This is a genomic window from Bacteroides sp. GD17, from assembly GCF_038448625.1.
In the GTDB taxonomy this organism is placed as follows: domain Bacteria; phylum Bacteroidota; class Bacteroidia; order Bacteroidales; family Bacteroidaceae; genus Bacteroides.
On sequence record NZ_JBCEZS010000013.1, the window covers coordinates 57672 to 115342 of the forward strand.

49 protein-coding genes and 3 pseudogenes (2 of these 52 cut by a window edge) are annotated in these 57671 nt (G+C 43.6%); 29 read left to right on the forward strand and 23 right to left on the reverse strand.

Annotated elements, in window-relative coordinates:
- Window positions 1–558, reverse strand: partial view of a DUF4421 domain-containing protein gene (locus AAE250_RS17845; protein WP_294602805.1) — the 5' portion only. The gene continues 549 nt to the left of window position 1, outside the view; the window shows 558 of its 1107 coding nt (coding positions 1–558); its start codon is at window positions 556–558; its stop codon lies beyond the left edge, outside the window.
- Between the two features lie 174 nt (window positions 559–732).
- Between AAE250_RS17845 and AAE250_RS17850 the strand changes: the two genes are divergently transcribed.
- From AAE250_RS17850 to AAE250_RS17880, 7 genes are all read left to right on the forward strand, one after another.
- Complete coding sequence (locus AAE250_RS17850) at window positions 733–1224, forward strand: PaaI family thioesterase (RefSeq protein WP_294602795.1); 492 nt, start codon at window positions 733–735, stop codon at window positions 1222–1224.
- Window positions 1225–1572: 348 nt separating this feature from the next.
- On the forward strand, window positions 1573–2427 hold the full coding sequence (gene hisG, locus AAE250_RS17855; RefSeq protein ID WP_294602798.1) for an ATP phosphoribosyltransferase: 855 nt from the start codon (window positions 1573–1575) through the stop codon (window positions 2425–2427).
- A gap of 22 nt (window positions 2428–2449) precedes the next feature.
- The gene (gene hisD, locus AAE250_RS17860) at window positions 2450–3742 is read left to right on the forward strand and encodes a histidinol dehydrogenase (RefSeq protein WP_294602800.1); all 1293 of its coding nucleotides are present in this window, start codon (window positions 2450–2452) and stop codon (window positions 3740–3742) included.
- 17 nt (window positions 3743–3759) lie between these two features.
- Window positions 3760–4797, forward strand: coding sequence for a histidinol-phosphate transaminase (gene hisC, locus AAE250_RS17865; protein WP_294602802.1), 1038 nt, complete (start codon window positions 3760–3762; stop codon window positions 4795–4797).
- 211 nt (window positions 4798–5008) lie between these two features.
- Window positions 5009–6160 carry a bifunctional histidinol-phosphatase/imidazoleglycerol-phosphate dehydratase HisB gene (hisB, locus tag AAE250_RS17870; protein ID WP_342289243.1) on the forward strand — a complete coding sequence of 384 codons (1152 nt, stop codon included), beginning with the start codon at window positions 5009–5011 and terminating at the stop codon, window positions 6158–6160.
- Between the two features lie 341 nt (window positions 6161–6501).
- Window positions 6502–8775 carry a cation:proton antiporter domain-containing protein gene (locus AAE250_RS17875; protein WP_342289191.1) on the forward strand — a complete coding sequence of 758 codons (2274 nt, stop codon included), beginning with the start codon at window positions 6502–6504 and terminating at the stop codon, window positions 8773–8775.
- Entirely contained in the window at window positions 8765–9190 is a 426-nt protein-coding gene (locus AAE250_RS17880) for an HIT family protein (protein ID WP_342289192.1), read from the forward strand. Before AAE250_RS17875 ends, AAE250_RS17880 begins: the two co-directional genes overlap by 11 nt.
- On the opposite strand, the gene AAE250_RS17885 is transcribed toward AAE250_RS17880, so the two are convergent.
- The 5 genes from AAE250_RS17885 to AAE250_RS17905 form a co-directional block, all read right to left on the reverse strand.
- Window positions 9185–10171, reverse strand: a complete 987-nt coding sequence (locus tag AAE250_RS17885) for a Gfo/Idh/MocA family protein (RefSeq protein ID WP_342289193.1) — start codon at window positions 10169–10171, stop codon at window positions 9185–9187. The genes AAE250_RS17880 and AAE250_RS17885 overlap by 6 nt on opposite strands.
- A 2-nt stretch (window positions 10172–10173) precedes the next feature.
- Window positions 10174–10593, reverse strand: a complete 420-nt coding sequence (locus AAE250_RS17890) for an RNA-binding S4 domain-containing protein (protein ID WP_342289244.1) — start codon at window positions 10591–10593, stop codon at window positions 10174–10176.
- A 31-nt stretch (window positions 10594–10624) separates the two neighbouring features.
- Complete coding sequence (pth, locus tag AAE250_RS17895; RefSeq protein WP_342289194.1) at window positions 10625–11188, reverse strand: aminoacyl-tRNA hydrolase; 564 nt, start codon at window positions 11186–11188, stop codon at window positions 10625–10627.
- 149 nt (window positions 11189–11337) lie between these two features.
- A complete protein-coding gene (locus tag AAE250_RS17900) occupies window positions 11338–11928 on the reverse strand; it encodes a 50S ribosomal protein L25/general stress protein Ctc (RefSeq protein ID WP_342289195.1) in 591 nt (196 codons plus the stop codon).
- A gap of 139 nt (window positions 11929–12067) precedes the next feature.
- Window positions 12068–12475: a PUR family DNA/RNA-binding protein gene (locus AAE250_RS17905; RefSeq protein ID WP_342289196.1), complete on the reverse strand. Its 408-nt coding sequence runs from the start codon at window positions 12473–12475 to the stop codon at window positions 12068–12070.
- A gap of 181 nt (window positions 12476–12656) precedes the next feature.
- Between AAE250_RS17905 and nusB the strand changes: the two genes are divergently transcribed.
- From nusB to AAE250_RS17930, 5 genes are all read left to right on the forward strand, one after another.
- A complete protein-coding gene (gene nusB, locus AAE250_RS17910; RefSeq protein ID WP_342289197.1) occupies window positions 12657–13583 on the forward strand; it encodes a transcription antitermination factor NusB in 927 nt (308 codons plus the stop codon).
- 38 nt (window positions 13584–13621) lie between these two features.
- Window positions 13622–13954, forward strand: coding sequence for a preprotein translocase subunit YajC (gene yajC / locus AAE250_RS17915; RefSeq protein WP_342289198.1), 333 nt, complete (start codon window positions 13622–13624; stop codon window positions 13952–13954).
- A gap of 15 nt (window positions 13955–13969) precedes the next feature.
- Window positions 13970–14986 (forward strand): YbbR-like domain-containing protein, encoded by a 1017-nt coding sequence (locus AAE250_RS17920; protein WP_342289199.1) that lies wholly within the window; start codon window positions 13970–13972, stop codon window positions 14984–14986.
- Complete coding sequence (gene coaE, locus AAE250_RS17925; RefSeq protein WP_342289200.1) at window positions 14976–15584, forward strand: dephospho-CoA kinase; 609 nt, start codon at window positions 14976–14978, stop codon at window positions 15582–15584. The genes AAE250_RS17920 and coaE overlap by 11 nt, the downstream gene beginning before the upstream one ends.
- Before the next feature lie 105 nt (window positions 15585–15689).
- Window positions 15690–16130: a DUF5606 family protein gene (locus AAE250_RS17930; RefSeq protein WP_342289201.1), complete on the forward strand. Its 441-nt coding sequence runs from the start codon at window positions 15690–15692 to the stop codon at window positions 16128–16130.
- A gap of 79 nt (window positions 16131–16209) precedes the next feature.
- Here the strand turns inward: AAE250_RS17930 and clpB are convergent, their stop codons facing one another.
- Window positions 16210–18804: an ATP-dependent chaperone ClpB gene (clpB, locus tag AAE250_RS17935; RefSeq protein ID WP_342289202.1), complete on the reverse strand. Its 2595-nt coding sequence runs from the start codon at window positions 18802–18804 to the stop codon at window positions 16210–16212.
- A gap of 599 nt (window positions 18805–19403) precedes the next feature.
- On the opposite strand from clpB, the gene AAE250_RS17940 reads away from it, so the two are divergent.
- The 3 genes from AAE250_RS17940 to AAE250_RS17950 all read left to right on the forward strand — a co-directional run bounded on the left by AAE250_RS17940 (window position 19404) and on the right by AAE250_RS17950 (window position 22098).
- Window positions 19404–20000: a DUF6621 family protein gene (locus AAE250_RS17940; protein WP_342289203.1), complete on the forward strand. Its 597-nt coding sequence runs from the start codon at window positions 19404–19406 to the stop codon at window positions 19998–20000.
- 9 nt (window positions 20001–20009) lie between these two features.
- A complete protein-coding gene (locus AAE250_RS17945; protein WP_342289204.1) occupies window positions 20010–20906 on the forward strand; it encodes a LysR substrate-binding domain-containing protein in 897 nt (298 codons plus the stop codon).
- Between the two features lie 115 nt (window positions 20907–21021).
- Window positions 21022–22098 (forward strand): YeiH family protein, encoded by a 1077-nt coding sequence (locus AAE250_RS17950; protein ID WP_342289205.1) that lies wholly within the window; start codon window positions 21022–21024, stop codon window positions 22096–22098.
- A gap of 7 nt (window positions 22099–22105) precedes the next feature.
- On the opposite strand, the gene AAE250_RS17955 is transcribed toward AAE250_RS17950, so the two are convergent.
- Together AAE250_RS17955 and AAE250_RS17960 are read right to left on the reverse strand one after the other, a co-directional pair.
- Entirely contained in the window at window positions 22106–22381 is a 276-nt protein-coding gene (locus tag AAE250_RS17955; RefSeq protein WP_342289206.1) for a UpxY family transcription antiterminator, read from the reverse strand.
- A gap of 2 nt (window positions 22382–22383) precedes the next feature.
- Window positions 22384–22980, reverse strand: coding sequence for a hypothetical protein (locus AAE250_RS17960; RefSeq protein WP_342289207.1), 597 nt, complete (start codon window positions 22978–22980; stop codon window positions 22384–22386).
- A 159-nt stretch (window positions 22981–23139) separates the two neighbouring features.
- On the opposite strand from AAE250_RS17960, the gene AAE250_RS17965 reads away from it, so the two are divergent.
- The 4 genes from AAE250_RS17965 (at window position 23140) to AAE250_RS17980 (ending at window position 25357) form a co-directional block, all read left to right on the forward strand.
- Window positions 23140–23484: a helix-turn-helix domain-containing protein gene (locus AAE250_RS17965; RefSeq protein WP_342289208.1), complete on the forward strand. Its 345-nt coding sequence runs from the start codon at window positions 23140–23142 to the stop codon at window positions 23482–23484.
- A gap of 132 nt (window positions 23485–23616) precedes the next feature.
- On the forward strand, window positions 23617–24132 hold the full coding sequence (locus AAE250_RS17970) for an RNA polymerase sigma factor (protein WP_342289209.1): 516 nt from the start codon (window positions 23617–23619) through the stop codon (window positions 24130–24132).
- Window positions 24113–24637 carry a hypothetical protein gene (locus tag AAE250_RS17975; protein WP_342289210.1) on the forward strand — a complete coding sequence of 175 codons (525 nt, stop codon included), beginning with the start codon at window positions 24113–24115 and terminating at the stop codon, window positions 24635–24637. The genes AAE250_RS17970 and AAE250_RS17975 overlap by 20 nt, the downstream gene beginning before the upstream one ends.
- Window positions 24638–24643: 6 nt before the next feature.
- Window positions 24644–25357 (forward strand): DUF4252 domain-containing protein, encoded by a 714-nt coding sequence (locus AAE250_RS17980; protein ID WP_342289211.1) that lies wholly within the window; start codon window positions 24644–24646, stop codon window positions 25355–25357.
- Window positions 25358–25454: 97 nt separating this feature from the next.
- Here the strand turns inward: AAE250_RS17980 and recA are convergent, their stop codons facing one another.
- The 3 genes from recA to AAE250_RS17995 are packed head-to-tail and all read right to left on the reverse strand — an operon-like array spanning window position 25455 to window position 28192.
- Window positions 25455–26498 carry a recombinase RecA gene (gene recA, locus AAE250_RS17985; RefSeq protein WP_342289212.1) on the reverse strand — a complete coding sequence of 348 codons (1044 nt, stop codon included), beginning with the start codon at window positions 26496–26498 and terminating at the stop codon, window positions 25455–25457.
- Between the two features lie 23 nt (window positions 26499–26521).
- Window positions 26522–26968, reverse strand: a complete 447-nt coding sequence (gene bcp / locus AAE250_RS17990) for a thioredoxin-dependent thiol peroxidase (RefSeq protein ID WP_342289213.1) — start codon at window positions 26966–26968, stop codon at window positions 26522–26524.
- Window positions 26969–26998: 30 nt separating this feature from the next.
- A complete protein-coding gene (locus AAE250_RS17995; protein WP_342289214.1) occupies window positions 26999–28192 on the reverse strand; it encodes a saccharopine dehydrogenase family protein in 1194 nt (397 codons plus the stop codon).
- Between the two features lie 213 nt (window positions 28193–28405).
- On the opposite strand from AAE250_RS17995, the gene AAE250_RS18000 reads away from it, so the two are divergent.
- On the forward strand, window positions 28406–29197 hold the full coding sequence (locus AAE250_RS18000) for an META domain-containing protein (protein WP_342289215.1): 792 nt from the start codon (window positions 28406–28408) through the stop codon (window positions 29195–29197).
- Window positions 29198–29245: 48 nt separating this feature from the next.
- Here AAE250_RS18000 and AAE250_RS18005 read toward each other — a convergent pair whose 3' ends face one another.
- Both AAE250_RS18005 and AAE250_RS18010 read right to left on the reverse strand, forming a co-directional pair.
- On the reverse strand, window positions 29246–29833 hold the full coding sequence (locus AAE250_RS18005; RefSeq protein ID WP_342289216.1) for a Crp/Fnr family transcriptional regulator: 588 nt from the start codon (window positions 29831–29833) through the stop codon (window positions 29246–29248).
- Window positions 29796–31211, reverse strand: a complete 1416-nt coding sequence (locus AAE250_RS18010) for an MATE family efflux transporter (RefSeq protein WP_342289217.1) — start codon at window positions 31209–31211, stop codon at window positions 29796–29798. The genes AAE250_RS18005 and AAE250_RS18010 overlap by 38 nt, the downstream gene beginning before the upstream one ends.
- Window positions 31212–31464: 253 nt before the next feature.
- Here AAE250_RS18010 and dnaK point away from each other — a divergent pair, with 253 nt between their 5' ends.
- From dnaK to AAE250_RS18055, 9 genes and pseudogenes are all read left to right on the forward strand, one after another.
- Window positions 31465–33378, forward strand: a complete 1914-nt coding sequence (gene dnaK / locus AAE250_RS18015) for a molecular chaperone DnaK (protein ID WP_342289218.1) — start codon at window positions 31465–31467, stop codon at window positions 33376–33378.
- Between the two features lie 213 nt (window positions 33379–33591).
- Window positions 33592–34155: a helix-turn-helix domain-containing protein gene (locus tag AAE250_RS18020; RefSeq protein ID WP_342289219.1), complete on the forward strand. Its 564-nt coding sequence runs from the start codon at window positions 33592–33594 to the stop codon at window positions 34153–34155.
- Window positions 34152–35409: pseudogene (locus tag AAE250_RS18025) on the forward strand (site-specific integrase). Before AAE250_RS18020 ends, AAE250_RS18025 begins: the two are co-directional and overlap by 4 nt.
- A 314-nt stretch (window positions 35410–35723) precedes the next feature.
- Window positions 35724–36077 (forward strand): methylation-associated defense system helix-turn-helix domain-containing protein MAD1, encoded by a 354-nt coding sequence (gene mads1, locus AAE250_RS18030; protein WP_342289220.1) that lies wholly within the window; start codon window positions 35724–35726, stop codon window positions 36075–36077.
- Complete coding sequence (locus AAE250_RS18035; protein ID WP_342289221.1) at window positions 36074–36673, forward strand: BT4734/BF3469 family protein; 600 nt, start codon at window positions 36074–36076, stop codon at window positions 36671–36673. Before mads1 ends, AAE250_RS18035 begins: the two co-directional genes overlap by 4 nt.
- Window positions 36624–38424 (forward strand): annotated as a pseudogene (locus tag AAE250_RS18040) (DUF3987 domain-containing protein). Before AAE250_RS18035 ends, AAE250_RS18040 begins: the two are co-directional and overlap by 50 nt.
- A gap of 100 nt (window positions 38425–38524) precedes the next feature.
- Window positions 38525–38893, forward strand: a complete 369-nt coding sequence (locus AAE250_RS18045) for a MobC family plasmid mobilization relaxosome protein (RefSeq protein WP_342289222.1) — start codon at window positions 38525–38527, stop codon at window positions 38891–38893.
- A pseudogene (locus AAE250_RS18050) lies at window positions 38877–39777 on the forward strand (relaxase/mobilization nuclease domain-containing protein). The gene AAE250_RS18045 and the pseudogene AAE250_RS18050 overlap by 17 nt, the downstream one beginning before the upstream one ends.
- Window positions 39777–40430 carry a hypothetical protein gene (locus tag AAE250_RS18055; protein WP_342289223.1) on the forward strand — a complete coding sequence of 218 codons (654 nt, stop codon included), beginning with the start codon at window positions 39777–39779 and terminating at the stop codon, window positions 40428–40430. The pseudogene AAE250_RS18050 and the gene AAE250_RS18055 overlap by 1 nt, the downstream one beginning before the upstream one ends.
- 27 nt (window positions 40431–40457) lie before the next feature.
- Here AAE250_RS18055 and AAE250_RS18060 read toward each other — a convergent pair whose 3' ends face one another.
- The 9 genes from AAE250_RS18060 to AAE250_RS18100 all read right to left on the reverse strand — a co-directional run.
- The gene (locus tag AAE250_RS18060) at window positions 40458–40976 is read right to left on the reverse strand and encodes a very short patch repair endonuclease (protein ID WP_342289225.1); all 519 of its coding nucleotides are present in this window, start codon (window positions 40974–40976) and stop codon (window positions 40458–40460) included.
- Window positions 40977–41261: 285 nt separating this feature from the next.
- On the reverse strand, window positions 41262–44645 hold the full coding sequence (locus AAE250_RS18065; RefSeq protein ID WP_342289226.1) for a hypothetical protein: 3384 nt from the start codon (window positions 44643–44645) through the stop codon (window positions 41262–41264).
- Window positions 44642–44932: a hypothetical protein gene (locus AAE250_RS18070; protein ID WP_342289227.1), complete on the reverse strand. Its 291-nt coding sequence runs from the start codon at window positions 44930–44932 to the stop codon at window positions 44642–44644. The genes AAE250_RS18065 and AAE250_RS18070 overlap by 4 nt, the downstream gene beginning before the upstream one ends.
- Window positions 44933–44948: 16 nt before the next feature.
- Complete coding sequence (locus AAE250_RS18075) at window positions 44949–47153, reverse strand: DUF2357 domain-containing protein (protein ID WP_342289228.1); 2205 nt, start codon at window positions 47151–47153, stop codon at window positions 44949–44951.
- Between the two features lie 26 nt (window positions 47154–47179).
- Window positions 47180–48934: an MrcB family domain-containing protein gene (locus AAE250_RS18080; protein WP_342289229.1), complete on the reverse strand. Its 1755-nt coding sequence runs from the start codon at window positions 48932–48934 to the stop codon at window positions 47180–47182.
- Window positions 48935–48945: 11 nt separating this feature from the next.
- Window positions 48946–49656: a hypothetical protein gene (locus tag AAE250_RS18085; RefSeq protein ID WP_342289230.1), complete on the reverse strand. Its 711-nt coding sequence runs from the start codon at window positions 49654–49656 to the stop codon at window positions 48946–48948.
- A 4-nt stretch (window positions 49657–49660) separates the two neighbouring features.
- Entirely contained in the window at window positions 49661–51238 is a 1578-nt protein-coding gene (locus AAE250_RS18090; RefSeq protein ID WP_342289231.1) for an ATP-binding protein, read from the reverse strand.
- A gap of 144 nt (window positions 51239–51382) precedes the next feature.
- Window positions 51383–56257 (reverse strand): RecQ family ATP-dependent DNA helicase, encoded by a 4875-nt coding sequence (locus AAE250_RS18095; RefSeq protein ID WP_342289232.1) that lies wholly within the window; start codon window positions 56255–56257, stop codon window positions 51383–51385.
- 424 nt (window positions 56258–56681) lie between these two features.
- Window positions 56682–57671: the 3' portion of a Cof-type HAD-IIB family hydrolase gene (locus AAE250_RS18100; RefSeq protein WP_342289233.1), read on the reverse strand. The gene runs 243 nt beyond the window's last position; the window shows 990 of its 1233 coding nt (coding positions 244–1233); the start codon falls outside the window, past its right edge; the stop codon is at window positions 56682–56684.

Genomic DNA, 57671 nt, shown 5'->3' on the forward strand with positions numbered 1-57671 from the left:
CAGTCCTTTCATATCGACCTTCAGTCCGTCGAAATCTTCGGAATAATTTGAAGGTACACGGTCGGAGAAGCCTGTCACCCGGTGTATCCTGTAATTGTTTCCCGTACGGCGATAGAATATATCCACTCCCAGCTTGGAACTGTAAAGACTGAGGTCAAACTCTGTTCCCTTCTTTTTCCCGTTTTTCTTTCCATAGAGGCCGTCCGTATCGATGGACCATCCCAAGAATATCCAGCGCCAACCAAAGTAAGCTCCTACCTTATTATGTGGATTGGGCGAAAACTGGAGATGTTGCGGTTGGGGAGCGGCATTGCTTATGGAGTAGTATTCGTAATTGGTGAAATGGTCGAGCATCAAGGCATAGTTATATCGGTTGGGACTGATATAAGTGGTGTCGAAATCGCTGAAATTGAGGAAATGCTTTATCGCTTTCTTGAATCTTCCTTGCGGGACATGCGAAATGCCGCCGTTGCGTAACAAAGAATCCTTCTCTTCGTTTTGGGCAAACAGCGATAGCGGCAACAATATGAATAAACAAAAGATTACTCCTTTCAGCATCATTTCCTTTTTAATGAATCGAAAACGAAGATATAAAAAACAGTGCAGAATCGGAAAAAGATTGCTCCGTTTTTCTTTTTTTCTGTTGTTTTCTGGACGATTTGGCTGTTTTTCGTGAGCTGCAATCGAATTCTGACTATATTTGTGGCAAAAGAAGAACCAATAGAGAGTGTTATGAAAAAGATTATCAATCCATGGAAGAACATGGAAGGCTATAATTGCTTCGGGTGTTCGCCCGACAATGAAGCCGGTGTGAGAATGGAGTTTTATGAGGATGGCGATGAGGTGGTAAGCATTTGGAAGCCGCGTCCGGAATATCAGGGTTGGCTGAATACGCTGCATGGAGGTATTCAGTCTGTGCTGCTGGATGAAATCTGCGGTTGGGTGGTGTTCCGCAAATTGCAGACCGGCGGGGTGACATCGAAAATGGAAACCCGCTTCCGCAAATCCATATCGACCCAGGATACTCATGTGGTGCTGCGTGCCTCACTGAGGGAGCAGAAGCGCAACATCGCTATTATAGAAGCACGGTTATACAACAGCATGGGGGAACTGTGTACGGAAGCTACCTGTACATACTTCACTTTCCCGAAGGAGAAAGCAGAAGCTGAGATGTGTTTCCATCATTGTGATGTAGAGCCGGAAGAGATATTGCCGCTGATTTGAAAAGCTTTATTTATCTTTTAAGACATAAGAACAAAAGAACATATTTGAGATAGTTTGTTCTTTTGTTCTTTTGTCTGAAACTAAGAAATTGAAAGAAAAACCAAACTTTTTGTGATAAATCTTTGGTAGTTTCAAACAGATGGTTTACTTTTGTCGCATCAAAACAAAGGAAAATGAAGAATATCGTTGCACATCATCACCATCATCATCCTGACGAATAACTCGGTGGGCGTATGAGTGTATGTGTATAACGAAAACATAAATAACGAGGCTTGCCGGATATTGGTAAGCCTCGTTTTGTTTTTAAGAGTTTGGAAATAAAATAATAAATCATAAACAATAAATCTCATGTTACTAAGAATTGCAGTACAAGCCAAAGGTCGTCTTTATGATGAGACGATGTCATTCCTGGGAGAATCGGATATTAAGTTGAGTGCCATGAAACGCTCGCTACTGGTACAATCATCAAACTTCCCGCTGGAAGTGTTGTTCCTGAGGGATGATGATATTCCACAGTCGGTAGCTACCGGAGTAGCTGATATCGGCATTGTAGGCGAGAATGAGTATGTTGAGAAGAATGAGGATGCTGAGATTGTGAAGCGTCTGGGCTTCAGTAAATGCCGGTTGTCATTGGCAATGCCAAAGGATATCGAGTATCCCGGAGTGAAGTGGTTTGAAGGAAAGAAGATTGCGACGTCTTATCCGGGAATCCTTTCTGCATATCTGAAAGAGCAGGGAGTAAATGCGGAGATACATGTTATTACCGGTTCGGTAGAGGTAGCTCCGGGAATCGGGCTGGCAGACGCTATTTTTGATATCGTAAGTTCCGGTTCCACGCTGGTGAGCAATCGCCTGAAGGAGGTGGAAGTGGTGATGAAGTCCGAAGCGTTGCTCATCGGCAACAAGAACATGAGCGAAGAAAAGCTGGAAATACTGCGGGAACTGCTGTTCCGCATGGATGCGGTGAAGACGGCCGAAGACAAGAAATATGTGTTGATGAATGCGCCGAAAGATAAATTGGATGAGATTGTGTCAGTGTTGCCCGGCATGAAGAGCCCGACGGTGATGCCGCTGGCACAAGAAGGCTGGTGCTCCGTGCACACGGTGCTGGATGAGAAATGTTTCTGGGAAATTATCGGTAAACTGAAAGCCCTGGGAGCAGAAGGAATACTGGTATTGCCAATAGAGAAAATGATTCTATAATCCCCCATAACTCATAACTATCATGATCCTGATAACTAATCCTGATAAATCCCAATGGGCAGATATCCTGAAACGTCCGGTGATGAATACGGAAAATCTGTTCGATACAGTGCGAGGCATCATTGACCGCGTGAAGGCGGAGGGAGACCGCGCTGTGCTGGAATACGAAGCGAAATTTGACAAAGCAGTGCTGGCTTCGCTGGCCGTAAGCGAAGAAGAGCAGGAAGAGGCAGAAGCGCTGGTGAGCGAAGAACTGAAAGCAGCCATCCGACTGGCTAAACAGAATATCGAAACATTCCATGCCGCCCAGCGTTTCGAAGGCAAGAAGGTGCAGACGCAACCGGGTGTTACCTGCTGGCAAAAGGCGGTTGCCATCGAGAAAGTGGGATTGTATATTCCGGGCGGAACGGCTCCGTTGTTCTCTACCGTGCTGATGCTGGCTGTTCCCGCCCGGATTGCGGGGTGCAAGGAGATTGTGCTTTGCACGCCTCCGGGCAAGGACGGGAAAGTGCATCCGGCTGTATTGTTTGCCGCCCGGGTGGCAGGTGTCAGCCGTATCTTCAAGGCCGGTGGCGTACAGGCAATTGCTGCGATGGCTTACGGAACGGAGAGTGTGCCGAAGGTGTACAAGATATTCGGACCGGGCAATCAGTACGTAACGGCTGCCAAGCAGTTGGTAAGCCTGCGCGATGTAGCGATTGACATGCCTGCCGGTCCGTCCGAAGTAGAAGTGCTGGCAGATGAAACAGCCAACCCTGTATTTGTGGCAGCCGACTTGTTGAGCCAGGCCGAGCATGGCGTTGACAGCCAGGCAATGCTTATTACCACCTCAGCCTGGTTGCAGCAAGCCGTGAAGGCAGAAGTGGAACGGCAACTGGACTTATTGCCCCGTAAAGAGATTGCTGAGAAATCTCTTGCTAACAGCAAATTGATCGTAGTGCACAATATGGAAGAAGCCATCGAGCTGACCAACGCATACGCTCCCGAACACTTGATTGTTGAAACAGCCGATTACCTGTCCGTGGCAGAACGTGTGGTGAATGCCGGTTCGGTATTCCTGGGTTCGCTTACGCCGGAAAGTGCGGGAGATTATGCTTCGGGCACAAACCATACATTGCCTACCAATGGTTATGCCAAGGCATATAGTGGCGTCAGCCTGGACAGCTTTATCCGCAAGATAACTTTCCAGGAGATAAAGCCCGAAGGAATACGCACCATCGGCCCTGCCATTGAAACGATGGCTGCCAACGAACACCTGGATGCGCATAAAAATGCAGTAACCGTCAGACTGGAAGTAATAAATCATAAATTATAAATCATAAATCTCCCGACATGAGAACATTGCAAGAACTGACCCGGCCGAACATCTGGAGCTTGAAGCCCTATTCTTCGGCACGTGATGAATATAGCGGTGCTGCTGCATCCGTCTTTCTCGATGCAAACGAGAATCCGTACAATATGCCGCACAACCGTTATCCGGACCCGATGCAAAGGGAACTGAAAACGGAGTTGGCGAAGATAAAAAAAGTGAGTCCCGAACACATCTTCCTGGGAAATGGAAGCGATGAGGCAATCGACCTGGTGTTTCGTGCCTTTTGTGAACCGCGCATAGACAATGTGGTAGCCATAGACCCTACTTATGGAATGTATCAGGTCTGCGCTGGTGTGAACGATGTGGAATACCGCAAGGTGCTGCTCGATGAAAATTTCCAGTTCTCGGCAGACAAACTGCTGGAAGCATCCGATGAGCGGACCAAACTGATCTTCCTCTGCTCGCCCAATAATCCGAGCGGAAACGACCTGCTCCGCAGCGAGATTGAAAAACTGATTCGTAACTTCGACGGACTGGTGATACTTGATGAAGCTTACAATGACTTCTCCGAAGCGCCTTCTTTCCTCGAAGAGCTGGATAAATATCCCAATCTCATTGTGCTTCAGACTTTCTCCAAAGCATGGGGATGTGCGGCAATCCGCCTGGGCATGGCGTTTGCTTCGCCGGAGATTATCGGGGTTCTCAATAAGATAAAATATCCCTATAATGTGAATCAGCTGACGCAGAAGCAGGCGGTGGAAATGCTGCATCGGTATTACGAAATAGAGCGTTGGGTGAGAACCTTGAAAGAAGAGCGTGGAAACTTGGAAGCTGAATTTGCTGAACTACCTTGTACAGAGCATTTGTTCCCTTCGGACGCCAATTTCTTCCTGGTCCGCGTGACGGATGCTGTGAATATTTACAAATATCTCGTCGGTGAGGGGATTATCGTGCGCAACCGCCACTCCGTTTCACTCTGCGGAAACTGCCTGCGCGTGACGGTGGGAACGCGGATGGAGAATGAGAAGTTGGTAGAGGCGTTGAAAAGGTATAAATGATAATTTAGTGTCGTGTGATAACAAGTGTATCTCAAACTCCTCCGCCTGAAAGGGGAGGTGCCCGCTTGCGGGCGGAGGGGTTTTACATAAATAGAAAGTAACTTTGTGCAAGTCCCTTCGGATGTGAAACCCCTCCGCCCTACGGGCACCTCCCCTTTCAGGCGGAGGAATTTGAGATACTCCGCTAAATTCCCATTTATTAAATAGAATTATTATGAAGAAAATACTTTTTATAGACCGTGACGGTACATTAGTCATTGAACCGCCGGTCGATTATCAACTGGACTCACTGGAAAAGCTGGAGTTCTATCCGAAAGTAATGCGCAATCTCGGCTTTGTCCGCAGCAAGTTGGATTTTGAGTTTGTGATGGTGACCAACCAGGACGGGCTGGGTACAGCATCCTTCCCGGAAGAAACCTTCTGGCCCGCACACAATCTTATGATGAAGACGCTGGAAGGAGAGGGGATCACGTTCGACGACATCTGCATAGACCGCAGCATGCCGGCCGATAATGCTCCGACCCGCAAACCCCGTACCGGTATGCTTACCAAATACCTGAATAATCCGGAGTACGACCTTGCCAATAGCTTCGTCATCGGCGACCGCCCCACAGATGTGGAATTGGCAAAGAATCTGGGCTGCCGTGCCATCTTTCTGCAAGAAGACACTTCTTCGTTGAAACCTGTCTCCGAAGGCGGAAGTGCGGCTTGTGAAGGACTTCAAGACGTCTGCGCCCTTGTTACCAAAGATTGGGACAAAGTTGCCGAATTCCTTTTTGCCGGCGAGCGTAAGGCCGAAGTACGCCGCACTACGAAAGAAACCGATATCTACGTAGCCCTGAACCTGGACGGCGACGGACATTGTGATATCCATACCGGCTTAGGTTTCTTCGACCACATGCTGGAGCAGATAGGCAAGCACGGCGGCATGGACCTGACTATCCATGTGAAAGGCGACCTTGAAGTGGACGAGCATCATACGATAGAAGATACCGCCCTCGCTCTTGGCGAATGTCTTTATCAGGCATTGGGCAGTAAGCGGGGAATTGAGCGTTATGGATATGCCTTGCCTATGGACGATTGCCTTTGCCAGGTGTGTCTGGACTTCGGAGGCCGCCCGTGGCTTGTATGGGATGCCGAGTTCAAACGCGAGAAGATAGGGGAGATGCCTACGGAAATGTTCCTGCACTTCTTCAAGTCGCTGAGCGATGCCGCCAAGATGAATCTCAATGTCAAGGCCGAAGGCGGGAACGAACATCATAAGATAGAGGGCATCTTCAAAGCGCTGGCGCGTGCACTGAAGATGGCGGTGAAGAGAGATATCTATCATTTTGAGCTGCCAAGCTCGAAAGGGGTGCTGTAAGCGCAACGCAAACGAAGAAGGCATCGGTTCCTCATTATCAATGCAGTTTTACCTTATCAGTGCAGTTTCACTTTATCAGTAATAAAGCAACGCTTTATTACTAGTAAAGTGATGCTTTAATACTAGTAAAGCACTACTTTATTACTAGTAAAGCGTTGCTTTATCTATTATACAGAACTAATAAAGTTACATACCGCTGATTAGAAGATATTTATGTGTGCACGCTTTCTTTGCAACCTTGCCTGCCGGTCATTGTTGGAAAGAAGCGAAACGATGAAGAAAAATAGAATCGCAAATGAAACTTTTCCGTATCTTTGTCAGCAAAAAGATATATAGACATTATGTCACACTTGGCTCCCCTGATAGCTGATTTAGCTCTGATATTGATTTGTGCAGGAATCATGACCCTGCTCTTTAAGAAGTTAAAGCAACCCTTGGTGTTGGGATATGTAGTAGCGGGTTTTCTGGCCAGCCCTCACATGACCTATACACCTTCGGTGATGGACACGGCAAACATACAGACGTGGGCAGACATCGGCGTTATCTTCCTGCTGTTTGCGTTGGGACTGGAATTCAGTTTCAAGAAGATAGTGAAGGTGGGAGGGGCTGCCATCATTGCGGCATGTACCATCATCTTCTGCATGATACTGCTGGGAGTGGCGGTCGGCACGGGCTTCGGCTGGAAGCGGATGGACTGTATCTTCCTGGGCGGTATGATAGCGATGTCGTCTACCACCATTATCTATAAAGCTTTTGATGATTTGGGCATGCGCAAGAAACAGTTTACCGGACTGGTTCTGAGCGTGCTTATTCTGGAAGATATTCTTGCCATTGTCTTGATGGTGATGCTTTCTACGATGGCAGTCAGCAATAACTTTGAGGGCACGGAGATGCTGGAAAGTATTGCCAAACTGCTGTTCTTCCTGATACTTTGGTTTGTGGTAGGCATCTACCTCATCCCCGTACTGCTGAAGCGCTGCCGGAAGCTGATGAGCGAGGAAACGTTGCTGATCGTGTCTCTCGGACTTTGTTTCGGCATGGTGGTGCTGGCTGCGCATACCGGTTTCTCGGCTGCTTTCGGGGCATTCATCATGGGGTCTATTCTTGCTGAAACGGTTGAGGCGGAGAGCATCGAGCGGCTGGTGAAGCCGGTGAAGGACTTGTTCGGAGCCATCTTCTTCGTATCGGTCGGCATGATGGTAGATCCGGCCATGATTGTGGAATATGCCGGACCTATCGTTGTGATAACCTTGGCTGTGATTATCGGGCAGTCGCTTTTTGGTACTTTAGGTGTATTGCTGGCGGGGCAACCGTTGAAGACGGCCATGCAATGCGGCTTCAGTCTGACGCAAATCGGTGAATTTGCCTTTATCATAGCTTCGCTGGGTGTTTCGCTGCACGTTACCAGTCACTTCCTGTATCCCATTGTAGTGGCGGTGTCTGTCATAACCACCTTCCTCACTCCTTATATGATTCGCCTGGCAGAGCCGGCTTCCAACTTTGTAGATACGCATTTGCCCGACAGATGGTTAAGTTTCCTGACCCGCTATGCATCCGGTTCGCAGACGGTGAACCATGAAAGCCTGTGGAAGAAGTTGATATTTGCATTGGTACGCATTACGGTGGTGTACTCCATTATCAGTGTGGCGGTGATAGCTTTGGCGTTCCGCTTCCTGGTGCCCTTGTGCCGCAACAGCCTGCCCGGAATCTGGGATTCCTTGCTGGCGGCTTTTGTCATCATCTTGTTCATAGCTCCTTTCTTGCGGGCCATTATGATTAAGAAGAACCATTCGGTGGAGTTCGTTACTTTGTGGAAGGACAATCGCGGAAACCGGGCGCCGCTGGTGGCTACGATTGTACTGCGTATTCTGCTGGCTGTTTCGTTTGTCATGTTTGTGATAGGCGGGCTGTTCAAGGTTTCTGTCGGTCTGGTGTTCGGGGTGGCTGTATTTTTAGTGACTCTGATGATACTTTCCCGCCAGTTGAAGAAACAGTCTATCATGATAGAAAGAACCTTTTTCCAGAACCTGCGCTACCGCGACATGCGTGCCGAATATCTGGGCGAGAAGAAGCCGGAATATGCCGGTCGTCTGCTTTCGCGCGACTTACACTTGACGGATTTCCAGATTCCCGGTGAGTCGGAATGGGCGGGCAAGACGTTGGCGGAGCTGAACTTCGGAAAGAAATACGGTGTACATGTCGTTTCCATTCTCCGGGGCAGAAAGCGTATCAATATTCCCGGTGCATCCGTCCGTCTTTTTCCGCAGGACAAGATACAAGTGATTGCTACGGACGAAGAACTGAATGTGTTCGGTCAGGAGATGGATAAAGTGTCGGCCATGGACAGCGATGTGGTGGAGAAGAGCGAGATGATTCTGCGCCAGTTCAGCGTAGACGAGCATTCTCCCTTCCTAAACAAGACGCTGAAGGAGGCGGGGATACGCGAGAAGTATCACTGCCTGATTGCCGGTGTGGAGCGGGAAGGGGAGACCTTGCATGCTCCCGATCCGCGCGAGCCTTTCACGGAAGGTGATGTGGTATGGATTGTGGGAGAGAATGATGATGTATATAAATTAGTCAACCAAGATATAAATGAAGAGTATTATGAAAAGTGATCCGAAAGAATGTCTGTATTGTCAGAACAACGAAACGTTGCACAATCTTATGATTGAGATTGCACAACTGAGTGTTTCACGCGTTTTCCTGTTTAAGGAACAAACCTACCGCGGGCGTTGCCTGGTGGCTTACAAAGACCATGTGAACGACTTGAATGAGTTGAGTGATGAAGAACGCAATGCCTTCATGGCAGATGTGGCCCGCGTGACCCGTGCCATGCAGCAAGCGTTCCAGCCGGAGAAGATAAATTACGGTGCCTACTCCGATAAACTGTCTCATCTCCACTTCCACCTGGCACCTAAGTATGTGGATGGTCCCGATTATGGCGGCACCTTCCAGATGAATCCGGGGAAGGTTTACCTGACGGATGAGGAGTATCAGGAATTGATTGAGGCAGTGAAGAAAGAGTTATAGTTTACCCAGTATCTTATCCATCACCCAATTTGTAAGTGTAGCACTTTCGCCGTCGCAAGAACAGATGGACTTGCCGAGCAGATGGTCTACTACGGCTTGGATAAGCGGCTGTTGGACGTATGTGGGATTTTCTACGAAGATCTCTTCCCGGCCTTTTTCCGTATGTATGGCAATAGGGTCGTAAGTGAATACGGAGAAGCAGATCATTCCCTTGTCTCCGATGATTTCGATACGGTCTTCGCGGGCAGATTCGTGAGCGACAAAGCACCAGGAACCACTGCCCACCAATCCGTTGTCGAACTGGAAACATGCACTGAGGGTGTCTTCCACGGGATATAGACCGCCGCGGTTGCTCTTGTATCCGCTGGCTTCGAGAATGCAGCCGAATATTTCCTGCAACAAGTCTATCTGATGCGGAGCAAGGTCGTAGAAGTATCCTCCGCCGGCAATATCGGCTTGCACGCGCCAAGGTAGATTCTCCTTATTGTAATCCAGGTCGCGTGGAGGCTGGGCAAAGCGGATTTGGATATTGATGACATTGCCGATGACACCTTCGTCTACCAGTGATTTTACTTTCTGGAAGTAGGGCAGATAGCGGCGGTAATAGGCTACGAAGCATGGAACGCCTGTTTCTTTGGAAATGCGATTGATGCGGCAGCACTCCTCGTAGGTAACTGCCATCGGCTTTTCAATGTAAACAGGCTTTCCTGCCTTCATGGACATGATGGCGTAGGTGGCATGCGAAGAAGGAGGAGTGGCGATGTAGATGGCGTTTATCTCTTCGTCATCAATCAGTTCCTGGGCGTCGTCGTACCATTTGGGAATGTTTCTTTCTTTGGCATAAGCTTTCGCTTTCGCTCCATTCCGGCTCATGACAGCCACAACCTCAGAGTTCTCTATCTTCTGAAAGGCGGGACCGCTTTTGTATTTGGTCACTTCTCCGCAACCAATGAATCCCCATTTAATAATTTTCTCGCTCATATTTATTCTCCTTCAAAGTCAAAATCAAAGTCAAAGTCGTCCATGAATTCCGGTGCGGTGAAGTCCTCCAAGGTACGGCGGTCTTTCTTTGTGGGACGTCCGGTTCCTTTGGCGCGGTTCACGAAACCGCTGACACGGCTCATTTCCAACAATTCGTATTGGTCCGGAGTTGTTACATTCTCCATCACTTCGGGTACAAGTTTGGCTCCCACACGTTTCTCGATGGGTTGCAGCACCTTAAAAGAGTAAGTGATGGGCGGCTTCCGTACCTGAATCACGTCTCCCGGCTTTACCATGCGGGCGGCTTTTGCCAATCCTCCGTTGATGCTTACCCGGCCTTTCTTGCAGGCTTCGGCGGCAATGGTGCGTGTCTTGAAAATACGCACTGCCCACATCCATTTATCTATTCTGGCTTCATTCATCATCTACTAACTACTATCTACTATCTACCAACTACTTTTTGTTAAACTGATTCATCGTGATATCAATTCCTGCCAGGCAGAAGCTTTTGATTATTTCTCCGGCAGTTTCCAGCCTCTCATCCATTGTCTTCCAATCCTCGTCGGTGAAGTGCCCTAACACAAAGTCAATCTGTCCGCCACGGGGAAAGTCGTTGCCGATTCCGAAACGCAGGCGGGCATAGTTCTGGGTACCGAGGGTGGCAGCAATATGCTTCAGACCGTTATGTCCGGCATCACTCCCTTTGCCTTTCAGGCGTAGCGTGCCGAAGGGCAGGGCAAGATCGTCTACCACTATCAACACATTCTCCAATGGAATGTTTTCTTTCTGCATCCAGTAGCGCACGGCATTGCCGCTGAGGTTCATGTATGTGGAGGGCTTCAGCAGCAATAGCTGGCGGCCTTTGACTGATAGGGTAGTGGTAAATCCGTAACGCCCGTCGGTAAAGGTGGCACCTGCTGCCTTGGCCAAAGCATCTACTACCATGAATCCGATGTTATGGCGGGTTTCGTGGTATTCGGGTCCTATGTTACCTAATCCTACAATTAAGTATTTCATTCGTTTTTCTTTTATCCTTTGAAACTATCTCGATCTAAATAAAAAAAGGAACGCGGATTATCGCAGCTACCCGCGGATTATCAATGAAATCTGCGTATACTGCGTTAATCCGCGTTCCGAAATATCTTTTCTTCTTATGGAAGAGCTGATTAGTTGCCTGCAGCAGCAGCGGCACCTCTTGCAGCACGAGTCAGCTTAACGGCGCATACAACGGCTTCTTTTGCATTCAGTAATTCCAGACCTTCGTAGCTCAACTCGCCAACCTTAACTGTCTTACCCAGTCCCAGGTGAGAAACGTTAACAATCAGTCTTTCAGGAATTACATTGTACAAAGCTCTTACTTTCAGTTTACGCATCTGCAGTACCAGCTTACCACCGGCCTTCACACCTTCTGCCAAGCCTTCCATCTGTACCGGAACTTCCATTACGATAGGTTTAGCTTCGTCAATCTGATAGAAGTCAACGTGCAGGATAGTATCCTTTACCGGGTGGAATTGAATATCTTTCATGATAGCGTTTACCTTCTTACCGTCGATAATCAGGTCAACTACGTAGATGTGCGGAGTGTAAACCAGGTTACGCAGACCTTCTGCAGGTACAGTGAAGTGAACGTTTTCACCTGCACCATAAAGTACACAAGGTACACCGTTGTCTTTACGAATAGCTTTCAAAGCTCTTGCTTGTTCCGAAGAACGCTCTGCAATAGTTCTTGCAGTTCCTTTTACTTCAATTGATTTCATTTTTTAATTTTTTGTGTTACTCTAAATTAAGTAATTTCTTTGCTTAATTCACCATCACACGATGTGGGTCACCCACACGATGTTGCAAAAAAGCGGTGCAAAAGTACAGCTTCTTTTTGAATTATCAAAAGGTTATAACTTAAAATTCTATGTCTATTTTGATTTCTCCGTCCAGTGAAGAATCTTTTTCTTCTTTCAGCAAGTCCTCTTTGGGGGCTTCTATGCTTTCGGCGTCCTCGTCGGCAGCCTGTCTGGTGTAGCAGCCTTGCTGTGATTGGATGAAGCCGATGGCTTGTTGCAGTCCGTTCACGAACTTCTCAAAATCTTCCTTATATAAAAAGATTTTGTGCTTCTCGAAGCTCACTTGCGAGTCGTCTCCTTCGCCCATCACTACCTTCTTGCTCTCGGTAATGGCAAGGAACATTTCGTCTTTTCTGTTTTTCTTGACGTCCAAATAGTAGATGCGCTTACCAGCTTTAATAGATTGAGAGAATACGATTTCTTTGTCGTTCATGTCCGCTCCATTTTTCTTTTTAAAGTCTTCCATATTATATAGGTCTCAATTATAGTGTAATCTGGGCCCAAAATTGACGATTTTTTTTAAACTGTCAAAAGAAAAAGCCCGGATAATGAATATCTGCATTAAAAAATGTGATTTATTTGTGTAGACTCATTAAAAATGCCTACTTTTGCAGCTTATTAAAACATCAGTATTTACTTTTAGAATTATGATCAACAGAGTTCTTATTCGTCTTAAGATTATACAGATTGTATACGCTTATTATCAGAACGGCAGTAAAAATTTAGACTCAGCGGAGAAAGAATTGTTCTTTAGCCTTTCCAAGGCATACGACCTCTACAACTACCTGCTGATGCTGATGATAGCCCTGACGAATTACGCACAAAAACGCATTGATGCGGCTAAAGCCAAATTAGCTCCTACGGCTGCGGAGCTGTATCCCAACATGAAATTTGTGGAAAACAAGTTTATTACCCAGTTGGAAGTGAATAAACAGTTACTGGAATTCATTGCCAACCAGAAGCGTACCTGGGCCAATGATGAAGATTTCGTCAAAGGACTGTATGAGAAAATCGTAGAGTCTGATATATATAAGGAATATATGGCGTCTTCGGATAATTCTTACGAAGCCGACCGCGAACTGTGGAGAAAGCTCTACAAAACATTTGTTTTTAATAACGAAACCCTGGACCTTTTGCTCGAAGACCAAAGCCTTTATTGGAACGACGACAAGGAAATTGTAGATACTTTTGTACTGAAGACCATCAAGCGCTTTGAGGAAAAGAATGGTGCCAACCAGTCTCTGTTGCCCGAGTTCAAGGATGATGAAGACCAGGAGTTTGCCCGTCGCTTGTTCCGCCGTGCCATCTTGAATTGTGATTATTACCGTCATCTCATCAGCGAGAATACACGTAACTGGGATTTGGACCGTGTAGCTTTCATGGATGTGGTAATTATGCAATGTGCTTTGGCCGAAATATTAAGTTTCCCGAACATTCCGGTAAGTGTTTCGTTAAATGAATATGTAGATATTGCCAAGGTATACAGCACAGCCAAGAGCGGTAGCTTCGTCAACGGTACGCTGGATGGAATAGTTAATCAATTAAAAAAAGAAGGTAAGTTAACGAAAAACTGATACCTTTGTTGAATAATAAAAACTAAAACTGAGTATTTATGAGCTTAATGACTTTATTTTTCCTGCAAGCTCCCGCTGCAGCTCCAGGTGGTGGAAGCCTGATGTGGATTATGTTGATAGCGATGTTTGTTATCATGTATTTCTTCATGATCCGTCCGCAAAACAAGAAGCAGAAGGAAATTGCTAATTTCCGCAAGTCACTCCAGGTGAATCAGAAGGTAATTACCGCCGGTGGTATCCATGGCGTTATCAAGGAAATTAACGACAATGACGTAGTGCTTGAAATAGCTTCTAACGTTAAGATCCGTATCGATAAGAATTCTATTTTTGCCGCAGCTGCTGATGCTAACAGTAGCCAGGTTTCTAAATAATAGGAATGTGAGCCTATGTTCGAACGTAGGAACATAAAACATATCTATCTAAAGATAACCAGACAAGTGAAGGACTTTCTGCTTAGTGATAAAAGCAGGGAGTTCTTCATTTTTTTGTTTTTCTTCCTTGTGGCGGGTGGTTTCTGGCTGTTGCAAACCCTGAACAACGACTATGAGGCAGAGTTTTCCATCCCCGTACGGCTGAAAGGAGTACCCAATAATGTAGTGATTACTTCCGAACCGGCTTCCGAACTTCGTATCAAGGTGAAAGATAAAGGAACCGTGCTTCTCAACTATATGCTGGGAAAGAGTTTCTATCCCGTAACCCTCGACTATTCCGATTACAAGGGAGTAGACAACCAGGTGCGTATTTATGCCCCGCAGATTGAGAGGAAGGTATTGAGCCAGCTGAATGTCTCTACCCGCCTGCTTTCGATGAAACCTGATACGTTGGAGTATATTTATTCTACGGGAGCATCCAAACTGGTACCGGTAAGGCTGCAAGGTACGGTGAGTGCCGGGCGTCAATATTATCTGTCCGATACAATTTTTCGTCCCGATTCCGTATTGGTATATGCACCGGAAGGTGTGCTGGATACAATTACTGCCGCCTATACGCAGCGTGTGAAGTTGGAAGATATTTCGGACACGCTGAAACAGCAGGTGCCTTTGCGTGTTCAAAGGGGAGTGAAGTTTGTGCCCGCTTCCATTGAAATGATGCTTCCGGTAGATATTTATACAGAGAAAACGGTGGAAGTGCCGTTGCGTGGAGTGAACTTTCCTGCAGATAAAGTGCTGCGCGCTTTCCCTTCTAAGGTACAGGTTACTTTTCAGGTTGGCTTGAGCCATTTCCGGCAGATTACTGCCAATGACTTTCATATTTACGTATCTTATGAAGAGCTGTTGCGGCTGGGTTCTGATAAATATACGGTAAAGCTGCGGAATATACCGAAGGGTGTCAGCCAGATACGTTTCAACCCGGAGCAGGTGGATTTCCTGATAGAACAAGTTTCTCCCCATTATGGCAATTAAGATAGGTATAACCGGCGGCATCGGCAGCGGGAAAAGCGTTGTATCCCGGCTGCTGGAGGTAATGGGCATTCCCGTTTATATCTCGGATGTAGAGACAAAGCAGATTATGGCTACCGATTCGTTTATTCGCAAAGAGTTGGTTGCCCTGCTTGGCGAGGAGGTTTATGCCGGCGGTGTGTTGAACAAGCCGTTACTGGCATCCTACTTGTTTGGCAATCCCGAACATGCCAAACAAGTGAATGGTATTGTGCATCCTCGTGTCAAGGATGACTTCAGGCGATGGGCGCAGTGTCGTGCTGCTTATCCCATTGTGGGCATTGAATCTGCCATATTGGTCGAAGCCGGGTTTGCCGGCGAGGTGGATGTGATAGTTATGGTTTATGCTCCGGAAGAAGTACGCATAGAACGGGCCATCCGGCGCGACGCTTCTCCGCGCGAACTGATAGAAAAGCGAATCCGCAGCCAGATGAGTGATGAGGAAAAGCGCGGGTATGCGAATTTTGTTATTGCCAATGACGGTGAAACGCCGTTAATTCCACAGGTTTTAGGCTTGATTGCTTCACTTTCCCGAAGTATTGATCATCTTTCAGAAAAATAGGCGTTCCCTTAACAATAAAAAGAAGCAAGCTTATTTTGTATTCTCTTCGGCTTGCACTATCTTTGCCCCCCGAAAAAATAACTAATAAATAAAAGCGGATATACTATGTTGAAGACTATTTTGTCGATCTCCGGTAAACCGGGATTGTATAAACTCGTTTCTCGGGGAAAGAATATGCTGATTGTAGAATCACTTGTTGATAAGAAACGTTTCCCTGCTTACGGTAATGAGAAGATTATTTCTTTAGGCGATATCGCCATGTACACAGATACGGAAGATGTACCTTTGAAAGATGTGCTGACTTCCATGAAGAAGAAAGAGAACGGTGAAGTTGTGAAAATGGAGCTGAAGAAGGCTACTGCGGATGATCTGCGTGCCTATCTGGCAGAAGTGTTGCCGACTTTCGATCGCGACCGTGTCTATCCTTCGGATATCAAGAAACTGATTTCATGGTATAATCTGTTGGTAAAGAATAATATGACGGATTTTGAGGAAGCTCCGGAAGCAGGAGAAACAGCTGAGGCTAAAACTGAAGCGGCCGAATAAGAAATTTACATTCCCCTATTAATGAAGAAGGCTCTGAAACATTGCGTTTCAGAGCCTTCTTTGATAATATAGTTTAGGTTTAGTTTTTGAATATCAACCCGTCATTCGCACTGTTGGCATCTACCGTAATCGGTCTGCTGCGGTCTACCTCCTGCGACAGTAACTTCTTGGACAAGTCGTTCAGCAAGTAGTGCTGGATAGCACGCTTCACCGGACGGGCACCAAACTCAGGGTCATAGCCTGCATTGGCAAGGAAGTTGATAGCGGCATCGGTCAATATCAATTCTACACCATTGCCCGAAAGCATCTTCTGCACGCTCTTGATTTGAAGAACTACAATCTGCTTGATTTCCTTCTCCGTCAGCGGCAAGAACATGATAGTCTCGTCGATACGGTTCAGGAACTCCGGACGGATGGACTTCTTCAGCATATTCATCACTTCCTTCTTGGTTTCTTCTATCACTTCTTCCTTGTTGGAACTGTTCAGTTTCTCCATCTGGCTTTGGATATAGCCGCTGCCCATATTGGAGGTCATGATGATGATGGTGTTCTTGAAGTTCACCGTGCGACCCTTATTGTCCGTCAGGCGTCCGTCGTCGAGCACTTGCAACAAGATGTTGAATACATCCGGGTGCGCCTTCTCGATTTCATCGAACAGAACGACAGAGTAGGGCTTACGCCGTACAGCTTCCGTCAACTGGCCGCCTTCATCGTAGCCTACATATCCCGGAGGCGCTCCGACCAGACGGGATACACTGTGCTTCTCCTGATATTCACTCATATCGATACGGGTCATCATAGTCTCGTCATCGAAGAGGAATTCGGCCAATGCCTTTGCCAGCTCCGTTTTACCGACACCGGTAGTTCCCAGGAAGAGGAACGAACCGATAGGACGTCTCGGGTCTTGCAGCCCGGCACGACTGCGGCGTACGGCATCAGCCACGGCCTCGATGGCTTCGTCTTGTCCGATAACCCGCTTGTGCAACTCTTCTTCCAGATTCAGCAGCTTGTCCTTTTCGCTCTGCAGCATCTTGCTGACCGGTATGCCCGTCCAACGTGATACTACATCTGCAATATCTTCAGCATCTACTTCTTCCTTTATCATGGCCTTGTCGCCCTGCATTTCGTGCAACTTCTGCTGCGTCTCTTCAATTTCTTTGTTCAACGCTTGCAGCTTGCCGTAACGTATTTCGGCAACCTTGCCATAATCGCCCTCACGTTCGGCCTTGTCGGCTTCGAACTTCAGGTTTTCTATCTCCACCTTGTTCTGCTGTATCTTGTTGACCAATGTCTTTTCGCTCTGCCACTTTGCTTTGTACGAACTTTCCTGTTCTTTCAGTTCGGCAAGCTCCTTACCGATCTGCTCCAGCTTGGGCTTGTCGTTTTCGCGTTTGATGGCTTCGCGCTCAATTTCCAGCTGCTTGATTTTGCGGGAAATCTCGTCCAGTTCCTCCGGCACGGAGTCTACTTCCATACGGAGTTTGGCGGCGGCTTCATCCATCAGGTCGATGGCCTTGTCGGGCAAGAAGCGGTCGGTGATGTAGCGGTTGCTCAACTCTACGGCGGCGATGATGGCATCATCTTTAATCCGCACGTGGTGGTGGTTTTCATACCGCTCTTTCAGTCCGCGAAGGATGGAGATGGTGCTCAGCGTGTCCGGTTCGTTCACCATGACAATCTGGAAACGCCGTTCCAATGCCTTGTCCTTTTCAAAATACTTCTGATATTCGTCGAGGGTAGTGGCACCGATGCTTCTCAACTCTCCACGGGCCAGTGCCGGCTTCAGGATATTGGCGGCATCCATGGCGCCTTCGCCCTTGCCCGCACCTACCAATGTATGGATTTCGTCGATAAACAGAATGATGTCTCCTTCCGATTTCTTCACTTCATTGATAACGGCCTTCAGACGTTCCTCAAACTCACCTTTATACTTGGCACCGGCCACCAGTGCACCCATGTCCAGCGAATACACTTGCTTGTTCTTCAGGTTCTCCGGTACGTCGCCGCGCAGAATACGGTGTGCAAGCCCTTCTACGATGGCCGTTTTACCCGTACCCGGCTCACCTATTAATATAGGATTGTTCTTGGTACGGCGGCTCAGGATTTGCAGCACCCGACGGATTTCTTCATCACGCCCGATAACCGGGTCCAACTTGCCGCTACGTGCAGCCTCGTTCAGGTTGATGGCATATTTCTCCAATGATTGATAAGTATCTTCGCTGGATTGCGAAGTTACTTTCTCACCTTTGCGTAACTCATTGATGGCTTCGCGCAACTCTCTTTCCGTCATTCCGGCATCTTTCAGGATGGTGGAGGCGGTACTCTTCACGCTCAGCAGCGCCAGCAATATCGGTTCCAGGGAGACGAATTCGTCGCCCATCTCTTTGGAATACTGCGTAGCTTTCTGCAATATTTCGTTGGCCTCACGGCTCAAGTAAGGTTCTCCACCCGATACTTTGGGCAGGGAATCAATCTGTTTGTCTACAACAAGCGCAATCTGCTGGCCGTTCAAAGCAAGCTTCTGGAAGATGAAGTTGGTAACGTTTTCGCCTACCTTCATCACACTCTGAAGCAGGTGCACAGGTTCGATGGCTTGCTGCCCCCGGCTCTGCACCAGGTTTACGGCCTCCTGCACTGCTTCTTGCGCCTTAATGGTAAAATTGTTAAAGTTCATATCTGGTTCTCCTTTCTATTTTTATCAGTTTCATAACACTTGAGAGGACGCAAAAGATTTGCCAATGGCATAATTCGGACATATTTTCAGTTAATAGGATGAAATGAATGTCAAAATGTCTGATTCCCTGCCGGTTAAGCTTCTTTCGCTTCCATCATCTTGGGAGTTGCTTCTGTATGTTTGCACGCCAGTGGTGAAAGAAGTGATGGCTCTGGGGCATGTAGCAGGACTTAGCTTGTCACACTCAAGGACTGAGCCCACCAAAGGTTATGACTGAGATGTCAAAACACCCGGATGTTTTACCCCAAAAGATGGGGATGTATTATACTAAAACATCCGGATGTTTTAGGGTAAAAGATGGGGATGTTTTTTTATAATGGATGGAGATGTTTATACCTCTCAGTCATAACCTTTGGTGGGCTCACTCCTTGTGTGTGACGAACTAACTCCCGGTACGTGGTATGCCGGATTCTTCTTTGCTTCTTTTTACTATCATCATGCACAAGAAACTCCCCGTCAGAGTATAAAAAGAGCCGTATCAAGGAGGATTGAATAAAACTTTTCTTATCTTTACAACTTGAATTGTAAATTTAGAAGTAATGTTAGAAGATATAAAGCTTTCGGAGAATGTAATATTGATAGATGTTGCGTTTTTGAATGAATTTGTTCGTAGTGCAAAGAGTTTTTTAAGCATAAGGTTGGGACGCGAACTGCCCAATGTAGATTTGCCGGCATGGTTAAGCTATATGGCCCTGGATGCCGGGCTGAAGGTAGGGGAGAGTAAGATTGAAGTGATATTGCTACACGACCAGGCCGTCCATACATTAAGCTGTTGCGAACCGTCTGATTTGGATCATCTGGGCAGTTTGGCTTGCCGTACACCGATTGGAGAATATCTGTTTTCTTCCGTTTCTTCTTCCGGAATTGTTTCGACCGAAGAGTTGTATCTCGACTTGATGAACATTGCCCTGGATTCCACTGACGTGAGGTGCCTGATGTTATTGCCCTTTCACCCGGTATATGGTGACAAGGTGGAGGAGAAGTTATGCAGATTCTTTAAGAATAAAAAGGAAGAAGAGCGCAGCAGGGCCGTCTACTTCACGATGGAGGAGACTTCGCAACCGATATATTGTCGGCAGGAACCGGTGTCTTACTCTTTGGCGCATGCTTTCGGTATTAATCCTGATGAATTATAATGTTAATGTATGAGTGATTTTCGTCTAAAAGTATTCCAGTCCGTTGCGAAGAATCTGAGTTTTACAAAAGCTTCGCAGGAGTTGTTCATCAGTCAGCCTGCCATCACCAAGCATGTGCAGGAGTTGGAAACTGCTTATCAGACACGTCTGTTCGACCGTCAAGGTAGCCGGATTTCGCTGACGGAATCCGGGAAGTTGCTGTTGGAGCATTGCGAACGGATATTGGAAGACTATAAACGATTGGAATATGAGATGCACTTGCTGCACAATGAGTATACCGGTGAGTTGAAGCTCGGTGCCAGTACTACGATTGCGCAGTATGTGCTTCCTCCTTTGCTTGGCCGTTTTATCGGAAAATTTCCTCAGGTCAACCTTTCTTTATTGAACGGAAACTCCCGGGCGATAGAACTTGCCCTGCAGGAACACCGCATTGATTTAGGTTTGGTGGAGGGCGTTTTCCGTCTGCCCAATTTGAAATATACGACTTTTCTTGAGGATGAACTTGTAGCTGTGATCCGTACCAATAGTAAGCTGCCTGTGGGAGACGAGATAACGCCGGAAGAACTGTCGGTGCTGCCTTTAGTACTCCGTGAAAGAGGTTCCGGTACACTGGATGTTTTTGAGAGAGCCCTTCAGAAGCATAATATAAAGCTGTCGTCGCTGCATGTGTTGATGTATCTGGGCAGTACGGAGAGTATCAAACTCTTTTTGGAGCATACCGATTGTTTGGGCATTGTGTCTGTCCGTTCCATCACTCGTGAACTCTATTCCGGAGCATTGCGCGTGGTCGAAATAAAGGGAATGCCCATGAGCCGTGATTTCATTTTTGCTCAGTCGCAAGGGCAGGAGAGCGGACTGGCTCAGGTATTCATGCAATTTGCTATGCATCATAACAGTCAGTTGTAAAAGGATTATTACTTTTCGTTATCACGTATAAAAAGATTTAAATAGGATGGAGTAAGAGAAAAGCGTACCTTTGCCCCAGTTTAAAAATAAGGTTGTAAACACTAAATTAAAATTTATGTTCAGTCGCGGAAACAGAGGCAATACGATGCATGGCATTTTGTTAATTGCCTTATTCTCTTTTTCAGCTTTTTATATCGCTGAAATTCCTTTTGTGAAAAGTCTTTCTTTTAGTCCCCTTATTGTGGGTATCATTTTTGGTATGATATATGCCAACAGTTTGCGTAACCATTTGCCGGAAACATGGGTGCCGGGTATCAAATTCTGTACAAAGCAGGTGCTGCGTGCGGGTATTGTGCTGTATGGTTTCCGCTTGACCTTGACGCAGGTTGCACAAGTAGGTCTGCCTGCGGTGGTGATTGATACCATTATTGTGGCCGGAACCATTTTTATCGGTCTTGGATTGGGAAAGTTATTGAAGATTGATAAGGATACGGCACTGATGACTTCTACCGGTAGTGCTATTTGCGGTGCGGCAGCAGTGCTGGGTGCGGAGCCGGTTGTAAAGTGCGAAGGACACAAAACTGCCATTGCAGTGTCTACGGTGGTTATCTTCGGTACTATCTCTATGTTTCTTTATCCCATCATGTATCGGGCAGGTTTGCTCGACGGATTGAGTAATATGGGAGTGGCCATCTATACGGGAAGTACTTTGCACGAAGTGGCCCACGTGGCCGGTGCAGGGAATGCAATGGATCCCACGGACGCTCTTGGCATTGCAGGACCCGCCACTATCACGAAAATGATTCGTGTGATGATGCTGGCGCCGGTATTGGTTGTCATGAGTTTTGCTTTGGCCGGACGCAAGAAGGTAGATGCCAACGGCAATGTTGTTAAGAGCAAGATTACGATTCCCTGGTTTGCCTTTGGTTTTATCGGAATAATCTGTCTGAATTCCCTGTTGCAATATCTGTTCGATGCACCAACGGTGAAAGACATTCCTTTAAATGGCGCGATAGAATACATTGATACTTTTATGCTTACAATGGCAATGACGGCATTGGGCACCGATACCAGCATCGATAAGTTCAAGCAAGCCGGTGCAAAACCGTTTGTTCTGGCTTTTCTGATTTATATCTGGCTGGTGGGCGGTGGCTATTTGCTGGCAAAATACTTGGTACCGGCTTTGGCGTAAGGCCGGTTCAAAGTACCTCCAGCGGAAGAATAGGATGATGGTTTCGCAGAATATTCATCTCTTCTGGCGAAACATATACGAATACACATCTCGCTACGGCCGGGATGTGTATTTCTTTTATACGGTCTCCCCAACGTCTTTTCACGGGAGTAAGGGGAAGATGGGTAATCAGTCCTTGCCGCTCCAATATTTTTCTTATTTTCAGTTCGTTCTTGGGTTGTGTCAATACAATATGCCAAGAACGTGCTTTGTTTAACTGTTCTTTGATATCTTGAGTGGTCATGATCAGTTTGCTTTCGTTACGATAAAATCAAATGTATTGGAAAAATTGGGTTGCTTGCCGATAGATATAGGAAGTATAATGGTAACAGCTGCTTTATTTCCTTTCCGGATGCTCTTACTGTCATATATCTTTTGGCTTATTTTATTTTTCCCCATAGAGGTGGTTATGGTAATTGTTCGACTAATTTCAGAATTACTTTTTATGGTTGATAGGAGAGAATCTTCTGTTTCGGAAGGGGCCAATGTTATTTCTGATGCCCTACCGTTGGCTATAAATTGCACATTTTTCCAATTAATTTGGGCGTCTTTGGAAGAAGTGTTCCGAATTATTATTTCCCAATATGTGCTACTTGGGATAAATTTGTAAAGTATCTCATTTTTGCTGTATTCCAGTTTTCCCTTTTGATTTTCGTACCACTTAAAGGAAATACGGCAGTCATTATCTACATATTGTGCACATAAGGTGGTAGGAAATAGGAAAAAGAGTAGAATAATCAGATTATTTTGTCTTTTATATTTCTTAAAGTCACTATATATCCATATTAAAATGGCCAGTATACTTACTGGAATGGATATAAGTATGAAAATCAGTAGTGTCATGTCACAGATATTATTTGTTTATTTATATGAATACGCGGCAAAGTTATCATAAAATATTTGATAAAACAAATGAATTATGAATAAAATGAACGCAATTACCAGTTGATTTATTGTTCTTCTGTCTTTTAAACTGAACTATTAATTTGTATCTTCATATTAATGGAAAAGAGTAATATATACATTGGTGAGATCATCAAGAACGTAATGGCGGAACAACAGGTAACAAAGGCAGAACTTGCACGTAGACTGAATGTTAAGCCTCAAAGCGTTGACTATATGTTGACGCGGAAAAGTATTGATACTGATACGCTGTACAATGTTTCCCGGGCATTGGATTATGATTTTGCCTTGTTGTATTCCATTCATAAGAATCAGACAAATTGTGATAATAAAGAACAAGAATATGAGTTCTCATCAGCCAAGGTTCTCATAGAGTTGGATTTAAGACCGGAGGACATTGCAAAATTGAATTTAAAGAAAAGGATAACTGATGCATTGAAATAAGGGTTACTATACCGGGATGAATTCTGTTGCTATTTAATACTTCTCTATTTTTTCTTTCCTATCGTGTAACAAAACCTTTTATTGATACGTCTAAAGGGTATAAACAGGAATTAAGTATTTATTTAAGAGCCCATGGACGCTGAGAGTTTTAAAAAAGAGTTTCTGCCTTATCATCGTAAGCTGTACTGCATAGCCTATAAGCTATTGGAGAACGCAGCCGACGCTGAAGACTTGGTGCAGGAGGCTTATTTGAAGCTGTGGGACAAGCGGGAAGGACTGGCTATTATCAGTAATCCGGAAGCATTCAGCGTTACTTTGGTGAAGAACATGTGCTTTGACCTGCTTCGTTCGGGCAAATATACATTGAACAAGCAAAGCGTGGAGTTGACCGAAGTACACAAAGTTTCTCCGGCAGATAACTTTGAAGTGCGGGACGAGGCACAGCAGGTAAAGCATATCATTGCCCACTTGCCGGTGCAGCAACAGAAAGTAGTAATGCTGCGCGATGTCAAAGGATGTTCTTACGAAGAGATAGAGCAAGTCACCGGATTGAATGCTACCAATGTCCGTGTACTGTTGTCCCGGGCAAGGAAAAAGATACGTGAAGAATTTAATAAATGGAGTAACTATGAAAGTCGAGGAAATTGAAAGACTGCTCGCTGCGTTTTACGAGGGGAACACCAATGAGCAGGAAGAAGAGCTGTTGAAAGAAGCTTTCAGAACCGAAGAAGTGCCCCAACACTTGCAAAAGGACAGGAAAATCTTTCTTAGCTTTTTTTGCCAGGAAATGGTGGTGGATGTTCTTGCCGGATTGGAGGACAGACTAAGCCGGATGATTGATGAACAGGCCGAAGAAGAACAACGCTTCTTCCATCGGAACAAATCCAAACGCAATTGGCGTTGGATAGGGGGTATTGCTGCTACGGTTCTGCTCTTGCTGGGAATCGGTTATGGTGTTACGGGGATAGGTCGGGATATGTGTCCGCCTACGCCGCAAGATACTTTCTCGGATCCGGAGGCTGCCTATAAGGTGCTCCAGGCCACTTTAATGGAAGTCTCCACCAATTTGAACAAAGGCGTTGAACAAGTGGAAGAGACCCGGCTGGATTTGACGAAAGTAAATCAGGAAGTAAGACAAGAAATTCAAAGATAATCTGATATGAAAACAATGAAAATGATTTTGGCAGGGATGCTGTTGTTGTTGCCCCTGCTCTGCCAGGCGCAGAAGAACTTATTCAACAAATACGGGGATATGAAAGGGGTGTCATCAGTCTATATATCCAAGGCGATGATAGAAACGAATCCTAATCTGTTTACGAAAGATGTCTATATAGGTAAGGTGTCGGGGCAGTTGAACTCTGTTCAGATACTCTCTACGATGGATAGCAATGTGAAGAAGGATATGCGTAAGGATCTCCGCTCCCTGGTGCAGGCTTCCAAATACGAGCTGTTGATGAAGCAGAAGGGCACTGTATCCAGTTCTGAGTTCTATATCAGCCGAAAAGGGGATAAGGTAAAAGAACTGATTATGATTATAGATGGTGCCGCTACGCTGAAATTCGTCTATTTGGAAGGCGATATGACGCTGAAAGATATTCAGAACATCATGATGTATCAGAATACCAGTTGGAACAGCGGTGGTGTGGATATTTATCAGATACCCGATATTAATTGGGCAGAAATAGAGAAACTGAAGAATAGAGACTGGGTAGGAGAATTGAAACAGTCGAAAGGGATGGCATTGAAAAGTTTGAAAGGCATTACTAAACTGAAGGATTTGGAATCTCTGAAAGACCAGATGGATGCCGATACATGGAAACGCTTTGAAAAGAGCATGGACGATTTGGAAAAGCGCCTGGAAAGTTTAGAATAAGCACTATTATTTAGAGGAAACCTCCGATTTCCCTTCAATCACCTTTGAGGTTAATGAAGGAAAGTCGGAGGATTTTCTTTTTTAGAAGAGAGGCGGATTACTTCTCTTTCTTCAATTCGGCAAAGATAAGTCCTTCCAGTTCCTCTGCCAGTTCCGGATTATCAAGGATGACCTGCTTGGCTGCATCGCGTCCCTGGGCAATCTTTGTATCGTTGTAGCTGAACCAGGAACCACTTTTTTTGATGATTCCCAAGTCCGCACCCAAGTCGATGATTTCGCCTGCGCGGGAGATTCCTTCACCGAACATGATGTCAAATTCTGCTTTGCGGAAAGGAGGTGCTACTTTATTCTTTACTACCTTCACTTTTGTTTGCTTGCCCAGCACTTCATCGCCATTCTTGATGGCTTGGCTTCCACGTATGTCGATACGTACGGAAGCATAGAATTTCAGTGCATTACCACCGGTCGTTGTTTCGGGATTGCCGAACATTACACCGATCTTCTCGCGCAACTGGTTGATAAAGATGCAAGTGGTGCGTGTCTTGCTGACGGTACCGGTCAGTTTACGCAATGCCTGTGACATGAGTCGGGCTTGCAACCCCACCTTGTTTTCGCCCATATCGCCTTCTATTTCAGCTTTCGGAGTCAAGGCGGCTACAGAGTCGATAACGATGATGTCGATGGCCGAGGAGCGAATCAACTGTTCTGCAATTTCCAATGCCTGCTCGCCGTTGTCCGGCTGAGAGATGAAAAGGTTATCCACATCTACACCCAATTTGGCAGCATAGAAACGGTCGAAAGCATGTTCCGCATCAATAAATGCGGCGATGCCTCCCGCCTTTTGTGCTTCGGCAATGGCGTGGATTGCCAGCGTTGTTTTACCGGATGATTCCGGGCCGTATATTTCAATGATACGTCCGCGCGGGTAACCGCCTACACCCAAGGCTACATTCAGTCCGATGGAGCCGGTGGGGATTACTTCTACTTGTTCGACGATGCCGTCGCCCATTTTCATGATAGAACCCTTGCCAAAGCTCTTTTCTATCTTGTCCATGGCAGCTTGCAAGGCCTTCAGCTTTTCGCTGGATGCCATCTTGCTGCCACCTTCGTTCTCAAAAATCAGTTCGTCTTTCTTTGCCATTATTATAAATTATAAATTCTGAATCAGAGGATTTGTGCGGCATGCTCTTTGGTTTTCACTTCCTTCGGGGTGATGATGCGCTCAATCACTCCTTCTTCATTGATGATGAAGGTGGTGCGGAAGGTTCCCATATATTTGCGGCCGTACATACTTTTCTCACCCCATACTCCAAATTGCTCTACCAGTTTCTTGTCTGTATCGGCAATCAAAGTAAAAGGCAGGTTGTTCTTCTCAATAAACTTCTGGTGCGACTTCTCGCTGTCTACGCTCACACCGATAACTTCATAACCTGCTTTGCGCAAGTCGGCGTAGTTATCGCGCAAGTTGCAGGCCTGCGCTGTGCAGCCGGAGGTCATATCCTTGGGATAGAAATAAAGTACTATCTTCTTCCCTTTATAGTCGCTCAGGCGAATTTCTTCGCCTTTCTCGTTGATGCCCAATATTTCGGGCGCTTTATCTCCTACGTTCACGTTGATAATTAAAAGATTAAGAGTTAAAAATTAGAGTTCCAGGTCTCCGTCTATTACTTCATGCCAAGGCAATCCTTGCTTGTTGAGTTGTTCCATGAACGGATCCGGATCGAATTCCTCCACATTCCATACACCCGGCTTCTTCCAGATACCTTTGAGGAACATCATGGCACCAATCATGGCGGGAACGCCGGTGGTGTAGCTTACGCCTTGCATGCCTGTTTCTTTGTAGGCTTCCTGGTGGCTACAGTTATTATATACATAGTAAGTACGTTCTTTGCCGTCTTTCAGTCCGCGGATGCGGCAACCGATGGAGGTTTCGCCCTCGTAGTTCTCGCCCAGGTCCTGCGGATTGGGAAGCACGGCTTTCAGGAATTGCAGCGGAACGATTTTCATGCCGTTGTATTCCACTTCGTCGATGCGTGCCATGCCGATGTTCTGAATCACACGCAGATGCGTCAGATACTCCTGACCGAACGTCATCCAGAAACGGGCGCGTTTGATGGTGGGGAAATTCTTTACCAACGACTCCAACTCTTCGTGGTAGAGCAGATAAGAATCGCGCGGACCGATGTTGGGATAAGTCAGATCCTTATGGATTTCCAAAGGCTGGGTGGTTACCCACTGGCCGTTCTCGTAGTAACGTCCGTTTTGTGTAATCTCGCGGATGTTTATTTCGGGATTGAAGTTGGTGGCAAATGCTTTGTGGTGATTGCCGGCGTTGCAGTCCACAATGTCGAGGTACTGCATTTCGTCGAAGTAGTGCTTGGCGGCATAGGCTGTATAAATACCGCTCACTCCCGGGTCGAAACCACAACCGAGGATGGCGGTCAGTCCGGCATCTTCGAAGCGCTTCTTGTAGGCCCATTGCCAGCTGTACTCAAAGTGTGCCACGTCTTTCGGTTCGTAGTTGGCAGTATCCAGATAGTTGACACCGGTCTTCAGGCAAGCCTCCATGATAGTGAGGTCCTGATAGGGGAGGGCAACATTTATTACAATCTCGGGTTTGAAACTATTGAAGAGTGCCACCAATTCGTCCACACTGTCGGCATCTACCTGGGCGGTTTTGATGTTCGGGTTACCAATCGCTTTTACAACGGCGTCACATTTGGACCTGGTGCGGCTGGCTATCATGATTTCAGTAAACACATCAGGATTTTGAGCCACTTTGTGCGCAACGACGGTACCTACACCGCCTGCACCGATAATAAGAACTTTACCCATTTCTTCTGTTTATATTATTATTAGGTTTATAAAAAATACGGAGAGCAAATATAGGAGTTAATTCTTAGATAAACATTAAAATCCTGCTAAATACTTTGGGAAAAATGCTTCAATTCTTAAATAAAGTATCTCATTTTTCGAACAAACTACTTGCATTTGGGTTATTTTACATATATTTGCCCCCGAAAAAATTAACTTAAACAACGAATAACAATGAAAAAAGTATTTGTTTCCCTATGTATGGCAAGTGCATTGATCGGCCTGTCATCTTGTGCGTCAACCAAGAATGCCGCTACCCTTTCTTCTATAGGTGGCGAGTGGAATATCATCGAAATAAACGGCTCGGCCGTTGTCCCTGCTCCGGGACAAGAATTTCCGTATATCGGCTTTGATACGAAGAGTGGAAAAGTGTTTGGAAACAGTGGTTGCAACCGTTTGATGGGCTCGTTCGACGTGAATGCCAAGCCGGGCACTATCGACCTTGGCGCTTTGGCCAGCACGCGTATGATGTGTCCCGATATGACTGTCGAGAATAATGTATTGTCCGCTTTGAGCAAGGTGAAGAAGTATAAGAAGTTGGGGACGGAGAATATCGCTTTGTGCGGTTCGTCCAATCGTCCTCTTGTGGTATTGCAGAAGAAGGAGTCTACCGTGAAACTGTCCGACCTGGATGGCAAGTGGATGATTACCGAGGCTGCCGGTGAGGCTATCCCCGAAGGCATGGAAAAACAGCCGTTCATAGAGTTCAATGTAGCTGAAAAGCGTTTGCACGGAAATGCCGGTTGCAATATCATCAATGGTGCCATTCAGGTTGATGAGGTGAATCCTTCTGCTATTTCTTTCCCGCAAATCATCAGTACGATGATGGCATGCCCCGATATGGAAGTGGAAGGCCGTATTACGAAGGCTTTGAACTCTGTTCAGTCTTTCGGCAAGCTGGCAGGCGGAGGCATCGGACTGTACGATGCAGACAACTCGCTGGTGATGGTGCTGGTGAAGAAATAACACTCATTCATTCTTTATCATAGAAAAGGCTCTTGCAGATGATTTCTGTCAAGAGCCCTTTTTCTTGTGCTTCAATCCTGCCCGTATGCGGCTCAGAGATTGCGGAGTGATGTATAAATAAGATGCCAGATACTTGAGCGGCACATCCTGCAACAATTCCGGGTTTTCTTCCATCAGCGTCATGTACCGTTCTTTGGCAGTGGGAGGGGCTCCATAGGCTATTGTCGAACTGTCTACCGACAAAATCTCCCTCTCAAAAATTTTCCTGCCGAAGTTGGCCATCTCTATGGAACTTGCAAAGAGTGCTTCCAATTCTGCCTTGCCGATGCAATAGGCTATGGTGTCGTTCACCGACTCTATATTGACGTGCGAGGCTTCCCCGTTCACATATCCCCACGACGAGAAAGCCGCTTCGCCCGGGCCGACGAACCACAAGGAGTTTTCCGTCCCGTCCGTCAGATAGTAGGCGCGCCATATCCCTTGCTTCAAGAGGTAGAAATTGGTATTCCTTTCCCCCTCCTTTATCACCAGTTCGCCTTTCCCGAACCGGACTTCCGTCATGTGCGACAGCAGTTCGAACAGGTTCTTTTCCGGCAGTTTATACTTCTTGCAGAACTTTTCTATCATAGTTTTCATGTCGCAAAGATATGGAATTTTCTTTGCGCTCCCTTTTCCCGATGAGATAATTCACCAGGATAAAGAGAGTAGTCAGCAGTTCGGCAAGCGGAGTGGCAAGCCAGATGCCCCGGTCGCCCAGCAACAGCGGCAGCCCGAAGAAGCAGGCTATCAGCAGGATGAAGCCGCGCAGCAGGGTGATGAGGGTGGCGTACCGGGCACGTTCCACACTCTGAAAGTAGCCGATGGAAACAATGTTGACCGCAAAGAAAACGAAGCCAGTGGCATACCACGGCAGACCTTTTACTGCTATCTCGTAAGCCGGATAGCTCCGGTCGATAAACATGCCGACAATCGCCGGGCTGCATAGCATCGTGACCAGTGCGAAGCAAGCCCCGCAACTTACAGCCGTTTTCAGAGCCAGCATGTAGGTACGGCGCACGCGGCTTACCGCGCCAAGTCCGTAGTTGTAACTGATGATGGGCTGTGCCGACTGTGCAATGGCATTGTACACCATAAATATAATAGGAAAGAAATAGCAGGCAATGCTGAATGCCGCCACCCCTTCTTCCTTCAGATAGTGGATGAATACCTGATTACCCACAAACATCATGCACGCAATGGCCACCTCGCAGAGGAAAGCCGAAGAGCCCAACCGGCACATATAACCGATGTTGCGGCGCATCAACTGCATGCTTTTGCGGCTCAACTTGATCGGATAGAAGCGTAGTGCGCACCGGCGGCGCATCAGATAGATGACTATCATCAATGCACCCACTGTAGTGCCTATGGCACTGGCTAGTGCGGCACCGAACATTCCCCAGCCAAAGGGGAAGATGAACAGATAATCCAATATGATATTCAGTACCGCAGCCACCACATTGCACACCATGGCAAAGTTGGGCGAACCGTCCAGCCGCAGGAAGAACATGCCCGAATTGAGCAATGCCGTGAACAGCGAGAAGGGCACGAACCAAAGCATATACTCTACAGCCAGCGGGGTGAGCCGTTCCGAACCGCCCAGCAGACCCACCACTTCCGGGGCAAACAGGCAGAACAGGGCAGAAGTACACATCAGCAGCAGTGAAGAAATCACGACCGACTGCGTGATGTTGATGCGTGCCACCTTCACCTTGCCGTGCGACAAATGAATGGATGCCACCACTGATGCCCCCACGCCGAACATCAGTCCGATGCCCGTAGAAAACAACCATAGCGGCGCCACAATGTTGACCGCTGCCAAAGCGTCACTGCCGATACCTTTGCCTACAAAGATACCGTCTGTAATAACGAACAATGCCGAGAAAATCATCCCCATCACAGTAGGGAGCAACAACTTGCGGAACAATGTTGTGATGTCCGTGTTCTTGAAGTCGATACTGTCTCTCATCTTTTCCATAATCTTCAGTCTTATTATATAGTATATTCAAAATGCCCGGCAAAAGTAGACCATTTGTTCGGTACAGGAATTAACAAATGGTAATTTCCGACAGGAAAGGAACTTTTATTTCTGACAGATTGACAGACAAACTGTCAGAAATAGAAATGTGTCATCCCTCTGAACAATTTGGCACGAGGTTTGTCTTTTTATTGGCGTCTGCCACTGCGGCGGACACCGAACTTGAATAATAACAAATAAAATAATAACGATCATGGGAAAAATTATTGGTATTGACTTAGGAACTACAAACTCTTGCGTTGCCGTATTCGAAGGTAACGAACCTGTAGTAATTGCAAACAGCGAAGGTAAGCGTACTACTCCTTCTGTAGTAGCATTTGTTGACGGTGGCGAACGTAAAATCGGTGACCCCGCCAAGCGTCAGGCTATCACGAACCCGACGAGAACCGTCTTCTCCATCAAACGTTTTATGGGTGAGAACTGGGGACAAGTGCAGAAGGAAATAGCCCGTATGCCTTATAAAGTTGTAAACGAAAACAACATGCCGCGTGTCGACATTGACGGACGTCACTATACTCCGCAGGAAATCTCCGCTATGATTCTGCAGAAGATGAAAAAGACTGCCGAAGATTATCTGGGACAAGAAGTAACGGAAGCCGTTATCACCGTTCCGGCTTACTTCTCCGACTCTCAACGTCAGGCTACGAAAGAAGCCGGTCAGATTGCCGGACTTGAAGTAAAACGTATCGTCAACGAACCGACTGCCGCAGCTTTGGCTTACGGTATCGACAAGGCAAACAAAGATATGAAGGTTGCCGTATTCGACCTTGGTGGTGGTACGTTCGATATCTCCATCCTCGAATTCGGTGGCGGTGTGTTCGAAGTATTGTCAACCAACGGTGATACTCACCTCGGTGGTGATGACTTCGACCAGGTAATCATCAACTGGCTGGTAGATGAATTCAAGAATGACGAAGGTGCCGACCTGACTCAGGATCCGATGGCTATGCAACGTCTGAAAGAGGCTGCTGAAAAAGCTAAGATCGAGTTGTCTTCTTCTTCAAGCACTGAAATCAACTTGCCGTACATTATGCCGGTAGGTGGTGTGCCCAAGCATTTGGTGAAGACACTGACTCGTGCTAAGTTCGAGGCTTTGGCTCACAACTTGATTCAGGCTTGTCTGGAACCGTGTAAGAAGGCTATGAGTGATGCCGGATTGAGCAACGCTGATATTGACGAAGTAATCCTTGTAGGTGGTTCTTCACGTATTCCTGCTGTTCAGGAGTTGGTAGAGAAGTTCTTCGGTAAGACTCCTTCTAAGGGTGTGAACCCGGACGAAGTAGTAGCCGTAGGTGCTGCTGTGCAGGGTGCTGTGCTGACGGATGAAATCAAAGGTGTGGTATTGCTGGATGTTACTCCGCTGTCTATGGGTATCGAAACAATGGGTGGTGTAATGACGAAGTTGATTGATGCCAACACTACTATTCCGTGCAAGAAGAGTGAAACCTTCTCTACGGCTGCCGATAACCAGACGGAAGTTACTATTCACGTATTGCAGGGTGAGCGTCCGATGGCTGCTCAGAACAAATCAATCGGTCAGTTCAACTTGACAGGTATTGCCCCGGCTCGTCGTGGTATTCCTCAAATCGAGGTTACGTTCGACATCGACGCCAACGGTATCTTGAAGGTATCTGCCAAGGATAAAGCTACCGGTAAGGAACAAGCTATACGTATCGAAGCTTCCAGTGGTTTGAGCAAGGACGAAATCGAAAAGATGAAGGCGGAGGCTGAGGCTAATGCAGAAGCTGACAAGAAGGAACGTGAAAAAGTTGATAAGCTGAACCAAGCCGACTCAATGATCTTCACTACTGAGAATCAGTTGAAGGAGCTCGGTGACAAGTTGCCGGCTGATAAGAAAGCTCCGATTGAAGCTGCTCTGCAGAAACTGAAAGATGCTCACAAGGCTCAGGACCTTGCTGCTGTCGACTCTGCAATGGCAGAACTGAACACAGCTTTCCAAGCTGCCAGCGCTGAAATGTATGCTCAGAGCGGTGCCCAAGGTGGTGCACAGGCTGGTCCGGATATGAATGGACAGGCAGGTGGTGCTCAGGATAATGGTAAGCATGGGGATAATGTGCAGGATGCTGACTTCGAGGAAGTCAAATGATTCCGATAAGAAAACAGATAATAAACAATAAGCAAAAGCGTGCAGCTCAATGAGTTGCACGCTTTTTGCGTTTATGGGGTTCATGGTTTCTATATGTTTTCTATGGGCTTTTTTATCTCTTATTTGCGACATGTTTGCGACAAGACAAAAAAGTAGATAATGTGGGACTTAATCACACTTATACATACTAATACACACTTAAAAGTAGATGATATGCCAACAATCGGATTTGAAATCAAAAGGAAGTGCAAGGTCTGCGGCAAAGTATTTGTCGCAAAAACACTCGACAGCCATTACTGTTCTCCTAAATGTGGCAAAGTGGCTTGGAAACGCAAAAAGGACGCAAAGGATAGAAACGCACAGTTAGAAGCCATTGCCCAACAAGTATCAGACATCAGAGAGTACATTTCTGTAAAGGAAGCCGTTGCTATGTTCGGGGTGGAACGTAGCACTCTGTATCGCCTGATTAAATTGGGACGTATTCCAACCATCAATATGGGGACAAGACTCACACGTATCAAACGTTCTGAAATGGAACGGCTTTTTCTAAACAGACCGGAAAGTATTGCGGAGAAAGAAAAGCCCGTTCCTAAAACATACAGTTTAGAGCCGGAGGACTGCTATACCATTACAGAGATTTGTGAGAAATACCATATTAATGATAGTTCAGTATGGGCACATGTTAGAAAATACTCCATCCCCTCAAGGCAAATAGGAAACTATGTATATGTACCCAAACAAGAAATTGATAATCTATATAAATCAGAAGTAGAATGAAGAAAGCATTACCAAATACCAAAGTGACCGTCAAACTCAGAAGGTCGAATTATAAAGAAGAATGGTATCTGATTATAGAGTCATACCCTGTGTATAAGCGAGGTTCTAAACGGGCAAGCCGTGTGGTGGAATCCATTAATCGGACTATATCCACGCCTGTTTGGGACAAATCATCTATTGCACGCATTTTGCCGGATGGAACATTCAACTATAAGCCTAAGCGTGATTTGAATGGGATTATCCAATGCCGTTCAACGATAGACCAAGAGGCTTGTATATATGCCGACAATGTGCGTAAGTTGCGGCAGCATGAATACGATAGTGCTATTTTGTACACAGATAAAGAGAACGAAATTGCAGCACAGAATGAACGGAGCGAACAGGACTTTATCAAGTATTTCAATAGTATTATAAGCACACGTCATCCCAATAGTTCCGATTCAATTATAGTCAACTGGAGGCGCGTAGGTGAATTATTGAAAATGTATTCGCAAGGGCAGTCAATTCCATTCAAGACGATTTCCGTTAAACTGCTTGAAGACATCAAGATGTTCCTGTTACGTGCCCCGATGGGAGGCAATAAGAAAGGAACGATTTCACAGAACACGGCATCCACCTATTTCTCCATACTCAAAGCCGGATTGAAACAGGCGTTCATTGATGAATATCTCACAGTTGATATTAGTGCGAAAGTAAAGGGAATAACAAACATTGAGAAACCTCGTGTTGCGCTTACCATGAATGAGGTGCAAATGCTGGTTGACACTCCTTGCAAGGATGATGTTTTGAAACGTGCGTTCTTATTCTCTATTCTCACAGGATTGCGGCATAGTGATATTCAAACTTTGAAATGGAAACAAATTCAGCAAACAAGTAAGGGTACTTGGCAAGCGGTCGTAGTTCAGCAAAAGACAAAAAGACCCGATTATAAGCCAGTCACTCAACAAGCACTTCAACTATGCGGCATACGTCCAAACGATGATGAAGCACTTGTTTTTGAAGGATTGACTGATGCTTCTTGGATTTCTCGCCCGTTGAAAGTCTGGATAGAAGCATCCGGTATCAAGAAACATATCACCTTCCATTGTGGACGCCATAGCTTCGCTATTGCTGGAAAATGGTGTTGATATATACACCATTAAGTCTTTGATGGGACATACAAACGTCAAAACCACGCAGATTTATACGCACATCGTAAATGAACAGAAAGAAAAAGCTGCTAATACTCTGTATATAGACAATTTGGATTTATAGGTTATAGTGGGGACTTCCACCATTGAGCACCAACGACTTATGTAATACCAATCATATACTTACCACCATTTACCCCTCATGAAGCATCGACTTTTGAGGGGTATTTTGTAGTATAGAGGCATTCAGTAAAGAATGTGTTAATTCAGATAATAGTTTATTCCCCTTTTATTATGTCTTCCAATAAATTCTCGTATTAATGAAACTTAAATTTGTCAGTGGTAAATGAGCGGCTAATTGGTGGTGGACAAGCACCTATTTAGCACCTATAAGCATCCCTATACTTTTGTGGTATAAACTTTAATACGAAGAAAAAAATGGCTTATAAAGTAAATTCATTGGAGGAAATGCCGAATGCGTTGTCCTACCTGATTGAGTCCGTAGAAGCACTACAATCCAAAGTAAATGCCTTGCAACATAAGCAAGCAAATAATTCATCCAAGTGGATGGATATAGACGAGCTTTGCGCTTATCTGCCATCGCATCCTGCTAAACAAACTGTTTATGGATGGGTATCTACCAAACAGATTCCCGTACATAAAATAAATAAGGCATTGGCTTTCCTACAATCGGAGATTGATGATTGGTTGAAAAACAAATCGCATAAGACACAGGATGACTTAATGGAAGAAGCCAGACGATTTGTCGAATCTAAAAAGATTATCAGATGATGAAAACAACAGACTATTGCTTTTCATTCTTTCGCAAGCCCATTCAAAACATCGAACCGATAAGGGCGGTAGGTATTGTGGATGTATATCGTTATATCATCGGGCATTATGCGCAATCACAAACCGAAGCTTTGCGTCTGATGTTGTCTTTCTCTGATGCCAAAAGGTATAAAGCCACCCATTTTGACTATTGTACTTTTTCGGGATTATTCCGCAAGCGTAATGAGAAGGAACTGATTATGCATTCAGGATTGATGTGTTTGGATTTCGACCATGTGGAGGACATTGGGGAGTTGAAGCAGCAGCTACTCAACCATGAGTATTTTGATACGGAACTGTTATTTGTCAGTCCATCCGGTAATAGATTGAAGTGGATAATACCTGTTGATTTGAAAGGCTGGGAACATTCCCGATACTTCAAGGCTGTTGCCAACTGTATCAAAGCAACAGGCTTGCCATTAATGGATATGTCCGGTAGTGATGTGGCTCGTTCATGCTTCTTACCCTACGACCCACAAGCATATATTAACCCTAAATACAAAGATGATGTCGAAGAAAATATTTTCCGCCCAAGATTGGGAGAATGTCCCTTTTGAAATGCTGCAAACACATACACCTGATGTTGCTCCTATATATAATAAGGTAGAGGAAGATGTGGAAAGTGTTGTTCGGGAGATAGAACGGCGTGCCATTGATATAGCCCCTAATTATAAAGATTGGGTGGAGTTGGGCTTTGCGCTTGTGGATGGATTGGGAGAAAGCGGACGGGAGTATTATCACCGTATCAGTAGGTTTTACCCTGCCTATCAAAGGGAAGAAACAGACAAACAATATACGCATTGTCTGCAATCCAAAGGACAAGGCATTACTATCCGTTCTTTTTTCCATTTGGCAAATCAATCTGGAATCTCATTGGTACCGTTCAGCAAAGAACATTTATCCATTTTGCCAAATATCCAAAATGGTAAAACGGGTAAATGGATAAAGTCAGAGGAAGAACTTCCTGCATTTCCTGAATGTGTGTTTGAGCATCTTCCTCCTTTTCTAAATGAGGTTGTCAATAACTCCATTTCGGTAGATGACCGTGATACTATACTGATTGGAGCTATTGTGTGTTTGTCAGTCTGCTTCTATAATGTTTGTGGTGTGTACGATGAACGTATTGTTTATCCGAATCTCTATCTGTTCGTTGTGGCAGATGCCGGTATGGGAAAAGGAGCATTGACCTTATGCCGAGAACTTGTAGCTCCTATCAACCGCCATTTGCATGAACTCTCGAAACGATTGGAACAGGAATATAAAGAAGCGATGAATGCTTATATCAAAGGCAAGAAAGATAGTGGAAGGTCTATGCCAGCCGAGCCGCCCATGCGTATGCTCGTCATTCCTGCCAATAGTAGCGCAAGTTCTTTCTTGAAGATATTGGGAGATAATGACGGAATCGGACTGTTATTTGAATCGGAGGGCGACACGTTAAGCCAGACTTTGAAGTCGGACTATGGCAATTATTCCGATGTGTTGCGAAAGGCATTTCATCATGAGTTGGTAAGTTTGAGCCGTCGCAAGGACAGAGAGTATTGTGAAGTCAGCAACCCAAGAGTGTCAGTCGCTTTGGCTGGAATTCCCGAACAGGTAAGAAGATTGATACCTGATGCAGAGAACGGATTGATGAGTCGCTTTTGCTTCTATATCATCCGCTTCAAACGAGGCATAAGAAATGTGTTTGCCACAAGCGATATTTCCCAATCCAAAAATACAATGTTCAAACTGTTGGGAGATAAATTCTGCCATTTGCATGAGGAATTTATACGTCTGGGTAATTATTCCTATTCTCTTCCTTCCGATTTACAGGAACACTTTATAGAATATCTCAGTCGGGTGAATGAGGAATGTTGTGACGAAGTGGACGACAAAATGCAAGGAATTGTCAGACGGATGGGGTTGATTGCGTATCATGATGGTGTTGACCGCTGTCCGACATTTGGAGAATGTACATTACGATTCTTCTTCTCTTGGCAAGACTGTACAATTGGTTTGCCATAAGTTTGACTATTCCATAGCCATGAGTATCTGCGAAACATTGCTTTGCCATGCAGTATTCATCTATCGCAATTTGTCAGGAAATCAGTCCAAACGATTCAATTCCGCTTCGCAAGAGGCCGGCGTTTATACACGAAGGAATACCCTTTATAATATGTTACCCGATACTTTCACAAAGAAGGATTATGATGCACTGGTTTCATCTTTGGGCGAAAATGGAAGTACGGCAAACAAGTGGATAGAAGCCTTTATTAAAGATGGCAAGCTATGCCGGATAGAGCAGGGGAAATATAGGAAGATTTTTTAAGTGGCAAGTTTGTGTTTTAGTGTCACTAAAACCTATGCGGAGAGTGAATAGGACTACCACTCTCAAAAAATCAATTTAGAACATCAAAGTTAAGATAAGTATGAAAGAAAAGAAACTTGGTGGTCGTCCAAAGTTGGCGAGTTATCAGAAACGCACGAAATGTTTTCGGGTAATGTTTACCGAGAACGACTACATTTATATCCAATCCAAAGCGGAACAAGCTGGATTGTCTGTCAGTGAATTTTGCCATCAGGCGGCAATGGATTGTCTGGTCTGTCAGCGCATCAGTCCGGAAATGGCATCGGCAATCCGTGACCTTTCCGGCATCGCCAATAACGTCAACCAGATTGCCCATCAGATGCACACTTATGGTTTGGATACAGTCAAACAACAATGCTTTTCAATCATATCAGAAGTTAGTAGAATTATCACCCAAGTAAAGAATAATAGCCATGATAGCGAAGATTAAAACAAGAACAGATTTTGGAGGAATTGTGAATTACGCCAATGACCAAAAGAACAAGAAGAAGTGTGCCACACTTTTAGCACACGAAGGTGTCTGTGCCATCAGCAATAAACCCATAGCCGATTCTTTTCAGATACAAGCGTCCATGCGCCCGAAAGTAAAAAGTCCGGTGAAACACGTATCACTTGCTTTTTCTTCGCAAGACATTAGTCGTTTCCCCGATAACGAAGAAGGGGATGCGCTGATGGTGGAGATAGCCAAGAAATGGATGGAACAAATGGGGATTCGCAATACTCAATATATCATAGCCCGACATCACGACACGAAACATCCTCATTGTCATTTGGTGTTCAATCGGATAGACAATGATGGCAATCTCATTTCTGACAGCAATGAAAGAATACGTAATACTAAAGTATGTCGGGTTTTGACTAAAGAGTATGAACTGTATTTTGCCCCTAAAAATAGCAAAGCCAGAAATAAGAATCGTTTGCGCTCTTATCAATTACGGAAATATAATCTACGGTCTGCAACTCTTGATGCACTGGCTGTATCTCGCTCATGGAATGATTTTCTTGGTATTCTCAAAGGTCAAGGCATAGATATGCGTTTTAATCGTGCTGATAACTCTGATAAAATTCGTGGTATATCATTCTCTCAATAATGAGTATAGTATAGCTGGTTCTAAGCTTGATCGTGATTTGAGTTTTAACAGCCTTTGTACTATATTGGGCAATGTGGCATCGGAACTGATTATTCAACCTCATCAAGCCATAACTTCCGGTGGAGGTGGAGGAACAAGTAATGAACAAGGATGGCGAGACGATAAAGACAAGGATAACCAAAGAAACGAACCTTTTTATAAACCCTCAAAACGTAGAAGATAATGAAAGAAGATGTAATAGCTGCAAATCTTGCAAATTTGCGCCAAAGTATCAACGAACTGAAAGAGTGTATCGAAAAACAGAATACTACAGTTCCTAAGCCAGAGCAATCTGTAAAAGTGGACTTTGACGAAAAAGCCATTTATAATGGAGTCGCCAAAAGTTTCTGTGCTTGCTGGAACGAAGCCTTGTCTGTGGTAAAGCAACATGTCTGGAAACAACAACCAGACACGTTACCATTTTCACTATGGTTTCCGAAACTCATTGAATTATTCAAGCAGAAGTCCAAACTTCTTGAATATCTTTATCGGCACGTTTGCGATTATAATCTCAATCGCACGAATATCGAGGCTAATACCGATTGTATATTAAAGCGGCAGAACGAGATACTTGCGAGAATCAATGAATTGAAAAGCCCTGTAACCATTATTCCATCAAATATCAATGGGATGTTTATACGTGGGCATCATATAAAACTCCGGTATGTGGTGGTCTTTATTGTTGCTATTGTTACATGGGCTGTTGCAGCATCGGTTAGTAGCACGAAGCATAGAGAAGAAGCCTTTGCGTATTATTCGATGTATCGGGTGGTGAAGGAACAGCATCAGTGCTTGATGGAAAAAGCAAGAATAGAGCTAAAAAGAAATACGGAATAGTCATCGGAGAAAATAAGCAACAGCTCTTTATTGTTGCTTATTTCTTCCATAAGTCACTTCCGGTCCTGCTGCCACAAGTGTACTGTCAGTATCAGGAAACTCGTATGTTTTTATTTTCCTGTCTTCAAGAAAAATATGGTTCAATGTATAAGCTAACGATTCAAGTGCTTGTATCCGGACTTTTGGTTTTAGTTGACACTCCCAAATCGTGATACAATGCCAGCCCATTGCAGCTAACTGGCATTGTTCTTTTTTATCACGTTCTTTATTCCTTTCTATCTTGTCTGACCAAAAATCTATGTTTGTTTTAGGCAGACGAAAGTATTTGCAATTTTCATGACCATGCCAAAAACAACCGTTCACAAAAATGACAGTCCGGTATTTACGAAGCACCAAATCGGGATGACCAGGAAGACGCGGATGATTGAGCCGATAGCGGAAGCCACGGTTAAAAAGGAATTTTCGCACCAATAATTCAGGCTTTGTGTTCCCTCCTTTTATAGCGGACATACAACGGTGACGCTGTTCTTTGGTTAGTCTATCCATATAGTTTTATGGTTTAACACATTCCTGTATAGGATTAGATGTTTCAAGATTACATACAATTGTAAAGTGAATCAGAACGATGCGAAATCTTTGTTTTTCTAAATTTAATGACTTAATCCCCTTAGGATATTTTTTCGTTTTCTATCAAGTACAAACGAATTTCCATATCTCTATTAAAGATGGATTGCATAACATTGTCCAATTCATCCACAAAATTAATCCAACATTCAGAATGGAATATAGACTCAATGACACGAATTATATTATGTAGAAAACAATGGAACATCATCTAATTCTAACAATTTGTTTCTTAACAGACAAATCATTGATTTGTGTTTCCTGAATTCGGTAAGGCATTTTTCTATATATATATATATTGATTACTTGTAGTCCCAATTCATCTGTCTTTAAAACAGAATGTTTCATCTTTATTATTTGATGTCCAATGAACAGAATGCTAGTAGCAAGAGACATTATATCCTCATAATTTAAAAGCTTTGCATCAACAGTTTCTTGTTTCTCGGAGATAAAAATAGGATATAATGAATTATTGTTTTCTTTAGAGCCCAATAAATGTCGTACATTATAATTGCGAACCATAGATGAAACTCTATGCTTATTACCGTTTTTGTCAACATACAGGGATTGTACTGATATTGTTATAATCGATTGTCTTAGAATATATTCCTGACTTGTGTAAATATCATATTTACTAAGTATATTTATCAGAATATCATCAATCTGCATGTAAGCTCTATTATATTCTTCAATGTCGTAGAATTCAATTACTATATTGAGATTTTGTTTCTCTCTATTTATAATACAATTTATTCCTTCATCAAAAAAATCATTTCTAATGCTATTTGCTATTTTTTGAGGTAAATTGGTCTCCAATTGTTTATATCTTGCCATCTGAGATGCTATAGTTACGTTGGTGATATTACGACACAGTGTTTCCCAAGGAACCCATAATGATAGAATTGAGTTGTATTCTTTTTTGTCCAATAATTCAATATTTTGTTTATCAGAAATATAATCCAACAATTGTTCCTTGAATTTCGTTTGCATTACCTTTGTTGCGATCAATGCCTCGAATAAACAAGCCTTTGATGGCATTCTATTATTATCTTTTTGTGATAAAACTGTAGGGAATTGGTGGTAGAATCCTAAAAGATTTGATACATAATTATTGATGGATTTAACAAATACATTCCATGAGCTGTTTTTCCCACAACCGGAACTGTCTGTTATTCCATAACCAAATTTATTGGAATTGACGAAAGTTAGTTCAGGAATTTCTTTACTCGTAGAAGATATACATAAATCGTATGCCTCTTTTATTTCTTTCAAATTAAATACCCCCTTTTTAAAAAAGGTGGAGAATGCATTAGTCAACCGTTGATTTGCGGTTGCAATTTCTTTTCGTATGGATATGAGTTTTGAAGCATAATCTTTTTTATTAGGTATGCCGATTTTATTCTTATATTGATTAACAATGCATGCCCTTATTTCATACATAGCATCTATTGGAAGATTTGATTTTTGAATGTTTTTTTCTGAATCAATAATCATATCTGATAAATCATCTTTGCCAAATTTTACATGATAGTTTTCCTTTTCAGGGAATACTTTTCTTAACAGATTTATAATTTTGACTAGATGGGAATTTGTTGAATTGTCTTTTATCTGCTGATTTGGCGAATAATCATGTCCTCCAATGTAATCAAGATAGCAGGTTGCTTCAATACTGCTGTCTGAAATATTGAAATTGGTTATCAATTGTTCTATTCTAAGTTTTTTAACAAAGATATTTTCAAGAGTTTTCCAACAATCTTTCTTTATCTCTGATGACTTCAAGCCAAGAAGTATGGATGAGATTTCATCTGTAGTTAAAGGTGCTAATTCAAGTTCTCCTTTTAAATTAATACATGGAGAGGAATGTCCTAGACTTATGCGATATAATGCGTCTGATAAGGTTACCCAATCAGAACTAGAAGAACAAGAGACAGTAAGTTTATTACTGATAAATTTATTTAGAAGGCAGAATATCTGATACTGAGAAGGGAATGAATTAACTATATCAGAAACATCAGGTACATTAGGAAAGTTCTTTAACAAATCATGCAAACTTTGCCTAATGTCAATTTCTGTAAGATTTATAGGCAAATGGTATTCCCAAAAAGAACCACTCTTCTCTTTGAGTTGATCTATTAAATGACGGTTTTCATAGATATACTCTTCTGTTCCCTTCCATATTAGTGCACGAATAATGCGAGCAAACAGGTTTGCTGGGAGTATAGATACACTAAAAGCAGAAGAGATTAATTGGTTTGTACTCATTCCTTCCCTATAGAGATTGAGCAAATACAAATGAGCATCAGTTATTTCTAATTTATAATAAAGAGACAATGCATTTTCTATTATTGCACAGCTATCGTTTCTGTATATTGACTCTATCAATATTTTAGTTCTTATTGGGTGAACTTCGGATAAAATTCCAGTAGGTTTTTCAACAAAAAATTCACCGTTATATTTTTTGATAGTGTGTTGGACATTAGAATATGAACTATTTCCGAGTAACGCCTTGGAGTTTCTATTTATATTGCCGCCGAGATAATTTGCGGTGACAATTTTTTCAAAAATGGACATTTCATATGGTAGTAATGTCTCCCATTGTGATATAAGTTTGTCTTTCAATGCTTGACCTTGAGTTATGAAATAAACAAATTCAAGTAATGGAACATTGTTACCAAGTCTATCCCAAGAAGATTCAAAATCAGCAGTTATCTGATGATTTCGATGGTGCAATGCATCATAAATGAGTTTTGCTTCTTCCTTGGTTAATACCAGTTCAATATCTTTGTACATAACTTCACTCCCCAATTTAGAGCGATATTGATTCCAATCTTCATTTCTGAGTGAAATCAAACAACGTATATTTTTTATCATGCTAAATGCTTTAACTAACAGAATCCAAGAATCATCAGATGGCTTAGCATCGAAATACAACATTATAGGGACTGTTATCTCGGTACACAACTCTATTAAAGTCGCTTGTAAATTTGATAAATTATTTCTGTCGCAAGAAGTTATTTCATATGCTAATGCGCAGTTATCTTTAATATAACGATAGGCCAAAGTACTTTTCCCCTGTCCTGAAGATCCATTAATGATAACAACATTTTTTTCTTTGAATGCATTATGTATTGCAATATTTTTTTCAGGCCTAATTATATCTAAATTATTGGCAATGTGATTTGATGATACAGAAACGCCAGAATAAAATTGCTGCTTCAGGACGTCTGTGTCAATATGAAGAGATTGCTCAAATAGAGGGATTACGCGAATACCAAGTTCACTTAATGCGGCCTTCTGCCTGTTTTCAAAAGTTTGATAGCATTGTAACTCTTTTATAAATTCTTCATAAGTAAAATCATGATGCTTTTCGGCTTTATCGCTTACCCATTGGAGCATATATTTGATTTCTTTTTCGGGATTGAATATTGGAAATTGATTCTTTAATTTCCCGACGATTTCACCATATAAAGTATCTTCATTAACAATATTCACTTCATATTGTGATGACAAAAGTTTGGCATATTTCTTTAGTTCTTTATTCTGAGAAAGAAATTCATATAGAGAAGGTGTATTTTGAAGATAATTACTCACTTCTCCAAATGAGATAAGACGTATGCATGCTTGTCTCTTGATAGAGTCTGGATAGCACGCTTAAAAAAAGATGTTGTACCAGCAGGTGAAGTTAAATCGGATGGCTGAATTTTTTTATTATAATTCTTTATTTGAATGGTTTCAATAACTCGACCATTCTTTTTGATGTCTAAATCCTCAATACCTTCAGGAACATAAAGCAAATTAGAATCGCAATCGTTTATTACTCTGTGTATTGTATATAGAAATTGAGTCCTAAATCCTCTTATTGTGTCACTTACTGCCATAACTTTATTTGATAAATTACAATCCTTTATCCATTATAACTTTCTTATCCAACTCTTCAAAGGTCGTATCAATAAACGTGTAGTTTATCATCTTGCTTGTATTGATTGGTTGAATGTTGGCATATTGTTTACGGAAGTAGCGCAGTTCAAAGGCGAGACGAAGGTCGTTGCTATTTTCGTCTCCTTCTGTTTGCTTCACTTCCTTTGACGTGATAGTTCTAGCTCTAATTATCTCATAGACATCACATATCCCTTCTCCTTTGAAGTAAGGCATGAAGTAATGTAGATTTTGCAGAGCAATAGTAGTAGGGAAATGACTGCCAGTGTAATAGAGTGTGGCATTACCATCCTTGAAACTTTGCAAATAGCCTTTACGGCTGCTGTTTGTAACAAGACCTATGAGTACACGGTTTCCTACTTCTACGAATGTTCCCTTTTGCGGTATCACTTTAGAGATTGTTTCTTGTGATTTTGTGGTGATAAGTTGTTCAACGAACTGCTCCAATAGCTGGCGATTATGTTGGTCTTTAGGGCGAAGTGGGAATGCTCCAATATTCACCTCATCTATAGTCTTACGGAACTTCGACATGGTAACATTTGTCGGGTTACCATCACCCGGGAACAGAATATAGCCACCTATCACTTCCTTTTTCAAAGTATTCGATTGGTAATCTTTATAATAGATGGCATCACGATAGCGGTGCATCTGATTGATTGCATCTTCCGGTGGAACATCCACACCATTTTTATCTTTTCCATCAATACGATATTTCGCATCAAACAGATAAGTCATTTTCATTCCTTCTTGCAAATCGTTCTTAGTCAGTTGCAGGACTATGTCCGGCTTTTGTGGCACTGTGCGCACCACAAGATCTTTCATTCCAATGTCACTATTCCCCTTGTCTGTGTTCTTTGGATTATAGACTAATTCTGCCAGTTCCACATTGTCTTTCTTGAAAAGGATACGGGAATGTTCTCCTTTGCCCAAATCCCATGTGAACAGGCCATTCATTTCCATGCGGTTCTTATGGTCTATGTCTTCATCAGATAAATGAAGTTTTTCCTTCACGATATGGCTCACTTCTATGAAACACCATATCTCGTAGAGTGTCGCTATATCTTTGGTTTGCAAACGGTATATGCCATCATTCAAAGAATAAGAGCGGCGGAGCAGGCTCCACGTGCGATATACCTGACTATATCCGGTAGCTTTTTGTAAAACCAGACTTTCCTGATTCATCCCCTTGTAATTTCCTACGGTACGGAAGAATGGATTTCGCTGCAAGTGTTTCAATGTAGCTAATGTGGCTTGCATGTCATCCTTCATCACATCCGAAGCATTCTTTAACGCTTCTATGCGCTTCTTCAAGACTGCGTATTTATCCGTAATCTGTCCAAGAGCGAATTTTAAAAATCTGTTTTCTTGTGTATCGTTTGTCCACACACGTTCTTCCACACGATATAGATGCGAACTGTCTGCCCGGTGTTCCGCCAGTTCGTTTTCTATGCAGGAGGGGACAAATGTCAGCTTATCGGCACGTTTGTAAGCCTCCTTTCCATGTAACCGATGTCTTGGGCGGTCAATGATGTTTTTGCAGGCCTTGATGAATTTCTTTTGCTCATTGGCAAATACGCTCCACCAGATTATTTCCGGGGTCTCTCCGCTTGCATCGGGCGAAAAGCCATGAAAGGTTCTTCGCATATAGTCGAGCGAAAGCATTCTGTACTCTTGTTCAATATCCTCTATAATAGCTTTCCAATGCTCGTGATAGTTGAGCTTTGTACTCAACACCTCAAAAGAGAAGACAAAACTGTGGGTTTCTGCTCCCACTTGATACATGAGTTGTATTTCACTGCGTCCAACCTCATTGCCGTAATTCAAGAAACCTGCCAATATCTGTTTGCGGAAAGTGAATTTTTCATTTTCACTCTGGAGAATAGAACCAAACTGAGCCTTTTTCACATAGTCCTTGAATTCTACCCAAATAGGATAATCAGCGTTGTCGAAAAATATGGCAGGAGCTTGTTGGCTGTTTTCAATCGTAATTTCTTCTCCGGTATAGTTGCTCAGGATAACGGATGATACACCTTCCGACCAAGAATAAGTGGAGTGTAAGCATTCTTCTCCAATATTACTCTTGGCTTTATACCAAATGTCATCGAATTTTGCACATTCGATAATTATTTCAAAATCCTGATGCTTTATGGTAAGCAGTTCCATCGTCCTTTGTGAATATCTGATTGTTTTTAACTCCAGAAACTTGTATAACCGGATGACAACCGTTCTTGCATCTCTTTCAGTTTGGCTATGGAAACAGATTCTATTTTCTTATTTTCTCTGGTCAATGCCAACAACTGCGTTTCGATAGTAGTAATCAGTCTTTCAAGAAGTGAATGCTTGACTTTTGTATCATCACCTTCTATGCGCGACAATATTTTCATGTTTGTTATCTCGTCCAATGCGGTTGCTATGACTTCGTTCTCACTAAACTCGTTTCCGTTTTCATCCATGTTATAAGGCAAATTGTTTACCACATAAAGCAGGAACTCGTTTCGCGTGCGATAGGCGACTTTGAATGGTGTACCATCGAGGACATCGTTCACGGCTTGCAAATAGGTTAGTGCCTTGTTGCAAACTTCCGCATTGTCGGCATACACATCCACGCCTTCTACGGCTGTACCGATAAGCATATCGCTGTTTAATTTGCCAATACGTTCATATTTGCAGTCCAATCCGGCATGCAAATCCACTTCATTCATTTCTATGGTCATGGCGCGGTCAAGCACCTTTCGGGAGAAGGAGAAGGTCGTTTCATCCATGTTTACCGTACCCACAACAATAAGATTTTGTGGGATGGTAATGCCTTCTTCCAAAAAGCGGTTCCTTAACGCTTCATTGTCTCCTGTCAGTTCGGCAGTCAATACTCGATACCAATCCTCTGTACTTTTTCTCAGGATAGGGTCTGTTGTAATCATGCCGTCTTCATTACTTTTACGAGATTCTATCACGCTAAGAAATTCTGCAAAATATTGTTCGACAGGAGCAAGATTCATTTCATCCAGACAAAGGAAATAAGGTACATCCAAATTCTCCCAAGCCTTTGTGATAAATCTTAAGAAATCGCCAATCACATATATGGATTTTCCGCTGACACGACTTACATATCCTATGAGCTCAGTAGAATCATGCCAATTCGGTTTTACTTGAATCATCTCGAAGTTCTTAGGTTTCTGAGCTTTATATTCGGTGGAATCTTCATCCCAACACGCACGGGCAAGTTCACGGACGATACGGCTCTTACCTGTACCGGAAATGCCAGCTAACAAAAGGAATGGTTTCGTCTTTATAGCGGTAATGATGTCGATATGTTTATAAAATGTGAAATCTGTATTATCTTTGCTATTATTATTCCTGATAGTTCTCTTTAACAGCGTCTTATACTTATGGTAAATGTCAAGATATAGTTTTAGAAGCAAAATTCCTTTCTCTTCGTTTGTTATATCCCACAACGAATAATAAATAGCCCCAATTGTATATCTCTCATCTGCTATATCAGCATTGTTGTCTTGTTTTAGTAATTCATTATTTTCCTGTAAGAGCTCTCTGACCTCTTGAGTGTTTTTAGCAATCTCTTTTTTTCCATTTCTTGGGCCAAATTGATTAGGTTTTGTCGTCCCTTGGTTGAGAGTTAAATATACATTTTTATAATCAGAGGAAAATAAAAAGACAATGTAAATTCCTTCCCTAGTTGAAGTCGTTATATCTTTATCCAGAATAGCAATCCATGGCGTTTTTGTCGCTCGACCTGCACCAACAGAGCCTTTTATGACATAATATTTTGATTGTTCTCCCAGAAAAAGACTGAGTTCTTCTGGTAAATGTTTACATATAATATCCTTGGTTTCAGGGGTGATGTCAGATGTGTTTTCTGCAGTTTTAAATATTTTCGAATTTGCAAAAACTCTACCAAATAAATTGTTTATGTTATTAATAGTGTTCATATCTTTAATTTTTACTTAGATTTATTTTCATTCTTCCTCCTTTCTTTTACCTTTTCCAATCCCGGCATCTTTTTGGCTAATACACTTTCTCCTGCAGGAAAGTAAAGCGGAAAGACCTGTGATAAGAAACTTACAATATCATTGCGCTTCTTGCCCATGTTGAAAAAAGCAGAACAAACAAAATACATAAGATCTTGCTGACTACATGTATCTTTTAGCTGAATGGTTATTGAGGGAGTGATTATCAAACCGTGTTCTGCAAATGCGCAAGCACTGGCAAGAATAGCTTTCTGCTCTTCTTCAGTGAACATCTTTATTTTCTCTGCCAACCATTCAAGTTCTCTTTGCTGAAGTGCTTGTTGATTTTCACTTTGATGTTTCAATAGGATTGCGACATTTTCTTGTTGCTTTTCGGTCAAGGCATTTTCCAATGCTTGATTCTTCCGTTTAAGAACATTGAATTTCAGTAATGCGGTAATGTACATACAGAAATAACCTACTGCAATATCGAATATTAGGACAAGCAGATAATTGTTGTTTGATTTTCTGGTGTTCCCAGCCATATACTCACTGATAGGAATAACGGCAAATAGCATGATGATGGCTATTGCATAAAGCACTCTGTATCGCGTTTTATGGTTTACCTGCGGTAAGGAAGCAAACAAAAAGGCGATAATCAAAACGGCAATTATTGCACAAAGTGGAATGAAAGATGTTCCCATAAGTTTATTGCTCGGTTTGAGGATTAATTACAATGCACCAATAGCCACCATGGTCTGCTCCTTCACGAGACAAGATTCCCATAGAACGAAGCTTTGAAATATGTTTTTCTACGGCTCGGGAGCTTATTCCTATTTTATAGGCCATTGTTTCTGCAGACATTGATGGGTCGGAAATGACGAAATCAATAATCTTTTGTGCGGTTTTCCCAATGCTTTTAGATTTGTTTTTCGAATCTCCGAACTTTTTCTCCGAACCTTTTTGCATTATCTCCGAACCTTTCTCCGAACTTTCTTGCGTATCACCGAAGGTTTTCACAAAACTTTTGCTGTTTACACCGAACCTTTCGACCGAACTTTCTTCGTTTACAGGGTACTTTTCGAGGGTACTATTTACCCTGTTGGCTACTTCTTCAACAGGTATTCTTCCGTTTTCGTTCCAGTTCAGATTATAGAATGTGGTGTAGAAAGAGGTCGCTTCCGTTTGATATTGCGGTTCTTTTCCTTGCAGGAAATTAGGCAGCTTCTCCGTAAGTTCCCGCATTTTGCGTAAGCCGGAACCACGTTTCTCCATATAGTCCAACTGTGTGAACACGTCCGCAATGACGGGATTACGGCGCATGGAAGGCACTTTGAATATGTCACGGTCTTGAATTTGTGTACCGTCAAGCATAGCACCGGGTGATACCAGTTCTACGCGGTCATCATAAATGTCGATATGTACTTCACCACCCATCACGGTATAATCTCTATGGATAAGGTGGTTTACCAGTCCTTCAAAAATGGCACGGTCGGAATAGTCGGGAAGATTTAGGCGATAATTGGGCATCTTTACCCATCCGCTCATAGTGTAGTTCTTGATGAAGTCCATGCCATATTTCAATAGCAATACAAGGTTAGCCCGATGCTCTACGGAACTGATAGCATCATCCTTATAGAGTCCAGTCCATCGAGTGCAGAAAATACGCGATTGAAATACCGTGCAATTATCAACAAACAGCAATCCTGCATTGGTCAGTTTGCCGTCAGGAGTTACCAGTCCGAATGATTCCAGATACTTGTCGTTCCATTCTTGATGGGTTTGCTCGCGGAATGTATTGGCAAGGATGATGAAAGAGTGTTTGCTGGCATCCACTTGGGTAGGCAGTGAATCCCATGTCATGTGCGTACCTTTCAATACCAATGAAAGCAGTTGTTGCGAATTACATTCTACACTTTCATTGCCAACTCGTACATATGCGGTACGTGTTCCATCCTGATAGTAATAATAAGGTGTAAGTGTTCCAGCTTTTACTTTCACTTCAAGTAAGGTATGTCCTTCATGTTCTATTGGGATAAGCTGTATTTCCGGCACAGGATCAAGTCTTGCCTTGATGGTTTCGCTGATAAAATCGGCATCGGATTGTGGATTCTCCAGACCTACAATCACTCCGTCATCGTCCACTCCATAGAACAAGCTGCCCCCCTCTGTATTGGCAAAAGCTGACACTGATTTAAGCCATGACTTTACTTTTTTACGTTCCAACATTTCTTTGAAATCGTAAGCCGAGCATTCCGCTATCAATGTATTGTTATGTATCTGCATTATTCCCTTATTATTCGTATAATATTTTAATTCTTATCACAAAAGTACATAAAAAGCATAAGTTTTTTACACCGGCATAATAAAGAAATCATTTTTTCTTTAGAGGAAAGGTAATGATAATGTGATAATTTCAAACGTTTTAGCTTACAAAGAAAGCATCAAGTCAGCCAAAAGAACAGCCGTTTCCGGTTCATTCTTTTGTGCATCTTTAGGTTTCCATGCCACAACGAACCGTACAGATGCGGATTTCACCTTGTAACCTCTTTGTTCCCATTCGGATAATATGCCCTGCATTTTTGATGACAACTTTGCCACAGGTTTATCGGTCAATGAACTATACAAAAAGAAATCATCATAAGTCAAAGAATCTCCTCCTCGCAATGCTAAGACCTCTTGTTTCTTTTCTTTGAAGAATCCCAAATTGACATCTTTGTGAGAGAGTTGCAGTACAATTTCTCCAGGCATGTCATATTGCCGCTGGTCCATAAGATATCGGTCTGCACTCAAATGATTGAAACAATCACCGTTTGTATGTATGAACAGCCTGTTTTTCGCACGGGTTATTCCTACGTAATATCGACGCATCAGATGGGCATCCTTTACATAATTGTCGGATATGAGCATATACACATCGTCAAACTCTTTGCCTTTGGCCTTGTGAATAGTTGATACCACAACGTCGGCTCCTAATACATCGCAGAAGTCTTCTATCGACGACTCAAATACAAATTCTTTGAAGTCACTGAAATATTTAGTCTTGTTGGTTTGTTCAAACTGGTCTACACAACGCTTCACATACATCAAGCTTAGACTCCTGTCATAAGTAGAAAAGGTGGTATACTTGGCTTCTTCCCACAGCTCTTCCGTGATTAGCGGTGTTTTTATCCGCTTGTTTATATATCTCAGGAAATATCTCATTTCGGCCATATTCCAAAAACGTAGGCCGTCCATTGATTGTATCAGTTTACTGTTTATACCATGTTTCCGCAAAAGAGCCATCAGGATAACGGCCTCTTCATTTGTTTGGGTCAGTACACAAGAAGTTCCTTTATCCCTATGTTGAAGCAAGTTTTCGACGAGCGGCTGATACATATATTCCGATTGATAGCGTATCACTTCAACCCAACCCTTTTCTTTTCTCATGGAGATAATTGGTGTACTTTTTATCCTTTTATGTATGTTTTTCAAGAATCCGTTGGCAAAATCCACCGGCTGGCGCGCACTGCGGTAATTTTCGGTCATTTCGACAAACGTGCTTCCGCTTTCTTGTGCCAGTCGGTACATATAACCGGAATCGGAACCACGGAATTCATAGATGTTCTGGTCATCGTCTCCCACTGCAATCACACGCATTTCCTCGTTGCTGGTCATCAGAGCCTTCACAAGTGCGTGTTCTTCAGTCCCCATGTCCTGGGCTTCGTCTATGACCAGTACCGTCTTGCCGATTTTGTTTGGTTCCACTTCTCCTTGACATATCATCTCGGCTGCATTTGAAACGACGTTTCTTGATTCTTCAAGATTTCCTATCCGTCCCAATAGGTCGAAACAATAGGAGTGGAATGTTTTTATTTCGACAAAGTGGGCGGCGTTGCCTATCAACTCCATGAGCCTTTGTTTGAATTCCGTAGCGGCTGCCCTTGAAAAGGTCAGCATCAGGAGCTGTTCGTGTTTCACATCTTCAAGTAGCAGAAGTGAGGCCAGTTTGTGGACCAATACACGTGTCTTTCCACTACCCGGGCCGGCTGCGACTACAATGCAACGTGAACCCTTATCGGAAATAATATCCATTTGTCGTTTGGATAATTGTCCAAACAATTGTTTGTACTTCTGTGGTGTCAAGTTACGTTGTATCTCGTTTGCTCTGTCTCCTTTGAAATATTTTATGACAAACTTCCTGTAGTCCATTTGGAAATAGTCCTGAACATATTGCAAGGCCGCATGATAATCTCTTACCATCAGATTGGCATATTCGCCTACAATATGCACTTGCTGGATTTTCAACTTATAGAATTCGTTGAGCATCCGGTAGTCGTCTTGCTTGAATCTCGACTTGTTGTCCTTTATTCTTTGGATATTCATGGCGTTATAAAGTACCAAAAATCCGCCTTCAAGTTTTAGTGAACCAATTTTCGACAAATACAGAAGCGCTTCTTCCACGTCTTCTAATTGAATGTCATCAAGTCCGCCAAAAAGGGATTGGGAATTTGATTTTATTCGGTTCAGAAGCTCTACCACGGAGAACTGGATGGCTTTGCCGGGCACGTTTTCCTTTTCTGCATCAGAAGCTAATTTGTATAGCCATTCCACGGCAAAGCGACTTATTTCCAATCGTTTCTCAAATCGCCTGATGGTGAGTTCCAGGTCTGCCTGACGACTTATCTCCATGTTACGGACTGCATCCTCTTTTTTACGCGTATATCCCTTGATAGTGAGGAAATAGAGTAGCGTCCGAATGTCTTTTTCTTTGGATGTGTTGATTCCGTCGTTTACGGCATTCTCATTCAGTTGCTTGCATGATATTCGTAAAGTTCCGTCGGGAATATGATTAAGGATGTATTGTTCAAGTTTTGCAAAGCGTTCGAGGAGAATTTGTGACTTTCGTTCCGAATCACCTGCATCCTGTAAATAGGCAGATATATCTTTACTGTCTGCCAATATACCTTCCTGTCGCATGCGCTCCACTACAGATATAACATCTCTTTTGCTTAGTCCCAAAATGTCTGCCAGATAATCGACTCGTGATTCTGCTTCCGAATCCTGAGCCTTGGCGATATGTTTTTGAGAAATCAATGACTTAATGATACGGACTGCCTTTTCTATTTCATCGCTGCCAAAAAGTAGTGATGCTGATATGCGCTCTCTCGCTTCGTCCATATTCTTTACTGTTATTCCTGTGGCATATACATGAGGTACATTGTTCCCTCTTACCAAATATCCGCTTTGTTCCAAAGCAGCTAATGCTGTTCGTACACGGGTCTCGATGTCAGATACCGAATCATCCCATCCTGCTTGCCGGGCAATTTCCAACGCAGAACAGTTGACCTTCATACGGTGTTTGGTAAGGTCTTTGACGGCTTTCCATACCTGTTGTATTTCACTAATGCTAAGTTTCGTTTGGTTTAGCAATATAAAATGCTTGTCCAAGTCATTGTCTCCATAAAGTACATAGCAACGCGCGCTGAGTCCGGGGTCACGCCCCGCCCTGCCAGCTTCCTGTACATAATTTTCCAGCGAATCGGAAATATCATAATGCACTACAAGACCGACATCTTTCTTATCGACTCCCATACCAAATGCAGACGTGGCCACGATGATGTGTGCCTGATCGTTCATAAAAGCATCTTGGTTGGCAATTTTTTCATCGGCTTCCATTTTCCCATTGAAAGGGAGTGCCTTGTAACCGTCACGAGTCAGTTTTGCAGCCAGTTCCTTTGTCCGTTTGGTGCGTGACACGTAAACAATTGTCGGACAATCGGCTTCTGCTACAAGTTCTCTCAGTTTTAAATATTTGTCATTGTCATTCTCTACATGTATGACGGAATAGTGTAGATTTGTTCTTGAGGCTGTTGATGCAAATAATTCCAAGTTCAAATCCAAAGTCTGCTTGAAATAGTCACAGATGTCTTGGATTACTTTCTGTTTTGCCGTGGCTGTGAAACAGGATACAGGTATCGGGGTTTTGCATTTTTTCTTTTGCTGGTATTTTTGGATGAATTTGCCAATGTAGAGATAGTCAACTCTGAAATCCTGCCCCCATGAAGAAAAGCAGTGCGCTTCGTCTATCACAAACCTTACAACGTGGCGTGCCATCAATATTTTTTCGATTGTTTTTGAACGGAGCATTTCGGGAGAGATATACAACAACGAGGCTTCTCCGTCTTGTATTCTTTGTATGGACAGTGATCTTGTGATGGGGTCTAACATCCCATTTATGGTTACGGCATCCGTGATGCCTCTGTCGGCAAGGTTGTCTACCTGGTCTTTCATCAAGGACTGCAAGGGGGAGATGACAATCGTAAGCCCGTGCACGGAGTGTCCCGCCATGAGTGCAGGCAGTTGGAAGGTAAGTGATTTACCACCGCCGGTAGGAAATATTGCCAGCAGCGATTTCCCTTTTACCGCAGCTTGGGCAGCACGTTCTTGCAGTGGCTCGCCTTCGTATGTCCGGAAGCGCTCATATCCGAAAAATGTTTTTAGGTTATGGAGCACATCCAATTGCGTATGGCAGTAGTCGCAGCCTTCTTTGCAAGTAGTGTGTCGCAGGAGTTTTATGATAAATTCCACTTCCGGATAATTATAAAGTACCCATCCGGGAGTGATGGAGCGGTAATCGGTGGTGTCAATCAGAGCCAATGTGTATGCCAATCCGCATGGATATTGGTTGATGAGCATGTCAAGATCGGCATGTTGGCAAATCTTTCCGGCATAAAGTTCTTTAATAAGTTCAGGTATTCCTTTATGGATATACTCCGCACTTACCATACTGAGAAATCCTTCAAATTCTTTCTTGTCCTTCAGAAGCGATGCAAATAGTATACGCTTTTCTTTCGGTAATGAATGCCAGCATGCTATTTCATCCAACAATAAGTCTTTTGCTTTCTTGCAATCGTTCACCGGATTGTTCATTTGTTCGCTCATCAGTTTGTCATCTTTCACAAGCCTGTGGTAAGGGTGTTCAGGGAACAGTAAAGGCGAAACATAAAGTGTATCAACTAAAATCCAGCGGCATATTTTGTCCGTAAACAGGTATTTAGCATCATGGTGAACGATATTGTGTCCGCAGATGTAGTCTACATCGTTTAAGAAAATGAATAGTTCTTCTTTTGAGGTTTTATGAAATGTCGTGTTATCATGCTTGAGGGCTCCTATATCATGGATTCTATGGTCTTTCAAGCCTATTTCAACATCTACTATGGCATAATTGTGGGCACTACATGGTACAGAGGTGTTTTTATTGCTGATGATATTGTTTCTATCCTCGGTTTTCTTGATTCCTATGAGTTTGCTCCATATTGACATATCTCAATATAATAAATAGTTTTACAACTTGAATTTGTTATGTATCTGCATCGTTTCCTTATTGTTGTTTGGGTATAACACCCCAATATCATACACAAAGGTAAGGATAAAACCGAAGAATCTGTTAAATTTGCCACAGACTTTTGATTATTATGTGTTTATATCACGATTTTTATTAAATAAATCCGTACTTTTGCAGTTAAGAGCTGTTGTTGCTTATGGATGCTTATTTTCGGGTTTGCGTTATATTTGCAACACGTGTACGCAAGTCGCTGATAGATATATCACGTTGACTTTGAGGAAGTCAAATGATTCCGATAAGGAAACAGATAACAAACAATAAGCAAAAGCGCGCAGCTCAATGAGTTGCACGCTTTTTGCGTTTATGGGGTTCATGGTTGATATGTGTTTTCTATGGGCTTTTTTATCTCTTCTTCAATATACTATTCACCACCCTTATCGAAGACACCAATTTATTGGTCGATGTAAATACATCCACATTCCATACGTGTGAGGAGCGTCCTTTGTGCACAATTGTACCTATGGCACGTACCGTATCTCCTTCGTGTGCCGAAGAAATATGATTGCCGCTGACCTGCATACCTACAACAATTTCATCGGGCTGGCAAGTAATCATTGAACCAAGCCCGGCAACGGTCTCTGCCAGGGCAAGAGTGGCACCACCATGCAGAATACCGAAGGGTTGGCGGGTGCGCTCATCTACCGGCATCGTTGCTTCTATGCGGTCTTCGGAGGCATAGGTATATTGTATTCCCAGGTTTCCCATCAGTGCATGGCGTGCCCGGGCATTCAGCTGGTCCAAAGGTATTTCGGCAGCATGGACTTCTGCGATGATTAATTTCTCTACAGCCAGAGCCACGCCGTCTTCTTCGTTCGAAGCTGTTACATGGTCGGCGCATACCTTTACAGAATCTTGTGCATGTCCCATTGCTACGCCTACACCTGCCAGCTGCAGCATGGTCACGTCGCATACACCGTCTCCAATGGCGATGACTTCTTCACGTTTTATGTCCAGTAATTCCAGCAAGGCACCTAATGTATTTGCTTTATCCACTCCGCAGGGTACTACCTCAAGAAAATAGGGTTCGGAACGGAAAACATCCAGAGTTCCTGCCAAACGTTTTTTCCAATGGTCTTCCAGGCCAATCAAAGCCTCTTCGTCATCACTGACCAACATACACTTACAAGGCGCAAAATCAATAGATGTGGAGAACTCATCTTCATCAATCAGAATCAAGTCATTTAAGCGAGCTTCATTTTGGATATATTTATTATCAGGCCTATCTGTCAATAGCGTATCGTCATGATAAGTAAATATGTCGAAACCATTCTTGTGCGCTTTCTTTTCCAGATAGGGTAGCATCTCGGGATTGATGCGTCGCTCGAACAATAC

Coding starts and splice junctions, on each gene's coding strand:
- AAE250_RS17850 (WP_294602795.1), top strand. CDS start 733: ATGAAAAAGATTATCAATCCATGGAAGAACATGGAAGGCTATAATTGC.
- hisG (WP_294602798.1), top strand. CDS start 1,573: ATGTTACTAAGAATTGCAGTACAAGCCAAAGGTCGTCTTTATGATGAG.
- hisD (WP_294602800.1), top strand. CDS start 2,450: ATGATCCTGATAACTAATCCTGATAAATCCCAATGGGCAGATATCCTG.
- hisC (WP_294602802.1), top strand. CDS start 3,760: ATGAGAACATTGCAAGAACTGACCCGGCCGAACATCTGGAGCTTGAAG.
- AAE250_RS17875 (WP_342289191.1), top strand. CDS start 6,502: ATGTCACACTTGGCTCCCCTGATAGCTGATTTAGCTCTGATATTGATT.
- AAE250_RS17880 (WP_342289192.1), top strand. CDS start 8,765: ATGAAAAGTGATCCGAAAGAATGTCTGTATTGTCAGAACAACGAAACG.
- AAE250_RS17885 (WP_342289193.1), bottom strand. CDS start 10,171: ATGAGCGAGAAAATTATTAAATGGGGATTCATTGGTTGCGGAGAAGTG.
- AAE250_RS17890 (WP_342289244.1), bottom strand. CDS start 10,593: ATGAATGAAGCCAGAATAGATAAATGGATGTGGGCAGTGCGTATTTTC.
- pth (WP_342289194.1), bottom strand. CDS start 11,188: ATGAAATACTTAATTGTAGGATTAGGTAACATAGGACCCGAATACCAC.
- AAE250_RS17900 (WP_342289195.1), bottom strand. CDS start 11,928: ATGAAATCAATTGAAGTAAAAGGAACTGCAAGAACTATTGCAGAGCGT.
- AAE250_RS17905 (WP_342289196.1), bottom strand. CDS start 12,475: ATGGAAGACTTTAAAAAGAAAAATGGAGCGGACATGAACGACAAAGAA.
- nusB (WP_342289197.1), top strand. CDS start 12,657: ATGATCAACAGAGTTCTTATTCGTCTTAAGATTATACAGATTGTATAC.
- yajC (WP_342289198.1), top strand. CDS start 13,622: ATGAGCTTAATGACTTTATTTTTCCTGCAAGCTCCCGCTGCAGCTCCA.
- AAE250_RS17920 (WP_342289199.1), top strand. CDS start 13,970: ATGTTCGAACGTAGGAACATAAAACATATCTATCTAAAGATAACCAGA.
- coaE (WP_342289200.1), top strand. CDS start 14,976: ATGGCAATTAAGATAGGTATAACCGGCGGCATCGGCAGCGGGAAAAGC.
- AAE250_RS17930 (WP_342289201.1), top strand. CDS start 15,690: ATGTTGAAGACTATTTTGTCGATCTCCGGTAAACCGGGATTGTATAAA.
- clpB (WP_342289202.1), bottom strand. CDS start 18,804: ATGAACTTTAACAATTTTACCATTAAGGCGCAAGAAGCAGTGCAGGAG.
- AAE250_RS17940 (WP_342289203.1), top strand. CDS start 19,404: ATGTTAGAAGATATAAAGCTTTCGGAGAATGTAATATTGATAGATGTT.
- AAE250_RS17945 (WP_342289204.1), top strand. CDS start 20,010: ATGAGTGATTTTCGTCTAAAAGTATTCCAGTCCGTTGCGAAGAATCTG.
- AAE250_RS17950 (WP_342289205.1), top strand. CDS start 21,022: ATGTTCAGTCGCGGAAACAGAGGCAATACGATGCATGGCATTTTGTTA.
- AAE250_RS17955 (WP_342289206.1), bottom strand. CDS start 22,381: ATGACCACTCAAGATATCAAAGAACAGTTAAACAAAGCACGTTCTTGG.
- AAE250_RS17960 (WP_342289207.1), bottom strand. CDS start 22,980: ATGACACTACTGATTTTCATACTTATATCCATTCCAGTAAGTATACTG.
- AAE250_RS17965 (WP_342289208.1), top strand. CDS start 23,140: ATGGAAAAGAGTAATATATACATTGGTGAGATCATCAAGAACGTAATG.
- AAE250_RS17970 (WP_342289209.1), top strand. CDS start 23,617: ATGGACGCTGAGAGTTTTAAAAAAGAGTTTCTGCCTTATCATCGTAAG.
- AAE250_RS17975 (WP_342289210.1), top strand. CDS start 24,113: ATGAAAGTCGAGGAAATTGAAAGACTGCTCGCTGCGTTTTACGAGGGG.
- AAE250_RS17980 (WP_342289211.1), top strand. CDS start 24,644: ATGAAAACAATGAAAATGATTTTGGCAGGGATGCTGTTGTTGTTGCCC.
- recA (WP_342289212.1), bottom strand. CDS start 26,498: ATGGCAAAGAAAGACGAACTGATTTTTGAGAACGAAGGTGGCAGCAAG.
- AAE250_RS17995 (WP_342289214.1), bottom strand. CDS start 28,192: ATGGGTAAAGTTCTTATTATCGGTGCAGGCGGTGTAGGTACCGTCGTT.
- AAE250_RS18000 (WP_342289215.1), top strand. CDS start 28,406: ATGAAAAAAGTATTTGTTTCCCTATGTATGGCAAGTGCATTGATCGGC.
- AAE250_RS18005 (WP_342289216.1), bottom strand. CDS start 29,833: ATGAAAACTATGATAGAAAAGTTCTGCAAGAAGTATAAACTGCCGGAA.
- AAE250_RS18010 (WP_342289217.1), bottom strand. CDS start 31,211: ATGGAAAAGATGAGAGACAGTATCGACTTCAAGAACACGGACATCACA.
- dnaK (WP_342289218.1), top strand. CDS start 31,465: ATGGGAAAAATTATTGGTATTGACTTAGGAACTACAAACTCTTGCGTT.
- AAE250_RS18020 (WP_342289219.1), top strand. CDS start 33,592: ATGCCAACAATCGGATTTGAAATCAAAAGGAAGTGCAAGGTCTGCGGC.
- mads1 (WP_342289220.1), top strand. CDS start 35,724: ATGGCTTATAAAGTAAATTCATTGGAGGAAATGCCGAATGCGTTGTCC.
- AAE250_RS18035 (WP_342289221.1), top strand. CDS start 36,074: ATGATGAAAACAACAGACTATTGCTTTTCATTCTTTCGCAAGCCCATT.
- AAE250_RS18045 (WP_342289222.1), top strand. CDS start 38,525: ATGAAAGAAAAGAAACTTGGTGGTCGTCCAAAGTTGGCGAGTTATCAG.
- AAE250_RS18055 (WP_342289223.1), top strand. CDS start 39,777: ATGAAAGAAGATGTAATAGCTGCAAATCTTGCAAATTTGCGCCAAAGT.
- AAE250_RS18060 (WP_342289225.1), bottom strand. CDS start 40,976: ATGGATAGACTAACCAAAGAACAGCGTCACCGTTGTATGTCCGCTATA.
- AAE250_RS18070 (WP_342289227.1), bottom strand. CDS start 44,932: ATGGCAGTAAGTGACACAATAAGAGGATTTAGGACTCAATTTCTATAT.
- AAE250_RS18075 (WP_342289228.1), bottom strand. CDS start 47,153: ATGGAACTGCTTACCATAAAGCATCAGGATTTTGAAATAATTATCGAA.
- AAE250_RS18080 (WP_342289229.1), bottom strand. CDS start 48,934: ATGAACACTATTAATAACATAAACAATTTATTTGGTAGAGTTTTTGCA.
- AAE250_RS18085 (WP_342289230.1), bottom strand. CDS start 49,656: ATGGGAACATCTTTCATTCCACTTTGTGCAATAATTGCCGTTTTGATT.
- AAE250_RS18090 (WP_342289231.1), bottom strand. CDS start 51,238: ATGCAGATACATAACAATACATTGATAGCGGAATGCTCGGCTTACGAT.
- AAE250_RS18095 (WP_342289232.1), bottom strand. CDS start 56,257: ATGTCAATATGGAGCAAACTCATAGGAATCAAGAAAACCGAGGATAGA.